The sequence below is a fragment of the Bradyrhizobium genosp. SA-3 genome, assembly GCF_004212635.1.
Taxonomy (GTDB): Bacteria; Pseudomonadota; Alphaproteobacteria; order Rhizobiales; family Xanthobacteraceae; genus Bradyrhizobium.
On sequence record NZ_PSRT01000017.1, the window covers coordinates 1 to 56,061 of the forward strand.

General features: G+C 64.3%; 54 protein-coding genes, 1 tRNA gene and 2 pseudogenes. 36 read left to right on the plus strand and 21 right to left on the minus strand.

Annotated elements, in window-relative coordinates; translation table 11 throughout:
• Positions 1–149: 149 nt before the first annotated feature.
• Both pth and ychF read left to right on the plus strand, forming a co-directional pair.
• Positions 150–755, plus strand: a complete 606-nt coding sequence (gene pth / locus CWO91_RS07770; RefSeq protein WP_130212943.1) for an aminoacyl-tRNA hydrolase — start codon at positions 150–152, stop codon at positions 753–755.
• A gap of 5 nt (positions 756–760) precedes the next feature.
• Positions 761–1,858: a redox-regulated ATPase YchF gene (ychF, locus tag CWO91_RS07775; protein WP_130212944.1), complete on the plus strand. Its 1,098-nt coding sequence runs from the start codon at positions 761–763 to the stop codon at positions 1,856–1,858.
• Positions 1,859–2,002: 144 nt separating this feature from the next.
• On the opposite strand, the gene CWO91_RS07780 is transcribed toward ychF, so the two are convergent.
• Complete coding sequence (locus CWO91_RS07780) at positions 2,003–2,299, minus strand: DUF4282 domain-containing protein (RefSeq protein WP_091886710.1); 297 nt, start codon at positions 2,297–2,299, stop codon at positions 2,003–2,005.
• A 182-nt stretch (positions 2,300–2,481) separates the two neighbouring features.
• Here CWO91_RS07780 and CWO91_RS07785 point away from each other — a divergent pair, with 182 nt between their 5' ends.
• The 3 genes from CWO91_RS07785 to CWO91_RS42770 all read left to right on the plus strand — a co-directional run bounded on the left by CWO91_RS07785 (position 2,482) and on the right by CWO91_RS42770 (position 3,758).
• A complete protein-coding gene (locus CWO91_RS07785; RefSeq protein WP_130212945.1) occupies positions 2,482–2,934 on the plus strand; it encodes a MaoC family dehydratase in 453 nt (150 codons plus the stop codon).
• Complete coding sequence (locus tag CWO91_RS07790) at positions 2,934–3,413, plus strand: MaoC family dehydratase (protein WP_130212946.1); 480 nt, start codon at positions 2,934–2,936, stop codon at positions 3,411–3,413. Before CWO91_RS07785 ends, CWO91_RS07790 begins: the two co-directional genes overlap by 1 nt.
• A 198-nt stretch (positions 3,414–3,611) precedes the next feature.
• Positions 3,612–3,758 (plus strand): hypothetical protein, encoded by a 147-nt coding sequence (locus CWO91_RS42770; protein WP_165405295.1) that lies wholly within the window; start codon positions 3,612–3,614, stop codon positions 3,756–3,758.
• A 38-nt stretch (positions 3,759–3,796) separates the two neighbouring features.
• On the opposite strand, the gene CWO91_RS42775 is transcribed toward CWO91_RS42770, so the two are convergent.
• From CWO91_RS42775 to CWO91_RS07805, 4 genes are all read right to left on the minus strand, one after another.
• Positions 3,797–3,934, minus strand: coding sequence for a hypothetical protein (locus CWO91_RS42775; RefSeq protein ID WP_165405296.1), 138 nt, complete (start codon positions 3,932–3,934; stop codon positions 3,797–3,799).
• Between the two features lie 282 nt (positions 3,935–4,216).
• The gene (locus CWO91_RS07795; protein ID WP_130212947.1) at positions 4,217–4,639 is read right to left on the minus strand and encodes a hypothetical protein; all 423 of its coding nucleotides are present in this window, start codon (positions 4,637–4,639) and stop codon (positions 4,217–4,219) included.
• Positions 4,640–4,968: 329 nt separating this feature from the next.
• A complete protein-coding gene (locus CWO91_RS07800; protein WP_130212948.1) occupies positions 4,969–5,880 on the minus strand; it encodes a hypothetical protein in 912 nt (303 codons plus the stop codon).
• Positions 5,881–6,140: 260 nt separating this feature from the next.
• Positions 6,141–6,581: a nuclear transport factor 2 family protein gene (locus tag CWO91_RS07805; RefSeq protein ID WP_130212949.1), complete on the minus strand. Its 441-nt coding sequence runs from the start codon at positions 6,579–6,581 to the stop codon at positions 6,141–6,143.
• A gap of 592 nt (positions 6,582–7,173) precedes the next feature.
• On the opposite strand from CWO91_RS07805, the gene CWO91_RS07810 reads away from it, so the two are divergent.
• Positions 7,174–7,542, plus strand: coding sequence for a hypothetical protein (locus CWO91_RS07810; RefSeq protein ID WP_130212950.1), 369 nt, complete (start codon positions 7,174–7,176; stop codon positions 7,540–7,542).
• Positions 7,543–7,628: 86 nt separating this feature from the next.
• On the opposite strand, the gene uvrB is transcribed toward CWO91_RS07810, so the two are convergent.
• The 4 genes and pseudogenes from uvrB to CWO91_RS07830 all read right to left on the minus strand — a co-directional run bounded on the left by uvrB (position 7,629) and on the right by CWO91_RS07830 (position 12,194).
• Complete coding sequence (uvrB, locus tag CWO91_RS07815) at positions 7,629–10,580, minus strand: excinuclease ABC subunit UvrB (RefSeq protein WP_130212951.1); 2,952 nt, start codon at positions 10,578–10,580, stop codon at positions 7,629–7,631.
• Between the two features lie 92 nt (positions 10,581–10,672).
• Entirely contained in the window at positions 10,673–10,900 is a 228-nt protein-coding gene (locus CWO91_RS07820; RefSeq protein ID WP_130212952.1) for a hypothetical protein, read from the minus strand.
• Between the two features lie 49 nt (positions 10,901–10,949).
• A pseudogene (locus CWO91_RS07825) lies at positions 10,950–11,173 on the minus strand (hypothetical protein).
• Between the two features lie 103 nt (positions 11,174–11,276).
• A complete protein-coding gene (locus tag CWO91_RS07830) occupies positions 11,277–12,194 on the minus strand; it encodes a LysR substrate-binding domain-containing protein (protein ID WP_130213007.1) in 918 nt (305 codons plus the stop codon).
• Positions 12,195–12,323: 129 nt separating this feature from the next.
• Here CWO91_RS07830 and CWO91_RS07835 point away from each other — a divergent pair, with 129 nt between their 5' ends.
• From CWO91_RS07835 to CWO91_RS07845, 3 genes are all read left to right on the plus strand, one after another.
• Positions 12,324–13,103: a sulfite exporter TauE/SafE family protein gene (locus CWO91_RS07835; RefSeq protein WP_130212953.1), complete on the plus strand. Its 780-nt coding sequence runs from the start codon at positions 12,324–12,326 to the stop codon at positions 13,101–13,103.
• Entirely contained in the window at positions 13,100–13,330 is a 231-nt protein-coding gene (locus CWO91_RS07840; RefSeq protein WP_130212954.1) for a hypothetical protein, read from the plus strand. The genes CWO91_RS07835 and CWO91_RS07840 overlap by 4 nt, the downstream gene beginning before the upstream one ends.
• A 265-nt stretch (positions 13,331–13,595) precedes the next feature.
• The gene (locus CWO91_RS07845; protein WP_165405297.1) at positions 13,596–14,294 is read left to right on the plus strand and encodes a glutathione S-transferase family protein; all 699 of its coding nucleotides are present in this window, start codon (positions 13,596–13,598) and stop codon (positions 14,292–14,294) included.
• 338 nt (positions 14,295–14,632) lie between these two features.
• Here CWO91_RS07845 and CWO91_RS44105 read toward each other — a convergent pair whose 3' ends face one another.
• Entirely contained in the window at positions 14,633–14,848 is a 216-nt protein-coding gene (locus CWO91_RS44105; RefSeq protein WP_130212956.1) for a cysteine-rich CWC family protein, read from the minus strand.
• Positions 14,849–14,962: 114 nt separating this feature from the next.
• On the opposite strand from CWO91_RS44105, the gene CWO91_RS07860 reads away from it, so the two are divergent.
• The 3 genes from CWO91_RS07860 (at position 14,963) to CWO91_RS07870 (ending at position 18,230) form a co-directional block, all read left to right on the plus strand.
• Complete coding sequence (locus tag CWO91_RS07860; RefSeq protein WP_165405298.1) at positions 14,963–16,516, plus strand: DUF1800 domain-containing protein; 1,554 nt, start codon at positions 14,963–14,965, stop codon at positions 16,514–16,516.
• Entirely contained in the window at positions 16,513–17,736 is a 1,224-nt protein-coding gene (locus tag CWO91_RS07865; protein WP_130212958.1) for a DUF1501 domain-containing protein, read from the plus strand. The genes CWO91_RS07860 and CWO91_RS07865 overlap by 4 nt, the downstream gene beginning before the upstream one ends.
• Positions 17,737–17,906: 170 nt before the next feature.
• Positions 17,907–18,230, plus strand: a complete 324-nt coding sequence (locus CWO91_RS07870; protein ID WP_130212959.1) for an antibiotic biosynthesis monooxygenase family protein — start codon at positions 17,907–17,909, stop codon at positions 18,228–18,230.
• Positions 18,231–18,397: 167 nt separating this feature from the next.
• Here the strand turns inward: CWO91_RS07870 and CWO91_RS07875 are convergent, their stop codons facing one another.
• The 5 genes from CWO91_RS07875 to CWO91_RS07890 all read right to left on the minus strand — a co-directional run bounded on the left by CWO91_RS07875 (position 18,398) and on the right by CWO91_RS07890 (position 21,178).
• Entirely contained in the window at positions 18,398–18,853 is a 456-nt protein-coding gene (locus tag CWO91_RS07875; protein ID WP_130212960.1) for a GNAT family N-acetyltransferase, read from the minus strand.
• Positions 18,854–19,021: 168 nt separating this feature from the next.
• Positions 19,022–19,834, minus strand: a complete 813-nt coding sequence (locus tag CWO91_RS07880) for a PAS-domain containing protein (protein ID WP_130212961.1) — start codon at positions 19,832–19,834, stop codon at positions 19,022–19,024.
• Positions 19,835–19,961: 127 nt separating this feature from the next.
• Positions 19,962–20,120 carry a hypothetical protein gene (locus CWO91_RS07885; protein ID WP_130212962.1) on the minus strand — a complete coding sequence of 53 codons (159 nt, stop codon included), beginning with the start codon at positions 20,118–20,120 and terminating at the stop codon, positions 19,962–19,964.
• 73 nt (positions 20,121–20,193) lie between these two features.
• Positions 20,194–20,370: a hypothetical protein gene (locus CWO91_RS42780; RefSeq protein WP_165405300.1), complete on the minus strand. Its 177-nt coding sequence runs from the start codon at positions 20,368–20,370 to the stop codon at positions 20,194–20,196.
• A gap of 157 nt (positions 20,371–20,527) precedes the next feature.
• The gene (locus CWO91_RS07890; RefSeq protein WP_130212963.1) at positions 20,528–21,178 is read right to left on the minus strand and encodes a glutathione S-transferase family protein; all 651 of its coding nucleotides are present in this window, start codon (positions 21,176–21,178) and stop codon (positions 20,528–20,530) included.
• A 604-nt stretch (positions 21,179–21,782) separates the two neighbouring features.
• Here CWO91_RS07890 and CWO91_RS07900 point away from each other — a divergent pair.
• From CWO91_RS07900 to CWO91_RS07930, 7 genes are all read left to right on the plus strand, one after another.
• On the plus strand, positions 21,783–22,985 hold the full coding sequence (locus tag CWO91_RS07900) for a pyridoxal phosphate-dependent aminotransferase (protein ID WP_130212965.1): 1,203 nt from the start codon (positions 21,783–21,785) through the stop codon (positions 22,983–22,985).
• Positions 22,986–23,150: 165 nt separating this feature from the next.
• Entirely contained in the window at positions 23,151–23,630 is a 480-nt protein-coding gene (locus CWO91_RS07905) for a DUF992 domain-containing protein (protein WP_130212966.1), read from the plus strand.
• A 183-nt stretch (positions 23,631–23,813) separates the two neighbouring features.
• Positions 23,814–25,862, plus strand: coding sequence for an elongation factor G (locus CWO91_RS07910; RefSeq protein WP_130212967.1), 2,049 nt, complete (start codon positions 23,814–23,816; stop codon positions 25,860–25,862).
• 354 nt (positions 25,863–26,216) lie between these two features.
• Positions 26,217–26,489 carry a helix-turn-helix domain-containing protein gene (locus CWO91_RS07915; RefSeq protein ID WP_008566993.1) on the plus strand — a complete coding sequence of 91 codons (273 nt, stop codon included), beginning with the start codon at positions 26,217–26,219 and terminating at the stop codon, positions 26,487–26,489.
• 92 nt (positions 26,490–26,581) lie between these two features.
• On the plus strand, positions 26,582–28,336 hold the full coding sequence (locus CWO91_RS07920) for a SulP family inorganic anion transporter (RefSeq protein WP_130212968.1): 1,755 nt from the start codon (positions 26,582–26,584) through the stop codon (positions 28,334–28,336).
• Between the two features lie 54 nt (positions 28,337–28,390).
• Positions 28,391–29,260, plus strand: a complete 870-nt coding sequence (locus CWO91_RS07925; protein WP_130212969.1) for a shikimate dehydrogenase — start codon at positions 28,391–28,393, stop codon at positions 29,258–29,260.
• 56 nt (positions 29,261–29,316) lie between these two features.
• Positions 29,317–29,943 carry a hypothetical protein gene (locus tag CWO91_RS07930; protein ID WP_130212970.1) on the plus strand — a complete coding sequence of 209 codons (627 nt, stop codon included), beginning with the start codon at positions 29,317–29,319 and terminating at the stop codon, positions 29,941–29,943.
• A gap of 99 nt (positions 29,944–30,042) precedes the next feature.
• Here CWO91_RS07930 and CWO91_RS07935 read toward each other — a convergent pair whose 3' ends face one another.
• On the minus strand, positions 30,043–31,179 hold the full coding sequence (locus CWO91_RS07935; protein WP_130212971.1) for an alpha-hydroxy acid oxidase: 1,137 nt from the start codon (positions 31,177–31,179) through the stop codon (positions 30,043–30,045).
• A 91-nt stretch (positions 31,180–31,270) separates the two neighbouring features.
• On the opposite strand from CWO91_RS07935, the gene CWO91_RS42785 reads away from it, so the two are divergent.
• The 11 genes from CWO91_RS42785 to CWO91_RS07985 all read left to right on the plus strand — a co-directional run bounded on the left by CWO91_RS42785 (position 31,271) and on the right by CWO91_RS07985 (position 42,653).
• Entirely contained in the window at positions 31,271–31,438 is a 168-nt protein-coding gene (locus CWO91_RS42785) for a hypothetical protein (protein WP_164939789.1), read from the plus strand.
• A gap of 221 nt (positions 31,439–31,659) precedes the next feature.
• Positions 31,660–33,003: a phosphoglucosamine mutase gene (glmM, locus tag CWO91_RS07940; RefSeq protein ID WP_091886618.1), complete on the plus strand. Its 1,344-nt coding sequence runs from the start codon at positions 31,660–31,662 to the stop codon at positions 33,001–33,003.
• 515 nt (positions 33,004–33,518) lie between these two features.
• On the plus strand, positions 33,519–34,352 hold the full coding sequence (locus tag CWO91_RS07945; RefSeq protein WP_130212972.1) for an outer membrane protein: 834 nt from the start codon (positions 33,519–33,521) through the stop codon (positions 34,350–34,352).
• Positions 34,353–34,520: 168 nt separating this feature from the next.
• On the plus strand, positions 34,521–35,342 hold the full coding sequence (locus CWO91_RS07950) for an outer membrane protein (RefSeq protein WP_208752996.1): 822 nt from the start codon (positions 34,521–34,523) through the stop codon (positions 35,340–35,342).
• A gap of 72 nt (positions 35,343–35,414) precedes the next feature.
• Complete coding sequence (locus CWO91_RS07955; protein WP_130212973.1) at positions 35,415–36,005, plus strand: glutathione S-transferase family protein; 591 nt, start codon at positions 35,415–35,417, stop codon at positions 36,003–36,005.
• Between the two features lie 18 nt (positions 36,006–36,023).
• Positions 36,024–36,488 carry a GNAT family N-acetyltransferase gene (locus tag CWO91_RS07960; protein ID WP_130212974.1) on the plus strand — a complete coding sequence of 155 codons (465 nt, stop codon included), beginning with the start codon at positions 36,024–36,026 and terminating at the stop codon, positions 36,486–36,488.
• Positions 36,489–36,661: 173 nt separating this feature from the next.
• Positions 36,662–36,853 (plus strand): hypothetical protein, encoded by a 192-nt coding sequence (locus CWO91_RS07965; RefSeq protein WP_245471162.1) that lies wholly within the window; start codon positions 36,662–36,664, stop codon positions 36,851–36,853.
• Between the two features lie 78 nt (positions 36,854–36,931).
• Entirely contained in the window at positions 36,932–38,104 is a 1,173-nt protein-coding gene (locus CWO91_RS07970) for a phosphoserine transaminase (RefSeq protein ID WP_130212976.1), read from the plus strand.
• A 216-nt stretch (positions 38,105–38,320) separates the two neighbouring features.
• Positions 38,321–39,910 carry a phosphoglycerate dehydrogenase gene (gene serA, locus CWO91_RS07975; RefSeq protein WP_130212977.1) on the plus strand — a complete coding sequence of 530 codons (1,590 nt, stop codon included), beginning with the start codon at positions 38,321–38,323 and terminating at the stop codon, positions 39,908–39,910.
• 210 nt (positions 39,911–40,120) lie between these two features.
• Complete coding sequence (locus CWO91_RS07980; RefSeq protein ID WP_130212978.1) at positions 40,121–41,293, plus strand: thiolase family protein; 1,173 nt, start codon at positions 40,121–40,123, stop codon at positions 41,291–41,293.
• Between the two features lie 193 nt (positions 41,294–41,486).
• The gene (locus tag CWO91_RS07985) at positions 41,487–42,653 is read left to right on the plus strand and encodes a serine hydrolase (protein ID WP_130212979.1); all 1,167 of its coding nucleotides are present in this window, start codon (positions 41,487–41,489) and stop codon (positions 42,651–42,653) included.
• 111 nt (positions 42,654–42,764) lie between these two features.
• Here CWO91_RS07985 and CWO91_RS07990 read toward each other — a convergent pair whose 3' ends face one another.
• The gene (locus tag CWO91_RS07990; protein WP_130212980.1) at positions 42,765–46,139 is read right to left on the minus strand and encodes a PAS domain-containing sensor histidine kinase; all 3,375 of its coding nucleotides are present in this window, start codon (positions 46,137–46,139) and stop codon (positions 42,765–42,767) included.
• A gap of 590 nt (positions 46,140–46,729) precedes the next feature.
• On the opposite strand from CWO91_RS07990, the gene CWO91_RS07995 reads away from it, so the two are divergent.
• The 4 genes from CWO91_RS07995 to CWO91_RS08010 all read left to right on the plus strand — a co-directional run bounded on the left by CWO91_RS07995 (position 46,730) and on the right by CWO91_RS08010 (position 49,466).
• Positions 46,730–47,164, plus strand: a complete 435-nt coding sequence (locus CWO91_RS07995) for a phasin (RefSeq protein WP_130212981.1) — start codon at positions 46,730–46,732, stop codon at positions 47,162–47,164.
• A 346-nt stretch (positions 47,165–47,510) separates the two neighbouring features.
• A tRNA-His gene (locus tag CWO91_RS08000) sits at positions 47,511–47,587 on the plus strand.
• An 82-nt stretch (positions 47,588–47,669) separates the two neighbouring features.
• The gene (locus tag CWO91_RS08005; protein WP_130212982.1) at positions 47,670–48,560 is read left to right on the plus strand and encodes a hypothetical protein; all 891 of its coding nucleotides are present in this window, start codon (positions 47,670–47,672) and stop codon (positions 48,558–48,560) included.
• Positions 48,561–48,842: 282 nt separating this feature from the next.
• Positions 48,843–49,466 carry an imm11 family protein gene (locus CWO91_RS08010; RefSeq protein WP_130212983.1) on the plus strand — a complete coding sequence of 208 codons (624 nt, stop codon included), beginning with the start codon at positions 48,843–48,845 and terminating at the stop codon, positions 49,464–49,466.
• 586 nt (positions 49,467–50,052) lie between these two features.
• Here CWO91_RS08010 and CWO91_RS08020 read toward each other — a convergent pair.
• Both CWO91_RS08020 and CWO91_RS08030 read right to left on the minus strand, forming a co-directional pair.
• Positions 50,053–50,868, minus strand: a complete 816-nt coding sequence (locus CWO91_RS08020; protein WP_130212984.1) for a hypothetical protein — start codon at positions 50,866–50,868, stop codon at positions 50,053–50,055.
• Between the two features lie 676 nt (positions 50,869–51,544).
• Positions 51,545–52,471 carry an AEC family transporter gene (locus tag CWO91_RS08030; RefSeq protein ID WP_130212986.1) on the minus strand — a complete coding sequence of 309 codons (927 nt, stop codon included), beginning with the start codon at positions 52,469–52,471 and terminating at the stop codon, positions 51,545–51,547.
• A 388-nt stretch (positions 52,472–52,859) separates the two neighbouring features.
• Between CWO91_RS08030 and CWO91_RS08035 the strand changes: the two genes are divergently transcribed.
• Together CWO91_RS08035 and CWO91_RS08040 are read left to right on the plus strand one after the other, a co-directional pair.
• Positions 52,860–53,219 (plus strand): hypothetical protein, encoded by a 360-nt coding sequence (locus CWO91_RS08035; RefSeq protein WP_130212987.1) that lies wholly within the window; start codon positions 52,860–52,862, stop codon positions 53,217–53,219.
• Between the two features lie 361 nt (positions 53,220–53,580).
• On the plus strand, positions 53,581–54,258 hold the full coding sequence (locus CWO91_RS08040) for a ParA family protein (RefSeq protein WP_091886574.1): 678 nt from the start codon (positions 53,581–53,583) through the stop codon (positions 54,256–54,258).
• Positions 54,259–54,335: 77 nt separating this feature from the next.
• On the opposite strand, the gene CWO91_RS08045 is transcribed toward CWO91_RS08040, so the two are convergent.
• Both CWO91_RS08045 and CWO91_RS08050 read right to left on the minus strand, forming a co-directional pair.
• The gene (locus CWO91_RS08045; RefSeq protein WP_165405294.1) at positions 54,336–54,482 is read right to left on the minus strand and encodes a hypothetical protein; all 147 of its coding nucleotides are present in this window, start codon (positions 54,480–54,482) and stop codon (positions 54,336–54,338) included.
• Between the two features lie 425 nt (positions 54,483–54,907).
• Positions 54,908–55,816: pseudogene (locus CWO91_RS08050) on the minus strand (4-hydroxy-tetrahydrodipicolinate synthase family protein).
• Positions 55,817–56,061 lie beyond the last annotated feature (245 nt).

Consider the following 56,061-nt stretch of genomic DNA (forward strand, 5'->3'; position numbering starts at 1 on the left):
TGCTGCGCCGGCTGCGGCTGCTCCGGCTGCGGGTGCTGCTGCTCCGGCAGCGGCTGCCAAGGCTCCGGCCGGCGGCGACAAGAAGAAGTAATCTCTCAAAGCTGGCGCGCGGTCCTTGATCGCGCGCCGAGCGAGGGGCGCGCCGCGTCATGCGACTCTTTGTTGGGCTCGGCAATCCCGGCGCGAAATACGCACGTAACCGGCACAATATCGGCTTCATGGCCGTCGACGAGATCGCGCGGCGTCATGGCTTTGCGCCATGGCGCCGCCGCTTTCAGGGCGAGACCTCGGAAGGTGCGCTCGGCACCGAGCGCGTGATCCTGCTCAAGCCCACGACCTACATGAACGAGTCCGGTCGCGCCGTGCAGGAGGCGGCAAGCTTCTTCAAGATCGCTCTGGGCGACGTCACCGTGTTCCATGACGAGCTCGAGCTGCCGCCGGGCAAGGTGCGGGTGAAGATCGGCGGCGGCATCGCCGGGCACAACGGCCTGCGGTCGATCTCGGCCCATATCGGCAACGATTATCGCCGGGTGCGGCTCGGCATCGGTCATCCCGGCATCAAGGACCTGGTGCATGGCCACGTGCTGTCGGACTTCGCCAAGGCCGATAACGAGTGGGTGGCGACGCTGTGCGACGCGGTTGCCGAGCACGCGGCGCTGATCGCCAAGGGCACGGACGCGACCTTCGCCAACAGAGTGCATCTCGCCATGCAGGCGAAGGGATTTTTGACCAAGGACGAGAACGGCAAGGAATAACGCTCGTGGGATTCAAATGCGGGATTGTCGGGTTGCCCAATGTCGGCAAATCGACCTTGTTCAATGCGCTGACCGAGACGGCCGCGGCGCAGGCCGCGAACTATCCGTTCTGCACGATCGAGCCGAATGTCGGCGAAGTCGCCGTGCCCGATCCGCGGCAGGAGAAGCTCGCGGCCATCGCCAAGTCGGGGCAGATCATCCCGACGCGATTGACCTTCGTCGACATCGCCGGCCTCGTGCGCGGCGCCTCCAAGGGCGAAGGCCTCGGCAACCAGTTCCTGGCCAACATCCGCGAGGTCGACGCGATCGCGCATGTCGTGCGCTGCTTTGAGGATTCCGACATCACCCATGTCGAGGGCAAGATCGCCCCGCTCGCCGACATCGAGACCATCGAGACCGAGCTGATGCTCGCCGACCTCGACAGCCTCGAGAAGCGTGTCGACAACCTCTCCAAGAAAGCCAAGGGCAACGACAAGGACGCCAAGGAACAGCTCGACCTCGTCAACCGCACGCTGGTGCTGCTGCGCGAAGGCAAGCCTGCCCGTCTCGTCGAGCGCAAGGCCGAGGAGGAGCGCGCCTTCTCCATGCTGGGGCTGCTCTCATCAAAGCCCGTGCTCTACGTCTGCAACGTCGAGGAAGGCTCGGCCGCAACAGGCAATTCGTTCTCCAAGGCCGTGCAGGAGCAGGCCGCCAAGGAAGGCGCCGTCGCCGTCGTCATTTCCGCCAAGATCGAGTCGGAAATCGCGACCATCTCGCGAGAAGAACGCGCTGATTTCCTGGAGACGCTGGGTCTCGAAGAAGCCGGTCTCGACCGCCTGATCCGCGCGGGCTACACGCTGCTCGACCTCATCACCTATTTCACGGTGGGGCCGAAGGAAGCGCGCGCCTGGACCATCCATCGCGGCACCAAGGCGCCGGCGGCGGCCGGTGTGATCCACACCGACTTCGAGAAGGGTTTCATTCGCGCCGAGACCATCGCGTATGAGGACTACGTCGCCCTCGGCGGCGAAGCCGGCGCCCGCGATGCCGGCAAGCTCCGGCTCGAAGGCAAGGAATACGTCGTCGCCGACGGCGACGTGATGCATTTCAGGTTTAATACGTAAGATCTCGATAGATTCGTAGAGTGGGTTAGCCCTCGGCTGCGCGAAGCGCAGTCGAAGGCGTAACCCACCATGCTTCCGCGTTTGCCGAACGAAGTTGGTGGGTTACGCCTTCGGCTAACCCACCCTACGGCACCTGCGTCGTCCTCACCGCGTCCCGCTGCCCTGGTCCCTGATCGCGCCGAGATGCTCGTTGATGCGGAAGACGATCAGGATCAGCTCGGCGAGGATGCGCGAGAACACCACGCCGACGACGACGCTCGCGATCGACGACAGCAGCACCAGGAAGCCGCCGAACGGACTGATCGCCATCGCAGCCAAGCCGGAGAAGATGCCGGAGAGGCCGAACAGGCAGATCAGCGCGATCACCAGCCAGTAGAAGGTCTTGATGATCGTCGGTGTGATGAAGCGGTCCCATTGAAACAGGTCGCTGAATGAAAACATCGCTCTCCCCAGGGCAAAGCGGCCTTGCCAAATTGGGCCTTGCTCAACGATCCTGACCCCCGGTTGATCCGACTCAAGACCAACCCCGCTGCGCCGAATGTAGCACGAGCCATGCGGGCCCGCGGGTTGAGATTGCCGTAAAGTGCGGCCACAATCTGTCATTTCCACGAACCAATCCCAAGATGACCCTGACCTTCGAAGATTTCCCGCCCGGGCGGTTCGGAACGTTCGGCCCGCGCCGTGTCACGCGCGACGAGATTTTGGCCTTTGCCGCCGAGTTCGATCCGCAGCCGATGCACCTCGATGAGGAGGCCGCGGCGAGAAGCATGCTGCGCGGCCTGTCCGGCTCGGGCTGGCACCTCTGTTCGCTGATGATGCGGATGATGGCCGACGGTTTTATCACGCGCGCCGCTTCGCTCGGCTCGCCCGGTGTCGACGAGGTGCGCTGGTTGTCTCCGCTCCGGCCCGGCGACGACCTCATGCTCGACGTCGACGTCGTGGAGGCGCGCACCTCGAAGAGCCGCCCGGAGCTCGGCATCGTCAAGTTCAAATGCACCGCGCGCAACGCGGCGGGGCAGGCCCTCGCCGAGATGACCTCGCCGATCCTGATCAAGCGGCGCGAGGGGATGGCCTGATGCGGTTCTTCGAGGACATCGAGATCGGCCAGCGCCGTGAGATCGGCACCTATACGTTCACGGCGGAGTCGATCAAGACCTTCGCCGCGAAGTTCGACCCACAGCGCTTTCACCTCGACGAAGAGGAAGGCAAGAACTCGCTGTTCGGCGGGCTCGCCGCCTCCGGTTGGCATGTCGGCTCCGCTTGCATGAGCCTGCTTGTCGCCGACGGCCAGCGCCTGGCGCGTGAGGCCGCTTCGCGCGGCGAGGAGGTTGCGGTGTGGGGCCCGTCGCCGGGCTTTCGCGACCTGCGCTGGATCAGGCCGGTGCTCGCCGGCGACACCGTCAGTTACGTCAGCGTCGTCATCGACAAGCGCACATCTGCTTCGCGTCCCGGCTGGGGCATCTTGACGGCCCGCACCACCGGCACCAACCAGCGCGGCGAGGAGGTCTACTCGATCACCGCCACCGCCTTCGTGCCGATGCGGAAGGGTGGTTAGACCTGTTCCAAGATGAACGGTCCAATTGAGTGCGCGAGTGTTGCCCCCGCGCTATGGACGCGATTCCGGGCGGCTGCCATAAGCCTGCGCAACATGGTTACCGCAAAGCAGTTTCGCGGAACCACCGAGTTGCTAACTAATTATGAACCTGTCGCTGTCTATTTGAAACGAATTGGCAGAGGACAGGGGACGAGGACCATGGCAGATCGCGGCGCACTCAAGTTTGTGGGATTCATCTTCGCGACCGCGACGCTGGCCGTGATGCTGGTCGCCGGCATGGTGGTGAAGGGCTATGCCGATGGCGCCTACACCCTGGAAGCCTCGACCGTGGAAGCCGCGCAATAAGAGTTCGCTCATTGTCCGGGGCCGCGTCCGGCCCCGTGTCAGCGGCTATAGACGTAAGCCAGCACCGCGATCGCAACCGCCAGCAATCCGACAAAGCGCAGCATGATCGTGCCGAGCTGATTGGGCGCGGGCCGCAATGATATAGGGTCCGTGTTGTCGGGCCGAATGCTTTCCATGACATGTCCCCGGGCCCGGCCGAAAAAGGCTGCGGCGCTTGGCATTCGTCGCTGGGGAGGGGTGGAGGGTTCAAACTTCACTCTCGTGTCCCGGACGCGCTGCAGCGTGCAACGCTGCTGCGCAGAGCCGGGACCCATCACGCCGCGCATTCATCCGAACGATGGGCCCCGATTCTGCGGCGCGTCACTGCGTGCCGCACCGCGCCCGGGGCACGAGATCCCTCAAATCAAAACCGCCGCGCCCTTACGGGACGCGGCGGCCAGTGATGCTTGTGCTTGCGATCAGCTGTTGCGCAGGCCGTCGGCGGCGCGTTTCCACTGCGCGACGTTGTCGGCGATCATGCGGGTCGACTTCATCGCGGCCTGGCTGAGCTGGGCGTAGCCGGAGATCTCGCGCTGGACGCGCTGGCCTTCGGCATGGAGCAGGTCGCGCAGGCTCTCGAGCTCGGAGATCAAATTCTCGATCTCGGCCAGCGAGGTTCCGGCGACGCGCTGGATCAGCGAGTTGACGTTGTTGACGGTGGCTTCCGCGCTCGGATCGAGCGGCGGCGCGTCTGTGGTCGTCGCTGACGGGCGGCGCAGATAGGCGATGTCGTTGCGGACGAAATCGCGGATGCCGGCCTCGACCTCGGTCACGGCGGCGAGGTTGTTGTCGACGGTCTCGGTCTCGGTGGTTTCGGTCTTTTCCGGACGGATGGCGTTCATCGTTATTCCCCTTTTCGCGTTTGAGCGCGGCGCGAGTGTCCCCCGCACGACGACGTCTGTTTTGGCGACTAGGGCGCCCGATTTTGACCGCAAATGGGCCGAGATGCGGCAAGGGCGGACCATTCGGGGGTTTTGCCGTGGCGTATGGTTAGGAGAGTGTGAATAGGGCAGCCGCGACGGCAAACCTATCTATCCCCTCATGGTGAGGAGCGCGCCCTTCGCGCGCGTCTCGAACCATGCAGGCCCCGCTGTCGCAGCGAGGCCTCGATCCTTTGAGACGCGCTCCTTCGGAGCGCCCTCAGGATGAGGGGAGAGAGTGGAGGCTCGCCCTACCAGCTCTTCTTGAACCCGGCCGTCAGGCTTTTGTTGAGCGCGCCTTGCGAGGTCTCGCCGACCGAGCCGGAGACGGTGACGTTGTCGAACAGCTTCTGCTCGGCGCCGAACTTGCGCAGCCATTTGTCGTCGGTGGTCGACAGCGTCTGGCCGGCGGTAATGCTGGTGCCGGTGTCGGTGAGGGTGATCTTGGCGGTCTGGTCGGTCTCGTAATTTCGCGTGATGTGGCCGCCGATGCCGGGGACGGCGGTCGTGCCCTGCTGATTGACGCTGTAGCCGTTCTGGAGCGTCAGCGACGTGTCGCCGGACAGCGGGACCGACTTGGTCAGCGAGGCCCCGATCTTGCTCTGTTCAGCGCCGGGGTCGACCCGGGCTTCCACTGCGGTCTTGTCCCAGATCGAGCCCGCGCCCGGCGCGGTCGCGGCGGCCCAGGCGCTGCCGGAGGATTGCGGCAGGCTGCCGCCATTGGTGGCCTTCTGCGCCAGCAGCTCGGACATCGTCCGCGGCTCGCTCGTCACCGTCATGTCGGCGCCGATCCGCGTATCCCAGAACGAGAACACGGATTGCTTCACCGTCACCGCCGAGGAGCCGTTTGCATTGTGGTTCGACGACCAGTCCAGGCCATCCTTGGCCGCGGCCTGCGCGCGCTTCTTGGTGGCCATGGGGTCAATGCCGGTGCCGGCATCGACCGCGAGCTGGCTCCAGTCGAGCTTGTCGACGTCGATGCCTTTGAGCACATCGGGGTCGTTGACGTCGGGGGCCTCCGTCGCCGCGGTCTCGGCCTCGTCGTCAGGCGCGGCCGCTGTGGGCGGAATGATCTGCGCCGAGACCGTTAACACCGAGCCCAAGATGAAGGCGGCCGCCAGCAACGGCAGCCTGGTCCAGCCAAACCCTGTCGAGAATTCCATAGTCCTGCCCGCGAACCCCAGCGCATGCTTTTCGATAATATATATCGGCCTTCGGCCATGCGCCATTCCGCGCGAAACATGCTGATTCATCGTCGCGAAATTGTGACGGCTCGCCGCGGAATGACGAACCAACGGGCCGCGCGACAGGCGCGCGCCCGACGACGAGCTTCTGACACGGCCGCATCCGGCGGGGCTGGAGGCCAGGGCGTCATGTGAGTGTCGTCATCGGTCCCGACAAGCGGGACCCGTTGGCGTCCCCCTCAGCCGGCCCGGCTCATCTTCGGCAGATGAATGGCGCGGCCGAGTGCCTGCTCGACCAGGTCGAAGGTGTCGATCAGCACCCGCATGCTGACGAGCTTGCCCGCCCTGAACTGGGCGAACTGCGCCACGCGCAAGCTGATCGGCTTGTTGGAATCGAGCGCCGTCAGCGAATAGCGCAGCATCGAGGCGGCGGAATCGACGCCGAGCATGATGCTCTCGCGATCGAAGCGGCGCACATGGAAATTGTCGGCGAGTTGGCGGATGACGTCGAGCACGGCGTCCTTGCCCTGCCGTGCGCCGAGGAATGGAAACATGTCGATCGGGCCGTACAGCGCCCACTCGATGTCCTCGTCGATCAGGGCCTCGATATCCCTGAAATGCCGGTCGTTGATCGCGCGGTGCAACGCGCGCGAGAAACGCCAGAGGCTGTGCTCTGTCATTTGGGGGCAGTCCTGAAGCTGGCTTGCAAAAAAACGGAAAACAACCCCATGCACAGTAAAGGTGCCGGGGCTCAACTCGTTCGTATACGAATAACTACGGGATTTCGGTCAAAACGCAATTCACGTTTTCGCAATGCACAATTGAACGCGTTTTGTGAGATTTACAACAGAACCCCGTATTTTCCCGGTTCGCGCCGCGCGGGTTCCATCACATCGCGATCGCGCGCCCCATCTCCGGTGTCGTCCTGGCGAAGGTCAGGACCCATTACCCCGAATGTTGTGTGGCGGTACCTACAATCTTTGAGTAGCGGCCTCGCGGCACGAATTCCTGCCGTCTTCGGTCGCATGGCGCGCAACGCGCATGGAGCCGCATACGCTCCCTCGCCCCGCTTGCGGGGAGAGGGTTGGGGTGAGGGGGAGCCTCTCCGGGGACGGTGACAGTTGGACTCGCGGAGGCTCCCCCTCACCCGATCGCTACGCGATCGACCTCTCCCCGCAAGCGGGGCGAGGCGAAGGGGCCGCGTGACCCATCTCACATCACCCCTTTGACACCGCCGTTAACGTCATCCCCATGTCATCAGGGAAACGTGCCATGGCCACCATCGCCGCCGCCAGAAAGTCCCGCCTGCATAACGCGCTCGAAGGCCTCGCGCTGACCGCGACCCTCCAGAGCTTCCCGACATTCGCCGCCGCCGCCTTCCTGCTCAAGCTCGTCGGTAACCACGATCTCGTCGGCGACCCCGCCATCGCCTCGCTCGCGCACGCGCTACTCGCGGTGACCCTGGGCCCGAGCTTCCCCGCCTTCTTCAAAACCGTCTACGAGCCAAAATTCTTCGAGGCCCATCTGTCGCTGTCCGACAAGATCACCGCCTGGCGCACCCAGCCCGTCGCCTCGCTCCAGCTCGTGACCATCGTGCTGCTACTGTCGGTGATGGCCGTGGTGACGGCGAGCGTGGGGTGAGGGGGCAAATCTCTCCTCGTCATTCCGGGGCGCCGCAAAGCGGCGAGCCCGGAATCCATAGGCACCACTCGCGCGGATGCGCCGCGCTACCTCTTCTTCCACCCACCCCTTCGCCCCGGCGCCCCGCCCGTCGACTTCGGCGCAGGCCCGAACTCCGGCCCCGATTGCCTCGAGTCTGTCGGCTGGATGATGCGGCTGGTGCTGCCGAACGGCTTTGACGGCAGGCTCGGGGTCTCGCGGTAGGGGAGGGATTCCGGGCCGTGCATCTCGTCGAGATGCGGCTTGTGCACGCGGGAGCCCTTGCCGCCGCCGGCCTTGAGCGCCGTTGCGGCGCTCTTGTTCTTCATCGCGCTGACCGGGAGGTTGGCGGCGTCGCCGTATTTCTTCGCTCCGGCATAGGCGCCGGCCTTGCCCTGCACGGTGCGCTGCTTGGCGGTGGGATCGTCGACCACCGCGAGCTCGGTGGCGCGCAGGCGCTTGACTTCGTCGCGCAGGCGCGCGGCTTCCTCGAAGTTCAGATCGGCGGCGGCCTCGCGCATGCGGGTCTCGAGATCGGCGAGTACGGCTTCGAAATTGTGGCCGATCGAGATGACGTCGTCGGTCATGTCGTGGCCGCCGACCTCGACCAGCACGTGGTCGCGCTCGTAGACCGAGTTGAGGATGTCGCCGATCTGCTTCTTCACGCTCTCCGGCGTGATGCCGTTGGCGGTGTTGTACTCGACCTGCTTCTCGCGGCGGCGGTTGGTCTCCGCGATGGCGCGCTCCATCGAGCCGGTCATCTGGTCGGCATAGAGGATCACCTTGCCGTCGACGTTGCGCGCGGCGCGGCCGATGGTCTGGATCAGCGAGGTCTCGCTGCGCAGAAAACCTTCCTTGTCGGCGTCGAGAATGGCGACCAGCGCGCATTCGGGAATGTCGAGGCCTTCGCGCAAGAGGTTGATGCCGACCAGCGCGTCGAAGGCGCCGAGGCGGAGATCCCTGATGATCTCGATGCGCTCGATGGTGTCGATGTCGGAGTGCATGTAGCGGACGCGGATGCCCTGCTCGTGCAGATATTCGGTGAGGTCCTCCGCCATGCGTTTGGTCAGCACGGTGATCAGCGAGCGATAGCCGGCCTGCGCGGTGGCGCGGACCTCGCCGACGAGATCGTCGACCTGGGTGCGGGCGGGGCGAATATCGACGGGAGGATCAATAAGCCCGGTGGGGCGGATCACCTGCTCGACGAACACGCCGCCGCTCTCGTTCAGCTCCCAGCCGCTCGGCGTCGCCGACACCGCAACCGTCTGCGGCCGCATCATGTCCCACTCCTCGAAGCGCAAGGGGCGGTTGTCCATGCAGGAGGGCAGGCGGAAACCGTACTCGGCCAGCGTCGCCTTGCGGCGGAAGTCGCCGCGGAACATGGCGCCGATCTGCGGGATGGTGACGTGGCTCTCGTCGGCGAAGATCAGCGCGTTGTCGGGGACGTATTCGAACAGCGTCGGCGGCGGCTCGCCGGGGCGGCGGCCGGTCAGATAGCGCGAATAGTTCTCGATGCCGGCGCAGCTCCCCGTCGCCTCCATCATCTCGAGGTCGAAGGTGGTGCGCTGCTCCAGCCGCTGCGCCTCCAGAAGACGCCCCTGGTCGTGGAGCTGGTCGAGCCGCTGCTTCAACTCGAACTTGATCGACTTGATCGCCTGCACCAGCGTCGGCCGCGGCGTCACATAGTGCGAGTTGGCGTACATCTTGATGAATTCGAGCTCGTCCTGCTTGTGGCCGGTGAGCGGATCGAACTCCTCGATGTTTTCGATGTTGTCGCCGAACAGGTTCACGCGCCAGGCGCGATCCTCATAGTGCGCGGGGAAGATGTCGATGACGTCGCCGCGGACGCGGAACGTGCCGCGGGTGAAATCCGCCTGGGTGCGCTTGTACTGGAGCGCGACGAGGTCGGCGATGAGCTGGCGCTGGTCGATGCGCTCGCCCTTCTTCAGCGCGAACGTCATCGCGGTGTAGGTTTCGACCGAGCCGATACCGTAGATGCAGGACACCGAGGCGACGATGATGACGTCGTCGCGTTCGAGCAACGCGCGCGTCGCCGAGTGGCGCATGCGGTCGATCTGCTCGTTGATCGAGGAATCCTTCTCGATATAGGTGTCGGTGCGCGGGACGTAGGCTTCCGGCTGGTAGTAGTCGTAATAGGAGACGAAATACTCGACCGCGTTGTCCGGGAAGAAATTCTTGAACTCGCCATAGAGCTGGGCAGCGAGCGTCTTGTTCGGCGCGAGGATCAGGGCGGGGCGCTGCGTCGCCTCGATCACCTTGGCCATGGTGTAGGTCTTGCCCGAGCCGGTGACGCCGAGCAGCACCTGCGAACGGTCGTTGCGATTGACGCCCTCGACCAGCTCAGCGATCGCGGTCGGCTGGTCGCCCTTGGGCTCATATTCAGACTTGATTTCGAAGCGCACGCCGCCTTCGGATTTTTCCGGGCGCGGCGGCCGGTGCGGCGTCCAGACCCGCATCGAGCCATCGTCCTTGCGGAATTCCGGGCGGCCCTCGCGGATCAGCGCCTCCAGCGCATCCGCGGTGGCCTTGACGCCCAGCGCCTCCATCTTGCTGCGCGGTGGTCGCGCCAGCGCCTCGGCATCGTCCTCTTCAGTTGGAAGACCGAGCTGACGGGCCAGTTCCGGATCGAGTTTCGGGATCGTGGCCGAGGTTCCGTAGTTGGCCTGCGGTGCTTCGTCGAAGCCTTCGGTGGGGGCCCCCGGCGGCATCGGCTTTGCAATGTTCTTGGCCGTATCCTGCGGAAACTCCTTCGGCGTCGAGGCGCGCGCGCGATGCGCGGCGGCCTCGCCCCCGGCGCGGCGATCGCGCGAATTGTCCGGCGGCGGCTGGAGGCCGGTGCCCGATCCCAGGCCCGCATCGCCGCGATTGATCGCGGGATTGAGCAGCTCGGCCAGCGCCGGCCCGATCGGCTGCACATCGGGGCGATGCGCCTTCGAGTTCGGGGCCTTGGTCTTCGGGGATTTGCCGGATTTTTCGGAGGATGCAGGTTTCTTCGCCATGAGGCGAATATGGGACGAGTCCGCCTCTCAGGAAAGGGCGAATGGCCGTCGCTATGCAGGCTGCTGACAGCGGGTTGGCAGCAGGCCTGTCCTCACGCGGCCGGCAGGGGCCCGCCATCGTCCTCGCCCACGACATGCGGGTTGAGGATGTCGAGATGGATGCCGCCGCAATCGCTGCAGCACATGGTCCAGTACTCGCATCCGGCGCGGCCGCCGATCACACGGAGCACCATGAGATCGCCGTCGCAGTCCGGGCAGTTGGACAGCACGGCGCGGGAGTAGATCCGCGGCCGTAGTCCGTCGGCTTCGATGATTGACATGACCGGTTCCCCCGCCGCCCTGTCGCTGGTCCGTTGCAGACCCGCTCCTCTATTCGTCGTCGCTGTCGGCCCGCCGGCGGAAGCGATCGATGTGGTGCTTGGCATCGGCAATCGCAGCGTCGCGATCAGGCCAGGCGAAGCCGACTTCCATGGCCGGAAACAGCACGCCGTCGATGGCAACCGGGCTGAAATCGGCGCGCGGATCCGGGCGTGCCACAGTCCCTTGCCAGCTTCGAAGGATTCGATGTCAAAGCCGTCGTAAAGGGTCGTCATTCTTGTAGGTCCCACTTTTCTTTTCGGAGGGTCAGGGGACCACATTTGCCAATTTCAGGATGTGAAGCCGTTCACAAGCCGCGGCGCTTTTTTGCCGAGCGCGTCAGTTCCGCGCCGCAGCACGGCCGATCCGCCGCACCGGACGCGCCGCCGGTTCCGACGCCGTGCGCATGATCCAGCGGCGAAACGCGGCGAAGTCGCGTTGCTCGGTCTGGAAACTGCGGTAGAGCAGGTACCAGCGCATGCCCTTAGGCACCGAGAGATCGAATGGCGCCACCAGCCGACCGGCGGCGAGATCGTCATCGATATAGGGCCGGATGCCCATGGCGATGCCGAGCCCGTCGGCGGCGGCCTGGAGCGCCTGGCCGTAGAACTGGAACTCAGGCCCGCGTGCGTTGATGCGCGCCAGGTTCGCGGCCTTGAGCCAGAGCGGCCAATCCTCCGGCGAATGCGCGACGCGGATCAGGCTCGGTCCCCTCAGATCGGTCGGCCGCTTCAGGCCGCTCGCGAGGCGCGGCACGCAGACCGGCGTGAGGTCGCCGGCGAACAACGGCTCGGCGACGAGGCCGGGCCAGTCGCCGGTGCCGAGCTTGATGCCGCAGCTCCAGTCCTCGCCAAATGGCACCGAGGCGCCGCCGGTGGTGAAGCGCACCTCGATGTCCGGCTCCTCGCTGCGAAACTCCGACAGACGTGGGATCAGCCAGCGCATCGCAAAGGTGTGGCCGACGCCGATGGTGAGCACGCGCACGCTGGAGGGCGCCGTCACCTGCGCGGTGAGGCTCGCCAGCGCATCGAAGATCGGCGTCAGCCCGCTCTGATAGGCGCGGCCGGCCTGCGTCAGCACGAGCTTGTTGGCCTTGCGCTCGAACAGCGCGAGGCCGAGTCGCTGTTCCAACAGATGCACCATGCGGCTGACGGCGGCCGCCGACACGTTGAGCTCGACGCCGGCCGCGGCAAAGCTGCCGGTCCGCGCCGCCGCCTCGAATGCCTTGATGCCGTTGAGAAACAGCAGCCGCCGCAAATGCTCGACCCTCAGGAAAGCTGATGCCAGGCCAAGATAACTCAGTTTGCGCGAGGGGAGCAAGCACGGCACGTTCTCCTTCGCCTCTTCCCGCGCCGCGGGGAGTACTTACCACAGGAAACTCCCTTCGTGACGTCCATCATGATCGCTGCCCTCGGATTGCTGATGGTCGCCACCGCGTTCCTGTCCGGGCTGTTCGGCATGGCGGGCGGGCTGATCCTGATCGGCGTGCTCCTGGCCCTGATGCCGCTGCCGACGGCGATGGTGCTGCATGCGATCACGCAGATGGCCTCGAACGGCTGGCGCGCGCTCCTGTGGCGCGCACATATCCGGTGGCAGCCGGTCGCGAATTATCTGGTCGGCTGCGCGGTTGCGCTCGCGGCCTGGTCGCTCACCCGCTATGTGCCGGACAAGCCGGCGGCGCTGCTGCTGCTCGGCATCACGCCGTTCATGGCGCGGCTGCTGCCGTCAAACATCAAGCCCAACCCCGACCGTCTCTGGCAGGGCACGATCTACGGCACGATTTGCATGGGATTGATGCTGATGACCGGCGTCTCCGGCCCGCTGCTCGATACCTTCTTCCTCGGCGGCGATTTCGGCCGGCGCGAGAAGGTGGCGACCAAGGCAATGTGCCAGCTCGTCAGCCATTTCACCAAGCTGGTCTATTTCGGCGGCATCATCGACCAGGCGGCGAGCCTCGATCCCGTGCTCGCCGGCGTCGCGATTGCGGCCTCGATGCTCGGCACCACGCTGGCGCGGCGCATCCTGGAAGCGATGACCGACCAGCAATTCGTGGCCTGGTCGAACAAGCTGATCACCACCATCGCCTGCTACTACATGGCCTATGGCGGCTGGCTCCTGGTTCGCACACCGGTGCTGGCGGCCTTCGACAAGGGAGGTTTGCAATGAGCTGTAACGCCGATCCGCTGGTGCTGGATTTTGTCGAATGGGTCGCACGCGAACCGCGCGCCTATGCCGAGGTGATCGCGACCTGGAAGACCTCGTGCCCGCGCCTCACCATCTGGGAAGACGCCACTGAGCGCGGCTACGTCGCGCGCGAGACGTTGCCCGGCCTTGGCCTCGTCATCGCGGTGACGGAAGGTGGCGAAAGGTTTTTGCGGACGAACGGGCGGTGAGGCCTTCACTTTCCCACGCCCTCGCTGTCATCATCCGCGAAGGCGGATGATCCAGTAAACACCAGCAGCAGTGGGTCTCACGACCGCCGCGGCGTACTGATGCCCCGGTCAAGCCGGGGCATGACAGTCGTCGTCGGCGCGCCCCGCTCTCCACATCGTCATTGCGAGCGTAAGCGAAGCAATCCAGAATGTCTCTGCGGCGGCGGTCTGGATTGCTTCGTCGCAAGAGCTCCTCGCAATGACGGAGCGGATGGAGTTGCCTTTCATGTCACTCAAACTCTTCGAACTCGTCGGCACCGACGCCGCGCGTCCGTTCAGTCCGTATTGCTGGCGCACGCGGATGGCGCTTGCGCATAAGGGGCTGACGGCGCAATCGCTGCCCTGGCGCTTCACCGAGAAGAGCGTGATCGCGCCGCACGGCTCTGAGAAAGTCCCGGTGCTGCTGCATCACGACAAACCCGTGGTCGATTCCTGGACCATCGCGAACTATCTCGAAGACAATTTTCCGGATCGTTCGTCGTTGTTTGGCGGCGAGGGCGGTCGCGCCATGGCGCGCATGATCAATGCCTTCGGCGATATCGCCATCGTCGGCGGCATCTTTCCGCTGATCGTCGCCGACATTCCGAACAACCTCGCCGAGGCCGATGCCGCCTATTTCCGCCAGTCGCGCGAGGCGCGCTTCGGCGGCAAGTCGCTGGAAGAGGTCATGTCCAACCGCGACACCGGCGTGGTCGCGTTCCGCAAGTCGCTGGAGCTGATGCGGCAGACGTTGAAGAAGCAGCCCTTCATCGGCGGCGCGGCACCGAACTATGCCGACTACATCGTGTTCGGCGGTTTTCAATGGGCGCGGGTGGTGAGCCCGTTCAAGCTGCTCGAGGCGGACGACCCGGTCTACGTCTGGCGCGAGAAACTGCTCGATGCGTTCGACGGTATGGCGCGGAAATCGCCGGGGTTTGCGGTGTAGGGCAGCCTCCCGCCAATGTCGTCCCGGCGAAGGCCGGGACCCATACCGCGAGGTCTATCGGTCGTGCGCGGTGTGAGTACCGAACGACTAGTCTTCGTCCAACTGCTGCCTGGGGTTATGGGTCCCGGCCTTCGCCGGGACGACACCGAGGATGTGGCCGTCGTCTTGCGACTAGCTTCGTAGGGTGGGCAAAGGCGCAAAGCGCCGTGCCCACCATCCTCTCCACATGCGCAATGAAAATGGTGGGCACGCTTCGCTTTGCCCACCCTACGATACTGCCGTAGCCCGGATGGAGCGAAGCGCAATCCGGGATTTGCGCTCGCGGAATGATTCCCGGATTACGCTTGCGCTCCATCCGGGCTACGCGCCTGCGCCGCCGCCTTGCGCAAACACGCCCGGCACAAACAATCCTCGCCCTCGACCGGCATCGGCAGTCTTGCCGTCTCCTCCGCGCACCAGCAATTGCCTGAGAGGTCGCAGCCGAACTCGGTGCCGCAGCGGGAGCAGGTGAGGCGGCGCGGTTCCTGCGATGAGGATTCTTGCGGATTTGTCATGATTTACGTCGAAGCTTCGCCGTCATTTTCATGTCGGGTTCATCTGTCGCTGCGGTATATTACGCGTTGCGCACGGACTCCGAAAGCGGCTCCCAACGCGCCAAGGACAGATCGATGGCCCGCGATTCGCAAGCCGCGCTCGTTGCGCTCAACCGCTTCGGCTTCGGCGCCCGCGGCGGCGCGTCCGGCGATCTCATCAACGCCGCCTCCGATCCGCGCGGTTTCGTGAAGGCGGAGCTCGCGCGCCCCAATGGCGTGCTGCTGGAAGCGCCGGGTCTGCAATCGACGCCGCAGCTTGGGCAGGCGGTGTTCGCCTATCAGGACCAGGTCAAGCAGGCGCGCGAGGCCGCGAAGGCGGCCGCTGAGGCACCGTCGACACAAGCGCCTGCCGATCAGAAGCCCGCTCTGCGCCGCAATCTCTCGCTGAACGCAGCGGCGGCGGAGGTCGCCGGTCAGATGGCGGATGCAAGACCGGCCGATAATGCGGCGAAGCCGGAGGCGATGCAGCCCAACGCCGCCGCGCCACCCGGCGCAAAGCCCGCGCCACAGCCGCTCAACATCATCCAGAAGACGTTTCGCGCCGAGGCGCTGGCGCGGTTGCAGCGCGCTACCCTGGTTGAGTGCGGTTTCACCGAGCGTCTCGTCGTGTTTTGGTCCAACCATTTCTGCATCTCCGCCAGCAAGGGCGAGCTGGCGCGGATCTGGGCCGGCCCGTTCGAGCGCGAGGCGATCAGGCCGCATTTGCTCGGGCGCTTCGCCGACATGCTCAAGGCGGTCGAGCAGCATCCGGCGATGCTGTTCTTCCTCGACAATCAGCAATCGCTCGGACCGGATTCGCGCGCAGGGCAAAACCGCAAGCGCGGGCTGAACGAAAATCTCGCGCGCGAGATCATGGAGCTGCATACGCTCGGCGTCGGCGGGGGCTACACGCAGGACGACGTCACCTCGCTCGCGCGCATCATCACCGGCTGGACCTTTGCCGGACGGCAGGGGCAATTAGGAGTGCCTGGCTCCTTTGTGTTCAACATCAATGCGCATCAGCCCGGGTCGCAGATCCTGCTCGGCAAGAGCTACGCTCAGGCGGGCCTCGCGCAAGGCGAGGCCGCGCTCGCCGACATCGCGCGCCATGCCTCGACCGCGAATTTCATCGCCACCAAATTGGTCCGTCACTTCGTCGCCGATGCTCCGCCGCCTGCTCTCGTTGCGCGGTTGCGCGACATCTTCGTCAGGACCGACGGCGACCTGAAGGCGCTTGCCATGGCGCTGGTCGATTCCGATGAAGCGTGGAAAGCGCCGCTGACCAAGATGCGCTCGCCTTACGATTTCCTGGTCGCGAGCGGCCGGCTGCTCGCGCGCGTGCCGGAGGATCCCGGCGCCTATCTGAACAATCTGAACTTGCTCGGCCAGCCCCTGTGGTCGCCGGCGGGACCGAACGGTTTCCCTGACACCAGCGCCGCCTGGGCCGCGCCCGAAGGCATGAAACTGCGGCTCGACATCGCGGCACAAATAGGTGCGCGGCTCGGCAACAACATCGATCCGCTCGACCTCCTGGAATTCGCGGCTGCGGACGCGGCCTCCATCGAGACGCGGCGAACCATCGAGCGCGCGGAATCGCGGCAGCAGGCGCTGGCGCTGCTGTTGATGTCGCCGGAAATGCAGCGGAGATGACGATGGTCGATTGCGTCGAGAACCGGCTCCTCACCTCGCGCCGCGACCTCCTGCTCGGCGGCGCCTCCTTTGCGGCCTGGGCTTATCTGCCCAAATTCGCCCGCGCCGCCGACGGGCGCGATCCGCGCCTGGTCGTGGTGATCCTGCGCGGCGCGCTCGACGGGCTTTCGACCGTCGCCCCGATCGGCGACCCCGATTACGCCGGCCTGCACGGCTCGATCGCGCTCACGGCTGACGGCGCGCATCCCGCGATCATGCTCGACTCTTTCTTCGCGCTGCATCCGGCGATGTCGGAATTTGCGCGCATGTATCGCGAGATGCACGCCGCGGTGATCCACGCCGTCGCAACACCGTATCGCGATCGCTCGCATTTCGACGGCCAGGACGTGCTCGAAAGCGGCTATGCCGGCCCGGGCCGGGTGCAGTCCGGCTGGCTCAATCGCGCGTTGGAAGCGCTGCCGCGCGGCGAGCGCGTATCGAGCGGGCTTGCCGTCGGCCCGACCACGCCGCTGGTGCTGCGCGGCAATGCACCGACCGTCGGCTGGGTGCCGGTCGCGCTGCCGCAGGCCGACGACGATACTGCAATGCGCCTCGTCGAGCTCTACCGTCATCGCGATCCCGTGCTGGCGGCGGCCTTGTCGCAAGGCCTCCAGCTCGACAAGGCCGCAAGCGGCGACGACATGAAGCCGAAACGCGGCAACGCAGCCGCGCAGATGCGCCAGGTGGCGCGCGGCGCGGCAAAGCTGATGGCAGCCGACGACGGTCCGCGCATCGCTGCGCTCGCCTTCGACGGCTGGGACACGCACGCCAACGAAGGCGGCCCTGTGGGGCGTCTCGCCTTCCTGCTCGGCGGGCTCGACGGTGCGTTCGCTGAATTCGAAAGCGGGCTCGGGGCGCACTGGCGCGACACCGTGGTCGTCGTCGCCACCGAGTTTGGCCGCACCGCGCGCATCAACGGCACCGACGGCACCGATCACGGCACGGGAACGATCGCGCTGCTCGCCGGCGGCGCCGTGAAGGGCGGCCGCGTCATCTCCGGCTGGCCGGGCCTCAGACTCGCCAACCTCCATGAGGGGCGCGACCTCAAGCCCACCACGGATCTGCGCTCCGTGATCAAGGGCGTGCTGCAAGGGCAATTTGGGCTCTCGGATCGCGTGCTCGCGGAAACGGTATTTCCGGATAGCGCGGCAGCACGGCCGATGAAGGGATTGGTGGCGTAACAACAGCTGTCGTCATTCCGGGGCGCGCGTAGCGCGAGCTATGATGCGCAATTGCGCATCTGAGAATCCATTCGTCAATTGGCTCTGTGGCAAAATGGATTCCGGGCCTGCGCCTTGCGGCGCATCCCGGAATGACGAAATAATCATCGGAGCATCAGGAGAGACAAGCCATGTACATCGCCATGAACCGCTTCCGCGTCGCCAAGGGCTCCGAGGCCGCCTTCGAGCAGGTCTGGCTGACGCGCGACACGCATCTGGACAAGGTGCCGGGCTTCGTCGAATTCCATCTGCTGCGGGGACCCGAGCTCGAGGACCACACGCTGTACGCCTCGCACACGGTCTGGGCGAATTACGCGGCGTTCGAGGCCTGGACCAAGTCGGAGGCGTTTCGCGCAGCGCATCACAAGGCCGGCGACAATAAGCCGCTCTATCTCGGCCATCCCCAGTTTGAAGGCTTTGAGGTGATGCAGACGGTTGGGCGCGGCACGAAGTGACGCTGCCATACAAAAAAATGCGGCCCCTGTCAGACGCGGCGACTGACGGGGACCGCTTGGGGCGCTTGATCGGTGACGGGGGGCCTGATCAGACGCAGGGGTGAGCGTAATCCCGCTATGTTACGCGAGGGTGACAGCGGGACTTATCCACAGGGTGTGGAGGGGGATCAGAACAGCTTGCGATAGACGATGAACCCGGAGCGCTCCGCGACCTTGTCGTATAGGCTCTGTGCCGTGAGATTGGTCTCGTGCGTCTGCCAGTAGACGCGCGGCGATCCCGCCAGCTTCGCCCGTTCATACACGCCATAGATCAACGCCGAGGCGACGCCCTTGCCGCGCGCGGCCTCAAGCGTGAACAGATCCTGCAAATAGCAGGACGGCTCGATCGCGGTCGTGCTGCGGTGAAACAGATAGTGCGTCAGGCCGAGCAGCCGCCCCTCGCTCTCAGCGACCAGCGCATGCACCGGCTCATAGGCGTCGAAGAAACGCTGCCACGTCATGCGCGTGATCTCGGGTGCGAGCGCGGTCGGACCCGAGCGGCCGTAGAAGGCATTGTAGCCGTCCCACAGCGGCAGCCATTGTTCGTAGTCCTGCTTCGTGACGGAGCGAATGGTGAGGGACATGTGAATTTCCGCGATCGATGACGTGTTCTTGATACGCGATGACTACGCCGTCGATCAATGTGCCGAGATAAGGATTTGTTGAATCGGTGCAAGCTCAGAACTCGGTACACCTCTTCCCGCTGGGGAGAGGTGAACCCTGGGCGCTGCCAGAGCTTGATTACAACCTGCCTACTCCGCGACGCGCAGATACCGCATCAGCCTTCGGTTCGCGGGATCGCGCAGCGAGCGGTAGTAATCTGCGCTCGCCGGCGCATCGGTGTGGCGCACGAGGTCGGTCACCGGCGTATAGCTCAGCATGCGGCCTCCGTCGGGCAGCGCGGTGCAGACGAAACGCAGCACCTCGCCGTTGCGCAAGGCGATGTTGATCGGCGTGGCATCGCCGATCCGCACCATCTCCATGCGCTGGGCGATGAAGGTGCCGAGCTCGTCCGCGGGCAGCTCGAACGCGCCGGTGTCGCGGCCGTGATACATCAGCGCGATGAAGGGCGGCTTGCCGTCGGCGATCTGGTCCGGCACCGCAAAATATTCGCGGAACGCGCGGTTGATGAATTCGGCCCGGGTCTCGGTATCGAGCAGCACGACGCCGATATCGATCTGGTCGAGCGCGGCCGACAGGCGCGCGGCGGTGGCGTGGCTCTGGCGCTCGGCCGCGAACGTGCCGAGCAACCGCGCACGCATCAGGCCGGTGATGCCAGCGGTGCCGGCGACCGTGATTGCCAGGAGGCCGAGCCGGATCAGATCCGCGTTGCCATAGCCGGAGACGCCGTGATGGTTGAGGAAGAGCAGTGCCGCGCCGATCACCGCGACGGCTGCACTGGTCATGGCCGAGGCGAGGCCCGACAGCGCGCCGGCAAGCGCCACGAGGCAGACCAGCAGCGGCGCAGGCGAGGGAGTGGGGACGAAGCGGTCGAAGAGCATCGCCAGCAGCAGGGTCGCTGCCGTCAGCACTGGACCGGAGATCGCGCGCCATCCGAACCGCATGGCCAGTCTCGCTCCTCCCGCACCGGGTAAGACCGCAACACTGGCGGATCGTTGCGCCGATGCGATGCGATTTCGCGCGATGCGCTTAATGGGCGCTTGCGGCGGAGCGCAAATCTTTCGGATGATTTTAGACCAAATGCGCGTGCCCGAGACGCTGTTGCAGCGCAGGCGCATTCAGCGTCGAGCTGCCCGAGCTCTTACGCATGCCGGTGAAAATCAACAGCGATGCCGCGACCAGGATGGCCGCAGTCAGAGTGATCGCAACGACTACCACAGGTGACTTCATCGACGTCCTGTCGCAATGCCGGTCGGCGCGGGCCGCGCGGCGCCTTGAAGGCTGGTCCAGGATGAAACGGGAATCAGATCGGCAGGCCCATCGCCATGGTCGCCTTGGTCGACATCACCGTCAGAGTGACGATCAGGCACAGCGAGAGTGCGGCGACGGCGAGCGAGGCCGCGACCGCGTTGGTCAGCCGGGAAGACGCGACGGTGGCGGATTGGCCATGAAAGCCTGCCGTGCCGGACGCCCGAATCATGGGTCTAAATCCCTCAACGCGCGAGCGAATCACCGCGACTTTCCACAATTTCCCAGTTTCAACCGGCAATATTGCGGCGGCTGTCGCGCCGAAAGCGGCGACATTGCGGCAAAGGCGACCGTTATGCCCGCTATTTGCCGGAGCGGGGGCAGGCCTGTCAGGCGCCCGCGGCAATGCTGGCGGGGTCGTCGATGTCGGCCGGGCGCCAGTCCATCGTCACGAAGCCGGGCGCAGCTTCCACGCGCTTCAGCCAGTCCCGGACCGCCGGGAAGGTCGAAAGATCGAAGTCGCAGCGGTCGGCGAGGTGGGTGTAGCCGTAGAGCGCGATATCGGCGACCGTGAGCTGGCGGGCGGCGAAATAGGCGTTGGTCTTGAGGTGGTTCTCCATCACCTGGAGCGCGCCATAGCCGCGCTCCATCCAATCCTCCAGCGAATGGGTCTGCAGATCGCGGCCGCCCTTGACCAGCGACAGCCAGAAATAGGCCGCGCCGATATTGGGTTCGAGCGCATGCTGCTCGAAGAACATCCATTGCAGCGCCTCGGCGCGGTCGATGCGGTTCTCCGGTGCGAGCGGCGTGCCGACGGCAACGTACCAGAGGATGGCGTTGGACTCGGCGAGATAGCGGTCGTCGCCGACCTCGAGCAGCGGCACCTGGCCGGACGGGTTCTTCGACAGAAAGTCCGGCGTGCGGCTCTCGCCGCGCAGAATGTCGATCTCGATTGCCTCATAGGGTACGTTGAGCAGCGCCAGCGCAAGGCGGACCTTGTAGCTGTTGCCGGAGAGCTGCATCGAATAGAGCTTGTACATTCTGGGAGTTCGTTTCCGAGGATGGGAAGGCGCGGCGCTGGCTGCCCTGCAGCGCGGCTAGACAATGATGCCGATGCGAATCCGCCGCAAGAGCCGGTCCATAGAAAAACTCGAAAACCCTACCGCACTGCAACGCCACGGAAGATCATTTCCCCGCGACCGTGCAACCGAGATCACGCTTGCATCAGCACACCAATGCGTTGCTCCGCGCAATCGTGAACTCCGCGGACGACTGTGTGCATCGGGCTTAGGGTGCCAGTCTTCCGCGTTGTCATGGCCGGGCCTAGCCGACCGAAGGACGGCGTCGCTTCCGCTCGGCTAGGTCCCGGCCATCCACGCCGCGGCAAGCGGTTCGAAGAATGTGGATGCCCGGGACCCGGCTATCAATTGCTCCGAGGACAAGCCTTGCCGGATATGAGGAATTTGGCCGGCAAAGTTGCGGAACATTGCGGTCAATCGCGCCTCGAAACGCTGGAAATCCGCAAACTTTTGCGAGATCGGGCCGAAGTTTCTTGCGGTGCAGCGGCTCACGTTTTAGGGTGGCTCATTCCCACAATCAGAGTCGTGAGGCCGAGGGCTTCACGACGCTTGTCAGGAGATGACGATGTCCTTCCTTGCCGCTGCGCTCGACCGTGTGAAGCCGTCCGCGACCATCGCGGTCACGGATAAAGCACGCGCGCTGAAAGCGGCGGGCCGCAACGTCATCGGCTTAGGTGCCGGCGAGCCCGACTTCGACACGCCTGCCAACATCAAGCTGGCGGCGATCCGCGCCATCGAGGCCGGCAAGACCAAGTATACCGCGGTCGACGGCATCCCCGAGCTGAAGGAAGCCATCATCGGCAAGTTTCAGCGCGAGAACGGCGTCGCCTACAAGCCGAACCAGATCATTGTCGGCACCGGCGGCAAGCAGGTGCTCTACAACGCGCTGATGGCGACCATCAATCCGGGCGACGAGGTGATCATTCCCGCGCCCTATTGGGTCAGCTATCCCGAAATGGTGGCGCTTGCCGGCGGCGAGCCGGTGCCGGTGGTCTGCACCGCCGCGACCGGCTTCAAGCTCGGGGCCGAGGCGCTCGAGCGCGCGATCACGCCGAAGACCAAATGGGTGATCCTGTGCTCGCCGTCGAACCCGACCGGTGCAGCCTATACTAAGGCCGAGCTGAAGGCGCTCACCGACGTGCTGGTCAAGCATCCGCATGTCTGGGTGATGACCGACGACATGTACGAGCACCTCGTCTATGACGACTTCCAGTTCACCACGGTGGCGCAGGTCGAGCCGAGCCTCTACGACCGCACGCTCACGGTGAATGGCGTGTCGAAGGCCTATTGCATGACCGGCTGGCGCATCGGCTATGCCGGCGGCCCGGCGCAGCTGATCAAGGCGATGTCGACCATCCAGTCGCAATCGACCTCGAACCCGTGCTCGATCGCGCAATGGGCCTCGGTGGAAGCGCTGAACGGTCCGCAGGACTTCATCCCCGCCAACAACAAGGTGTTCAAGGAGCGCCGCGACCTCGTCGTCTCCATGCTCAACCAGGCAAATGGCATCGAGTGTCCGCGTCCCGAGGGTGCGTTCTACGTCTATCCGTCCTGCGCCGGCACCATCGGCAAGACCGCGCCGTCGGGCAACGTGATCAGCAATGACGAGACGTTCGTCACCGAGCTGCTGGAGACCGAAGGCGTCGCCGTGGTGCAGGGGTCGGCCTTCGGCCTCGGACCTGCGTTCCGCATCTCCTATGCGACGAAGACCTCGGATCTCGAAGACGCCTGCAAGCGCATCCAGCGCTTCTGCGGTAATCTGCGCTGAGCCTCAACGAATTGAAAAGGCCCGCCTCCGGCGGGCCTTTTTATTGTTTGCACGCTTATCGCCGTGCGCGATCTGGCACCACCACGGCTCTTGTGGCATAGACCATCATGCGCCACGAGTAGGGCGTGCCTCTGCACGCATCACATTCATCGCCGGAGACGTTTCATGCGCCGTTCGTTCCTCCTCGCCGGGCTCACCGCCGCAAGCCTCGTTGTCTTCGTCGCTGCTGCCAGCGCGCAGCAACGGATGACGCGGATCGGTGTGCTCGAATGCCGCGGCGGCGCCAGCGTCGGCTTCATCGTGGGATCGGTGACTCATCTCGGCTGCGTGCTGCGCGCCGACGGTCTGCCCGACGACCGCTACGTCGCGACGATTCGCAAAGTCGGCCTCGACATCGGCATCACCCAGGAGACGGCGCTCGCCTGGGGCGTGTTCGCGCCGGTCGACCGGCTCGGCCCTGGCGACCTCTCCGGCAATTACGCGGGCGCGCAGGGCAGCGCCTCGGTCGGCGTCGGCCTTGGTGGCAACGTGCTGGTCGGCGGCTCCAACAATTCGATCGCGCTCCAGCCGCTCAGCGTGCAGGGCCAGGTCGGCCTCAACGTCGCCGCGGGTCTGGAGAGCCTGGAACTTCGTCCGGGGCGCTGAGCCGCCGTCAATTCTAATTGACTGAGCCGGCTACGAGACTCGCGTTCACCTCTCCTCCGGGAGAGGTGAATACCGACGACGCACCGCAGCGACGTTTGATGCTTGCCAAATCTTGGGGACGGGCAGACCATCTGCGTTTGCCGACCCAATCATGGGCCGAGCTCCACAAAAAGGAGGCGGCGAATGGGACAAGACGTCAGAAGTCCCCGAGGTCCACGGTGCATCGCGCTGGTGGGCCCATTCCAAAGCGGTAAAACCACACTTCTCGAAGCAATTCTGGCGCGAACGGGCGCGATCCCGCGCGCCGGCAGCGTCGATGCCGGAACTTCCGTCGGCGACGCCACGCCAGAGGCCCGTGATCACAAGATGACCGTCGGGCTGACTGCCGCCACCACGAGTTTCATGGGCGACAGCTACACCTTCCTCGACTGTCCCGGTTCCGTCGAATTCGCCCACGACATGCGCGCCGTGTTGCCCGCGGTCGATGCCGCGGTCGTGGTCTGCGAGGCCGACGAGAAGAAGCTGCCGCAGCTTCAGATCATCCTGCGCGAGCTGGAGGAGCTGAAGATCCCGCGTTTCCTGTTCCTCAACAAGATCGACCGCGCCAGCGAGCGCATCCGCGAGACGCTCGCAATGCTGCAGCCCGCCTCGTGCGTGCCGCTGGTGCTGCGCCAGATTCCGATCTGGAACGGCGAGCTGATCGAGGGCTTCGTCGATCTCGCGTTGGAGCGCGCCTTCGTCTATCGCGAGCACAAGGCCTCCGAGGTGATCGCGCTCGAAGGCGGCAATCTCGACCGCGAGAAGGAGGCGCGCTTCTCGATGCTGGAGAAGCTCGCCGATCACGACGATGCGCTGATGGAGCAGCTGCTCGAAGACATCCAGCCGCCGCGCGATGCCGTGTTCGACGACCTTGCCCGCGAATTACGCGAAGGACTGATCTGTCCGGTGCTGCTGGGCGCCGCCGCGCGCGAAAACGGCGTGCTGCGTCTGATGAAAGCGCTGCGCCACGAGGCGCCCGGCGTTGCGGAGACCGCAAAACGTCTCGGCGTTCCCGACACCAAGGATGCGCTCGGCTACGTCTTCAAGACGCTGCATTCGCAGCACGGCGGCAAGCTGTCGCTGACGCGGCTGCTCGCCGGCCATCTCGACGATGGTGCCACGCTACAATCCGCCGCCGGTGGCGCGGGGCGCATCTCCGGCATCCTCGCCGTCAACGGCGCCTACGATACCAAGCGTGCCTCGGCCGAAGCCGGCGACACCGTGGCGCTCGCCAAGCTCGATCCCGTAAAGACCGGCGACACCGTCTCGAGCGGTAAAACACCGCCGGCTGCGCTCGTTGCCGTAGAGCCGACGCCGCCGGTGCTCGCGATCTCGATCGCGGCCACAGATCGCAAGGACGACGTGAAGCTCGGCCAGGCGATGGCCCGGCTGCACGAGGAGGATCCCTCGCTGGTCGTCGTGCAGAACGCCCAGACCCACGATACCGTGCTGTGGGGCCAGGGCGAGATGCATCTGCGCGTCGCCGGCGAGCGGCTGCGCGACCGCTTCGGCGTCAAGGTCACCTCGCATCCGCCCGCGATCGGCTATCAGGAGACCATCCGCAAGCCGATCACCCAGCGCGGGCGTCACAAGAAGCAGTCCGGCGGTCATGGCCAGTTCGGCGACGTCGTGCTCGACATCAGGCCGCTGCCGCGCGGCGACGGCTTCAAGTTCGCCGAGAAGGTGGTCGGCGGCGCGGTGCCGCGCAACTACATCCCGGCGGTGGAGGAAGGCGTCGTCGATGGGCTGGCGCGCGGCCCGCTCGGTTTCCCCGTCACCGACGTGGAGGTGACGCTGACCGACGGCTCCTATCACAGCGTCGACTCGTCGGACCTCGCCTTCCGCACGGCGGCGCGGGTCGGGCTCAACGAGGGCCTGCCGCAATGCCAGCCGGTGTTGCTCGAGCCGATCCACATGGTCGAGATCGTCTGCCCGACCGACGCCACCGCCAAGATCAATGCGATCCTGTCGGCACGGCGTGGCCAGATCCTCGGCTTCGACACCCGCGACGGCTGGAGCGGCTGGGACTGCGTTCGCGCCATGATGCCTGAAGCCGAAATCGGCGAACTCATCGTCGAGCTGCGCTCGGCCACCGCCGGCGCCGGCAGCTTCACCCGCCAGTTCGACCACATGGCCGAAGTGACCGGCCGCGCCGCCGACCAGATCATCGCCGCCCATCAGAACGCGGCGTGATCCCTAAGGAAGGTAATGGCCTCTCACTCCCTCTCCCTGTTCTTCACGGGGAGAGGGTGGGATGAGGGGCTGCCTCCGCGGATGCGGCATTTCATTGAGCCGAACCCGCGCCCAACCTCCGTCATTGCGAGCGACTTGTCCGCCGTAGCTCGAAGAGCGAAGGCGGAAGCGAAGCAATCCAGAATGTCTCTGCGGAGGCGGTCTGGATTGCTTCGTCGCAAAGAGCTCCTCGCAATGACGAAGGAGGCAGATGGGGCAGCCCATAAAGTCCTTGCGCTCGACCCCAAATGACGTATTTTACATCATTGTATATGTCCCAGATATCATTTATAGGCTCTGATACGTGAGGCCACGGTGATCACGTCGTTCCAGATGCGGGCAGCGCGGGCGCTGCTCGGCATTGACCAGAAAACCCTGGCCGAGCTCGCCGGCGTTTCGCTGCCGACCATCCAGCGGATGGAAGCCAGCACCGGCAATGTTCGCGGCGTGGTCGAGACCCTGATCAAGGTGGTCGAGGCGTTCGATCGGGCCGGCGTCGAGCTGATCGGTGAGCAGGCGCGCAGCGACAGCGGCGGGCGCGGCGTTCGCCTCAAGGAGCCGGGGCCGCCGCGGCGGGTGGGGGCATGATCGGGCATTGATCATGCTCGGGATCAGGATGGGTTAGCGCATCGTCGCACCTCGGCAACACGGGACGCACGATGCTTCGGAGCATCGTGGGCATGAGCATCACAAGCGATCAAGCGGGCCAACTGCATCAGCTTCGCCGGCCGACCTTTGTCGAATTGTATTTGCCAAAGCTCGTCACCGTCTGGCGTGAGGGATACGGCGTCGCGGACTTTCGCGCCGACGTCTTCGCCGGCCTCACCGTCGCGATCGTGGCACTGCCGCTGTCGATGGCGATCGCGATCGCCTCGGGCGTGACACCGGACCGCGGCCTCTACACCGCCGTCGTCGGCGGCTTCATCGTGTCCCTGCTCGGCGGCAGCCGCTTCCAGATCGGCGGACCCGCGGGCGCTTTCATCGTCCTGGTTGCGGTGACGGCCGAGCGGCACGGCGTCGACGGCGTGATCCTCGCCACCATGATGGCGGGGCTGTTCCTGGTCGCCGCGGGCCTATTGCGGGTCGGCACCTACATCAAGTTCATTCCCTATCCCGTCACCGTCGGCTTCACCGCCGGCATCGCCGTCATCATCTTTGCGAGCCAGCTCCGCGATCTCGGCGGGATCACGCTTGCCGGGAAAGAGCCCAGCGAATTCGTTCCCAAGCTCGTTGCGCTCGCCGGCGGCCTCAACACCATCAATCCGTCCGCGGTCGCGGTCGCGATCGGCAGCATCGCCATCATCGCCGCCTTGCGGCGCTGGCGGCCGTCCTGGCCCGGCATCCTGATCGCGGTTGCGCTCGCGGCGGTCGCCAGCGCCGTGCTGTCGCTGCCGGTCGAGACCATCGGCTCGCGCTTCGGCGGCATTCCGCGCGAGCTGCCCTCGCCGGCGCTGCCCGCGTTCTCGCTGGAGAAGGCAAGGGCGGTGCTGCCGGATGCGATTGCGTTCGCGCTGCTGGCGGCCATCGAATCGCTGCTGTCGGCCGTCGTGGCCGACGGCATGACCGGTCGCCGTCATCGCTCCAATTGCGAGCTGGTGGCGCAAGGCGTCGCCAATATCGGCTCGGTGCTGTTCGGCGGCATCTGCGTCACCGGGCTGATTGCGCGCACCGCCACCAACATCCGGGCCGGCGCGCGCGGTCCGCTCGCGGGCATGCTGCATTCGGTCTTCCTGCTGCTGTTCATGCTGATCGCGGCGCCGCTCGCAAGCTACATTCCGCTCGCCGCGCTCGCCTCCGTGCTCGTCGTGGTGGCCTGGACCATGGCGGAGAAGCAGGAATTCGCGACGCTCCTGCGCTCATCATGGGGCGATGCCGTCGTGCTGCTCGCAACCTTCCTGCTCACGATCTTCCGCGATCTGACCGAAGGCATTCTGGTCGGCTTCGCGCTCGGCGCGGTGCTGTTCATCCATCGCATGGCGGAGATGACGGGCATCGAGGAGCGCACGCCGCTGGTGGTCCCCGATCGCCCCGATGACAGCAACGGTGCGCGCGTTCCCTACGATTCCGCGCTGGCGGTCGACCGCGACGTGCTGGTCTATCGCATCACCGGTGCGTTCTTCTTCGGCGCCGCCTCCGCGATCGGAGGCGTGCTCGACGGCGTCGCCGACCGGCGCAAGGCCTTCGTGGTCGATTTCGCCGCGGTGCCGTTCCTGGACTCCACCGCGGCGAACGTGCTCGGGCGCGTCGCCGCCAAGGCCCACCGCCAGGGCATCAGGCTGTTCATCACGGGGGCATCGCCGGCGGTTCGCCGCGCCCTGCTCACCCATGGCGTGACGCCGCCGCGCGCGCGCTATCGCCAGAGCCTCGAGCGCGCGATTGCCGACATCAAGGGCCGCGCAACGCAGCCCGAGGCCGATGAGGTTGCCGCGAGCTGACGGCGCCGTGGCGATGCGGCGCTCGTGCGCTTGACAGAGCCTTCGGGACGCGAAATGGATCGCCTTCCACATCGCTTGAGGAAGGATGACGTGACCAGGGCTCCCGCCGCTTGTCTGATCGGATGGCCGGCGGCGCATTCGCGCTCGCCGCTGATTCATCATTACTGGCTGCGCACGCTCGGGATCGAGGGCGGCTATGTCATCGAGGCGGTTCCGCCCGAGAACCTGCGCGACTTCGTACTGCGGCTGTCGCTGCGCGGCTTTGTCGGCGCCAACGTCACCATCCCGCACAAGGAGGGCGTGCTGGCGCTGTCGAAACCCGATGCGCGCGCAACGGCCGTCGGCGCGGCCAACACGTTGTGGTTCGAAGATGGCGAACTGCACGCGACCAACACCGACGTCGAAGGCTTCATCGGCAATCTCGACGCCAGCGCGCCCGGCTGGGATGCGGCTGAGGAGGCGCTTGTGCTCGGGGCCGGCGGCTCCTCGCGCGCTGTCGTGTTCGGGCTGCGCGAGCGGGGCATCAAGCGCATCCATCTCGCCAATCGCACCATCGCGCGGGCGGAGACGCTGGCGAAACAGTTCGGGCCGAACGTGCACCCCATTGCATGGGATGCGATCAACGACGTCCTGCCGCGTGCAAAACTTCTCGTGAACACGACCTCGCTCGGCATGCATGGCCAGCCTTCACTCGATGTCGATGTTGCGCGCCTGCCGCAGGCGGCCGTGGTCGCCGATCTCGTCTATGTTCCGCTGGTGACGCCGCTGCTTGCGGCAGCGAAGGCGCGCGGCCTGAGGACGGCCGACGGGCTCGGCATGCTGCTGCACCAGGCGGTGCGCGGCTTCGAGCTGTGGTTCGGCCAGCGGCCGGAGGTCACCGCCGAGCTGCGCGCGCTGGTCGAGGCCGATCTCACAAAGACTTGAGTGAATAGCGCGGCTGTTCCGGAGTTCTCCCTCCGTGGGGATAACCGGAGACCGTCATGCCTGTTCAATGTGCAACTTTCACACGTCCACTTCTCGCCGTCGCAATGGTGGCCCTCTCGACCTACTGCGCCTTCGCCCAAAAACCGCCGGTGCCGACGCGCGTGCGCGGCACGATCGAGAGCGTCAATGGCGACACCATGCAGGTCAAGTCGCGCAGCGGCGAAGACGTCAAGCTTCACATTGCCTCTGACGTGAACGTCGCAGGCATCACCAAGATTTCACTCGCCGACATCAAGCCGGGTTCGTTCATTGGTGCGACCACCGTGCCTGGACCGGACGGTGGCCAGAATGCGGTCGAGGTCCACGTGTTTCCGGAGAGCATGCGCGGCACCGGCGAGGGCTCGCGGCCCTGGGACCTCAAGCCCAACTCCAGCATGACCAATGCGACGGTCGCCGAGAGCGTGGTCGGCAATGACGGCCACACGCTGCTGGTCAAGTACAAGGACGGCGAGAAGAAGGTATTCGTCGCCGACAACACCCCGGTGGTCACTTATGTGCCGGGCGAGAAGTCCGATCTCAAAGCCGGCGCCAAGATCATCGCCTTCACGAAGCAATTGCCGGACGGCTCCTTCGAGACCAACCGCGTCGGCGTCGGCCGCGACGGCGTCACGCCGCCGATGTGAGCGGAGCTGCAGTTACACACCCAGTGTCGTCCCGGATCGGCGCGCGCTTAGGGCGCGCTTGTCCGGGACGACGGCTGTGTTTGACGCGACGGTTTCGCCTCACACCGCAATGACGTGATCGTCGATCTCGTCGATCCTGTTGACGCCGCACAGGCCCATGGTGGTGAGCAGCTCTTTCTGGATGATGTCGATCGCCTTGGCGACGCCGGCCTGGCCGCCGGCCCCTAAGCCATAGGCGTAGGCGCGGCCGATCATGCAGGATTTTGCGCCGAGCGCGAGCGCGCGCATCACGTCCTGGCCGGAGCGGATGCCGCCGTCGAACATGATCTCCATCTTCTCGCCGACCGCGTCCGCAATTTCGGGCAGCACCTCGATCGAGGACGGCGCGCCGTCGAGCTGCCGGCCGCCATGGTTGGAGACGACGAGAGCCTGCGCGCCGGTCTTGGCGGCTTCCTCGGCGTCCTCGACGTCGAGGATGCCCTTGATGATGAGCTTGCCCGGCCAGATGCTCCGGACCCACTCGACGTCCTTCCAGCTCAAGGAGGTGTCGAACTGCGATGCGGTCCATTCGGCGAGGCGATTGAGATCCTCGGTGTTCTTCACGTGGCCGGCGATGTTGCCGAAGGTGCGGCGCTTGCCTTGCAGCACGCCGGAGACCCAGGCCGGCTTGCTGGCGAAATCCAGAAGCTTCGATAGCGACCATTCCGGCGGCACCGTCATGCCGTTCTTGATGTCGGCGTGGCGCTGGCCGATCACCTGCAGGTCGACGGTGAGCACCAGCGCGCTGCACTTGGCCGCGATGGCGCGCTGGATCAGATCCTTGATGAAGCCGCGGTCCTTCATGACGTAGAGCTGGAACCAGAACGGCTTCTCGACATTGGCGGCGATGTCCTCGATCGAGCAGATCGACATGGTCGATTGCGTGAACGGAATACCGGCGGCCTGCGCGGCGCGGCAGGCATGGATCTCGCCGTCGCCATGCTGCATGCCGAGCAAGCCGACAGGCGCCAGGATCAGCGGCATGGTCGAGGGCTCGCCGAGGATAGTGGTCGAGGTGTCGCGCTTGGAGACGTCGACCAGGATGCGCTGGCGGAACTTGATCGCCTGCATGTCCTCGCGGTTGGCGCGCAGCGTCTCCTCGGCATAGGAGCCGCGGTCGCAATAGTCGAAGAACGCCTTCGGCACGCGGCGCTTATGCAGCGCGCGAAGATCGTCGATACAGGTGATGTGCTTCATGATCGTTTCCCCGGCCCGTCTTGCATCGGATGATTTCGGGGTCATCTAGCATGGTTAGATGCACAGCCAAATCGTTTGAGAGGAGGGCGCCATGACGAGGCCGCACGCCGCACCTTCGCCGGAAGAGATCAAGGAGAAGCGCGACCTCGAGGAAGCGCTGGAAGAGGGCCTGGAAGAGACCTTTCCGGCCTCCGATCCCGTCAATGTCACCCAGCCACCGCCGAGCCGCGGCGACGGCCATGTGAAGCGCACCGGCTAGGGCCGGGTTCCATCCCGTTCCGGCTTCCCTGCAGGGAAATATAGTGTTAACAATACGTTATCGGGCACGCGGCGGGCCCGGTTCCGTAATGATTCATCATATTTTTTGAAGCCAAGTTAGCCGCGATGGTTTTATAAGAGCTCAGCAAATCAGGGATGCGGGGCCTTTTCGGGCAGCCCGTGGTTGTCGAGGGGACCCCTGATTGTTGCCTGGGGGACGATATGAGCCGCAAATATTTCGGGACGGACGGGATTCGGGGCCGCGCCAACGGACTGATCACGCCGGAGCTCGCGCTCAAGGTCGGCCAAGCCGCAGGCCTCGCATTCCAGCGCGGCGACCACCGCCACCGCGTCGTGATCGGCAAGGACACCCGCCTGTCCGGCTACATGATCGAATATGCGATGGTCGCTGGCTTCACCTCGGTCGGCATGGACGTGCTGCTGGTCGGCCCGATGCCGACGCCGGCGGTCGCAATGCTGACCAAGTCGATGCGCGCCGATCTCGGCGTGATGATCTCGGCTTCGCACAATCTGTTCGAGGACAACGGCATCAAGCTGTTCGGCCCGCAGGGCTTCAAGCTCTCCGACGACGTCGAGAGGCAGATCGAGCAGCTGCTCGACGAATCCCTCGACAAGCGGCTCGCGCAGAGCGCGAGCTTGGGCCGCGCCCGCCGCATCGACGGCGTGCACGACCGCTACATCGAATTCGCCAAGCGCACGCTGCCGCGCGATCTGTCGCTGGATGGCTTGCGCGTCGTGATCGATTGCGCCAACGGCGCCGCCTACAAGGTGGTGCCAGAAGCGCTGTGGGAATTGGGCGCCGACGTCGTTCCGATCGGCGTCGAGCCCGACGGCTTCAACATCAACAAGGAATGCGGCTCGACCTCGCCGGAAGCGCTGTCGAAGAAGGTCCGCGAGATGCGCGCCGATATCGGCATCGCGCTCGACGGTGACGCCGATCGCGTCATCCTGGTCGACGAGCGCGGTCATCTCGTCGACGGCGACCAGCTGCTCGCGGTGATCGCGCAGAGCTGGAAGGAAGACGGCCGGCTGTCGCGGCCGGGCATCGTCGCGACCGTGATGTCCAATCTCGGCCTCGAGCGCTTCCTGAACGGGCAGGGGCTCGACCTCGTCCGCACGCCGGTCGGCGACCGCTACGTGCTCGAGCAGATGCTGAACGGCGGCTACAATCTCGGCGGCGAGCAGTCCGGCCACATCATCCTGTCCGACTACGCTACCACCGGCGACGGCTTCGTTGCGGCCTTGCAGGTGCTGGCGGTGGTGCAGAAGCTGCGCCGTCCCGTGTCCGAAGTTTGCCACCGCTTCGATCCGCTGCCGCAGATCCTGAAGAACGTCCGCCACAAGGGCGGCAAGCCGCTCGACGATTCCGACGTCAAGTCGGCGATCTCCGACGGCGAGAAGCGCCTCAACGGCTGCGGCCGCCTCCTGATCCGCTCCTCCGGAACCGAACCCGTGATCCGCGTCATGGGCGAGGGCGAGGACCGCATCCTGGTCGAGGACGTCGTCGATACCATCGTCTCCGCGCTCGGACAGGCGGCGGCTTAAGGTCTTCCTTCTCCCGCACTGGCGTAGGGTGGGCAAAGCGAAGCGTGCCCACCGCTTCTGTTGCAGTTTTGGATAGATGGTGGGCACGGCGCAAGTGCGCCTTTGCCCACCCTACGATTCCGGACTCGCGGAGAGGGTAAGACAAGCTGCGTAGATCTATCTTTTCATCTTTCTCGCGGCCAACGCCGTCGGTGCGTTTCTCGGTGGTCCCTTGGGCGACCGCTTCGGCCGCAAGATCGCGATTCCTGCCCAGGCTGCCGCGGCACGCGCGTTAACACATCCTCTCTCGCCGCGTTGCGGTTTCACACATCGTTAGGAAATGCGGCGAGGTCGTCGCATTTGGCGCGGCATTCTTGCAACGCTGGCGCGGCGCGCGCGTGTATGGTGAGAAAAAATCAACCTTAAAAATTAGGGTTAAGTGGCGCTTAAACATTTGCTGCCATCGTCCGGGTCGTGAGTTTCTAGAACGTGGGGCGTCTGCATTTTTGCCTCACCGGCCATAAGGACGAAGCCAAATGCGTAGCGTTAAGTCTCTCCTTGCCGCGGGTGCGGCAACCCTGATCTCGTCGATGGCGTTCGCCGCTGATATGCCGATCGCGGCTCCGCCTCCGATGTACGCGCCGCCGGCTCCGCCCGCCGACTTCGGTGGCTGGTATCTCCGCGGCGACATCGGCATGACCAACCAGAGCGCCAAGCGCATCGACGGCAACGTAGCGCCTGGGTTTACGAAGACGACGGAGGGACTCGGCTTCGACTCGTCGCCGTTGTTCGACCTCGGTGTCGGCTATCGCTTCAACAACTGGTTTCGTGCGGACGTGATCGGCCAGTACCGGGGCAAGGCTAATCTGCATGGTGCCGACAACGTCATTGGGCCCGGCTTCGTCGGCTCCAACAATTACAGCGGCAGCAAGTCCGAGTGGGTCGTCATGGCCAACGCCTATGTCGATCTCGGCACGTGGTGGTGCATCACTCCGTTCGTCGGTGCCGGTGTCGGCGGCTCCTACAACAAGATCAGCGGCTTCCGTGATGACGGCGTGTCATTCAGCGGCGGCACCCTGTCCAACAGCGTCGCCTACTTCGCCGACAACGGAAAGTGGAACTTCGCCTGGGCCGCCCACGCCGGTCTCGCCTACAAGGTCAATCCCGGCTTCACCGTCGAACTGGCCTACAGCTACATGGACCTCGGCGACGCCGCGCCCGGCAACTTCCGCTTGTTCGACAACAGCGCCTCGGGCCCGACCTCGATCAAGATCAAGGACATCACCTCGCACGACGTCAAGCTCGGCGTGCGCTGGGATCTCAGCAGCCCGCCGGTCTATGCGCCGCCGCCGCTGGTCACCAAGGGCTGATCGTCAGCCTCATCGCTTAAGACGTCTTAACGGCGCGGGTTCATCCCGCGCCATTTTGCTTTGCGGATTTTTCATGGCGCGACAGCGACGAACGCGCCTGACGCAACCATTGGTTAAGGTTAACAGGCGATGATCATCGCAACAGTTCGAGTCCGATGGAGCGTTGCGATGCGTAGGCTGATGGTGGCGGCGGCGATGTTGGGGACGGTGTCTGCCGCGCACGCGGCCGACATGCCGGACCTGCCGATCCTGCGCGGCAGCTTCACCGACGGTCTGAGCACCTCCACAGTCAACTGGCAAGGTTTCTATGTTGGCGGTCAGGCCGGCTACGGGTCCTCGGACGAAAACTTCAGCGGCACGAACGCCAACATGCTTGCTGCCCTGCTCGACCATAACGTCATCCAGCAGATGCAGGTCTCGGATTGGAATCTCGGGCTTGGCAAGCAATCGAGCCGCGCCGGCGGTTACGGCGCCTTCTTCGGATACAATATGCAGTGGGAAGACGCCGTCATTGGCCTCGAGGTGAGCTATCTGCACGGCTCGTATGGCGGCTCATCCAAAGCATTCAAAGAGCTGGTCAGCGGAACTACGCTTTCCGATGGCGCCTTCCACGATGTTGCGGTGACTTCGTCGGCCGCGATCTCGATCTCGGACATGGCGACCTTCCGTGCACGCGCAGCCTATGCTTGGGGCTGCTTCCTGCCCTACGTCTTCGGCGGCTTCGCGCTCGGCAAGGCTGATATCTCACGCTCCGTCCTGGTCACTGACGCGGTCAGCGCTACCGGAGCTACTTGGGTGCCGCTGCAACCCTTGTCGGCGGACGACACCGCGCACAATCACCTGATCTACGGCTACACCGCCGGCCTCGGCGTGGACGTCAACCTGGTCGGCGGCCTCTTCATGCGCGCCGAGTGGGAATACATTCGCTTCACCTCCCAGGTCGACACCAGCATCAACACCGTCCGCGCTGGCCTCGGCTACAAGTTCTGATCTTGTGCGTCGGGGCAATTGACACGCCGGGTCCGTCCTGATGCTCTGTCGCTCAAAAGCAGGGCGGCAGCGATGCAGATCTACGGTGACAGCAATTCCGGCAATTGTCTGAAGGTGAAGTGGGTCTGCGACAAGCTCGCGCTGCCCTACCAGTGGATTGAAATCGACACAAGCAAGGGCGAGACCCGCACGCCGCAATTTCTGAAGATGAACGGCGCCGGTCAGGTGCCGACCGTCGCGTTCGACGACGGCCGCACCCTGGCGCAATCCAATGCCATCATCCGCTATCTCGCCCGCGACACCGCGCTCGTTCCGCGCGACGCCTTCGTTGCCGCCAAGATGGACGAATGGCTGTTCTGGGAGCAGTACAGCCACGAGCCCTATATCGCGGTGTGCCGCTTCCTCCTGGTCTATCTCGGCAAGACGGCATCCGAGCTCGACCCCGAGAAGGTCAAGCGCGGCTATGCGGCGCTCGACCGCATGGAGCAGCATCTTTCGGTCAGCCGCTTCTTCACTGGTGAGGCGGTTTCGCTCGCGGATGTCTCGCTGCTCGCCTATACCCGCGTTGCGCATGAGGGCGGGTTCGATCTTGCTCGCCATGCGGCCGTCCGTCGCTGGATCGGCGAGGCCGAGGCGTTTCTCGGCCTTGCGCCGGCGCGCTGAGCCTGGAGTATAACGCGCATGAACGCCGAAGCCGTTTCCATTCGCCCCGCGCGCCGCGACGATGTCGCCGCGATCGTGGCGATGCTCGCCGATGATCATCTCGGACGCGGGCGTGAGCGCGTCGAGGATCCGCTGCCCGCCGCCTATTACGAGGCATTCGCGCGGGTTGAGCGCGATCCGAATCTGACGCTCGTGGTCGCCGAGAGCGAGGGCAGGGTGGTCGGCTGCCTGCAACTCGCGATCCTGCCCGGCATCAGCTCGCAAGGCGGCGTGCGCGGCCTGCTCGAAGACGTCCGCGTTGCTTCCGGTTGTCGCAGCCGCGGCATCGGCGAGCGATTGGTGCAATGGGCGATCGCGGAAGCGAAATCACGCGGCTGTAATCTGGTCGAACTGCTGACGCATCAGACGCGCGTCGATGCGCAGCGCTTCTACACGCGGCTTGGATTCGCTGCGAGTCATGTGGGCATGACTGTCCGCTTTTGAGGCAGCTGGTCGCGAGCGTTGCGCAATCAGCACATTCGGATCGCGCATTCGTTCATCTTAAGAGCTGATAAACTACCCGCCCGTCGTTCATGTTTGTACAGGAACGAACGGTGCTACGGCAGCGTCGGACACCGAGCTCGGTCGGTTCGGGGATTTCGATGACAAGCTATTCGATGATCAAGGTCGGCAACGACTACGTCGTGCAGGCCAATGACAAATGCATTTTGAAGGTCGGCAGCCGCCGCAAAGCCGCGCAATTGATCAGCGAGGCCACGGACTTGCTGAATGCGCTCGCTGCCGTCGAATCCCCTGATATCGCCCCAGAGGCGCCTTCACTCCCCCGTGAGACGCCGGAACTTCCTTGACTGGTCTGCCCGATTCCCGTATCAGCCGCGGCGGGACACCTCCCCCCAACGGGAGGCTTACTATCTGGAAGGGTAGACATGACTGTAGCGAAGCCCGTTTCGCGGCCGAACGTGCCGCATTTCTCCTCCGGCCCCTGCGCCAAGCGCCCCGGCTGGAACGCCCAAAATCTCAAGGACGCAGCCCTCGGCCGCTCGCATCGCGCGAAGATCGGCAAGACGAAGCTCAAGCTCGCGATCGATCTGACGCGCGAAGTGCTCGAGGTCCCCGCCGATTACCGCATCGGCATCGTGCCGGCCTCCGATACCGGCGCGGTAGAGATGGCGCTGTGGTCGCTGCTCGGTGCGCGGCCCGTCACCACGATCGCCTGGGAATCCTTCGGCGAAGGCTGGGTCAGCGACATCGTCAAGGAATTGAAGCTCAAGGACGTCACCAAGCTGAACGCAGCCTATGGTGAGATCCCCGACCTCTCCAAGGTGGATCCAAAGAGCGACGTCGTCTTCACCTGGAACGGCACCACCTCAGGCGTGCGCGTGCCGAACGCGGACTGGATCAGCGCTAACCGCGAAGGGCTCACGATCTGCGACGCCACCTCGGCCGCTTTCGCGCAGCCGCTCGATTTCGCAAAACTCGACGTCGTCACCTTCTCCTGGCAGAAGGCGCTCGGCGGCGAGGCCGCGCACGGCATGCTGATCCTCTCGCCCCGCGCGGTGGAACGGCTCGAGACCTACAAGCCGGCCTGGCCGCTGCCAAAAATCTTCCGCATGACCAAGGGCGGCAAGATCAACGAAGGCATCTTCGTCGGCGAGACCATCAACACGCCCTCGATGCTCTGCGTCGAGGATTATCTCGATGCGCTGAACTGGGCCAAGTCGATCGGCGGCCTCAAGGCGCTGATCGCGCGTGCCGACGCCAACACCAAGGTGCTCGCCGACTGGAAGGCGAAGACGCCGTGGATCGACTTCCTGGCGAAGGATCCTTCGATCCGCTCCAACACCTCGGTGTGCCTGAAGTTCACCGATCCCGCCATCACCTCGCTCTCCCAGGACGCGCAGGCCGACTTCTCGAAGAAGCTGGTCGCGCTGGTCGAGAAGGAAGGCGCCGGCTTCGACTTCGCCTATTACCGCGATGCGCCGGCCGGCCTGCGCATCTGGTGCGGCGCCACTGTCGAGGCCAAGGACGTCGAGCTGCTGACGCAGTGGATCGACTGGGCCTTTGCCGAGACCAAGGCCGCTCTGCCCAAGGCGGCGTGAGTTTCTTTTTCGCCTCTCCCCGTTCTTACGGGGAGAGGCCGGATTGCGCAGCAATCCGGGTGAGGGGCTCTCTCCGCTTGCACCTTCGCCTGTGGCTGCCCCTCACCCCAACCCTCTCCCCGTAAGAACGGGGAGAGGGGGAAGACAAAGGCTCCTCATTCAATTCCGGCCATCGCAGGCCGATCCTCCCGTTAGGGAAGGCGAAGGATCATCCCCATGACCAAACCCAAAGTTCTCATTTCCGACGCGCTCTCGCCCGCAGCCGTGCAGATCTTCAAAGACCGCGGCGTCGAGGTCGACTTCCAGCCCAATCTCGGCAAGGACAAGGACAAGCTCGCCGAGATCATCGGCAATTATGACGGCCTCGCGATCCGCTCCGCGACGAAAGCGACCGCCAAGATCCTCGACAAGGCCACGAAGCTGAAGGTGATCGGCCGCGCCGGCATCGGCGTCGACAATGTCGAGATTCCCGCCGCCACGGCGAAGGGCATCATCGTGATGAACACGCCGTTCGGCAATTCGATCACGACCGCCGAGCACGCCATCACCCTGATGCTGGCGCTCGCCCGCGAGATCCCACAGGCCGACGCCTCGACCCAGGCCGGCAAGTGGGAGAAGAACCGCTTCATGGGCGTCGAGATCACCGGCAAGGTGTTAGGCGTCGTCGGCTGCGGCAATATCGGCTCGATCGTCGCCGACCGCGCGCTCGGCCTGCGCATGAAGGTGATCGCGTTCGATCCGTTCCTGTCGCCGGAGCGCGCCAAGGACATCGGCGTCGAGAAGGTCGATCTCGACGATCTCCTCAAGCGCGCCGACTTCATCACGCTGCACACCCCGCTCACCGAGAAGACCAGGAACATCATCGATGCGGCCGCGATCGCCAAGATGAAGAAGGGCGTGCGCCTGATCAACTGCGCCCGCGGCGGCCTCGTCGACGAGCAGGCCGTGGTCGATGCGCTCAATTCCAAGCACATCGCCGGCGCCGCCTTCGACGTCTTCGTCGAGGAGCCCGCGACTTCCAACGTGCTGTTCGGCCATCCCAACGTGATCTGCACGCCGCATCTCGGCGCCTCCACCACCGAAGCGCAGGAGAACGTCGCGCTCCAGGTCGCCGAGCAGATGTCGGACTATCTGCTCACCGGTGCGATCTCGAACGCGGTCAACTTCCCCTCGATCACCGCGGAAGAGGCGCCGAAGCTGAAGCCGTTCATCGCGCTCGCCGAGAAGCTCGGCTCCTTCGCCGGCCAGCTCACCGAGAGCGGCATCCTCAAGGTCGAGATCACCTATGAAGGCCACGTCGCCGAGATGAAGATCAAGGCGATCACCTCCGCGGTGCTGTCGGGCCTGCTGCGGCCGATGCTGGGCGAGGTCAACGTGGTGTCCGCGCCCGTCGTCGCCAAGGAGCGCGGCATGGTGGTGGACGAGATCGTGCGCGCCGCGCAGAGTGACTACGAAAGCCTGATCACCGTCACGGTGGCGACGGAGCGCCAGGAGCGCTCGGTCTCCGGCACCGTGTACCATGACGGCAAGCCGCGATTGGTCGACGTCAAGGGCATCCGCGTCGACGCCGAGTTCGGCAAGTCGATGATCTACGTGACCAACGAGGACAAGCCGGGTTTCATCGGCAAGTTCGCGAGCCTGCTCGGCGATGCCAAGATCAACATCGCGACCTTCCATCTCGGCCGCGTCGCCCCCGGCAGCGATGCCATCGCGCTGATCGAGGTCGACGGCGCGGTGCCGGCGGATGTGCTCGCCAAGGTGCAGGCGCTGCCGCAGGTCAAGCAGGCCAAGGCGCTGACGTTCTGATCCTTCACCTCTCCCCGCTGGGGAGAGGTGACACAGCAAGCCGACAGAGTCGGATCTTATCACGCCTGATACCGACATATTCCGACCCGCGGAACAACGCCGCCTCCATCACCTGGAGGCGGCGTTTTATTTTCCCCGCGCTCGCCAAACTTTGTGTACCAATGGCGATAAGGACGCTCCGTTCCAAATCGTTCGAAAAGGGAGAACACAATGCGTGAAGCCGTCATCGTTTCCTATGCGCGCACGGGCCTTGCGAAATCCGGCCGCGGCGGGTTCAACATCACGCCGCCGATGTCGCTCGCGGCCCACGCGATCCAGCACGCGGTGAAGCGCGCCGCCGTCGACAAGGACTATGTCGAGGACTGCTATCTCGGCAATTGCGCCCATGGCGCGCCGAACATCGGCCGCCAGGCCGCGCTGCTCGCGGGCCTGCCGAAGACCACTGCCGGCGTCTCGGTGAACCGCTTCTGCTCCTCGGGGCTGCAGACCATCGCGATGGCCGCCAACTCGATCCGCTCCGACGGCGCCGACTGCATCGTCGCCGGCGGCGTCGAGAGCATCTCGATTCCGGGCGGCGGCTCGCCGAAGGAATCGATCGATCCGGAACTGCTCAAGGTCGCGCCTGACATCTTCATGGCGATGATCGACACCGCCGACATCGTCGCCGAGCGCTACAAGCTCAGCCGCGAATATCAGGACGAGTTCTCGCTGGAATCGCAGCGCCGCATGGCCGCGGCGCAGCAGGCCGGCAAGTTCAAGGACGAGATCGTCCCGATGAAGACCAAGATGAAGGTCGTCGACAAGCAGACCAAGGCGGAGTCGATCGTCGACTACGTCGTCGATCGCGACGAGTGCAACCGGCCCGACACCACGATGGAAGGCCTTGCCAAGCTCGAGCCGGTCAAGGGTCCCGGAAAGTTCGTCACCGCCGGCAATGCCAGCCAGCTCTCCGACGGCGCCGCCGCCGTGGTGCTGATGGAAGCCAAGGACGCCGAGAAGCGCGGCCTCAAGCCGCTCGGCCGCTTCGTCGCCTGGGCGACCGCGGGCTGCGAGCCCGACGAGATGGGTATCGGCCCGGTGTTCGCGATCCCGAAGCTGCTCAAGCGCACCGGCCTCAAGATCGACGACATCGATCTGTGGGAGCTCAACGAAGCCTTCGCCAGCCAGTGCCTGTATTGCCGCGACCAGCTCGGCATCGATCCCGCCAAGTACAACGTCAACGGCGGCTCGATCGCGATCGGCCATCCCTTCGGCATGACCGGCGCGCGGCTCACCGGCCATCTGCTGCAGGAAGGCGCGCGCCGCAAGGCCAAGTGGGGCGTCGTGACGATGTGCATCGGCGGGGGCCAGGGCGGCGCCGGCCTGTTCGAGATCTACAGCTGATCCAGGCCGCAGGAACGCGAAAGGGCACGGCGCCGCAAGCGCCGTGCCCTTTTTTATTTGAGTTATTTGAGCGCCTACGCGGGAACTCGGGCAAATCGTGATCAACCTCTACGGTGCTATTCTAATAAAGACAACCGCAGCGAAAGGTGCTAAAGCTTGCTTGCGATGCAGCTTGTAATGGGGAGGGGCGCAAATGGCCTTTTCGGACCCGAGCTCGGCGATCCAAAACATCATAGACGCGGCCGTCAGCGATTACATGGGGATGGCGGTCTACGTCTTCACGGATTTTGACGGCTCCGGCACCCCCTCCGCAAAGTTCTTCTCTCCCTCTAAGACTGAAGTCTGGGACTCAAACCATGATGTCGTGAGCGCTGCGAAGCTGCCAAATACTCTGTTCGAAATCGGATCCATTTCAAAAGTATTCACATCCAGGATTTTTTACAGTCTTCAAGGCACATATGACGGGAATACGGTTGGGTCCTGCATGCCCTCGATTTCCCTGCCGGCAGCGATCAGCGGGATTCCGGTTGCCGACATCGTCACTTATGCTTCTGGGTTTCCGCAGGACAATGACGAGCCCCCCGATCCGCGGGGACAATTCTGCCCGCCCAGCAACTTGCAGAACCTCGCCGACCTCATCGAATGGTTCAACAGCGGACAGCACTCGTCCTGGATCTGCCCCGCGGGCCACTGCTACACGTATTCAAACCTTGCCTGGTCCCTCCTGGCTATCGTCGGTTTCAACCCGCAGAACCCCTACGTCGACGTCTATGATGAGTACAACGCGCAACTCGCGGTGCTGTGCGCGGATCTGGGCATGAACAACACCGCGTTGTTCATGACGAGCCAAGTTCCCAGCATGGCGTGTGGGTATGACGGGACGCAGCCTTACGACGTGGGTCAGAGCTATAAGCCGGGCCCAACGATGGAGTTCGGCGCCGGAGCGATCGTCAGCTGCGCCTCGGACATGCTTCAATGGCTGCTCTACAACATGGGCCAACTGCAGCCTTCAGCAACGGAATTCGCCATCCTGCAGATGCAGCAGCAGGCCAGCCCGGCCCGCGGCAAATGCGGTACGACGGGCACCTGCCAGGTGCAGACGCAGGGCCCCACGGTCGCAATTGGATGGTTCTTTCCGAAAATCGCCGGCGCGGCGGGACGTGTCCTGTCGAAAGATGGCAGCGTACCGGGCTTCAGCTCGTGGATGGGGTTTGAGAGCTGGGTTCAGAACGGCGCAAACGCTCCGTCGGGCAATGGCGTCATGGTTCTGTCCGCCGGCAGCCTCGCCTCGTCCGTGGGACAGAAAATCATGTCCACTCTTCTGAGCGCCGACGTCGAGGGTGGTTTGTCGTCGAGTTGACCGAAGTCACCGTCGCTGCGGCTCGATGGATTCCGGGCTCGCGCCGAGAGGCGCGCCCCGGAATGACGGCCCGAGCGAGGTCGCGGCTCGCTCGATTCATTGCAATCTCCCTTAAGCCTTCGCCAGCGCCGGCGCGAACACCACTTCGATCAGCGTGCCGGAATTGCCCGCGCTCTTGATGTTGAACTGGGCGCGGTTGGCTTCGACCAGCGCCTTGGTCAACGACAGGCTGAGCGCGGCGCTGTCTGCGGCATCGCCCGGCGGCGGGGTGCGGAACGGCTCCATCGCGGCGGCGACTTCGCGTTCGCTGAGACCATGGCCGGTGTCGCGGATGCGAAGCGCGATCTCGCCGCGATCGGTCAGCGCGGTCGAGACGATGACCTGGCCGCCGGCGCTCGCGAGCCGGATCGAGTTCGAGATCAGGTTCACGGTGATCTGCCGCATCGCGCGCGCATCCACTGTCACCTGCGGCAGCGCGTGCGCCAGCGAGGTGCGGATGATGATACGCTCGCGGTTGGCCTGCGGCTGCATCACCGTAACGCAGGCCTCGACGAGGTCGTTGAGATTGAGGTTGGCGAAGTTGAGGTCGAGCTTGCCGGTCTCGATCCGCGACAGCTCCAAGAGATCGTCGATGATGGCGATGACGCGCTCGCCGGAGGCGCGGATATCCTTCATGTATTCGCCATAGCGCTCGTTGCCGAGCGCGCCGAAACGTTCGGAGATCATCACCTCGGCAAAGCCGATGATGGCGTTGAGCGGGGTGCGGATCTCGTGGCTGATCCGTGCCAGCATGTCGGCCTTGGCCGTCGCTGCGCCGTCGGCGCGGCGGCGGGCCTGCGTCAGCTCGCTCTCGCCCTTCTTGCTTTGGGAGAGATCGCGGAACACGGCGAAGAAGTTCGGCCCGTCCGGCCGCGTGCGGCCCATGATCATCGCGAGCGGAATGACGCCGCCCTTCTTCTCGCGGCCCAGCACCTCGCGGCCGTGGTCGAGCAGGCTCGCAATGCCCTGGCTCTTGAGGCTTTCGAGATAGTCGGCGACGATCTGCTGGCTCTCCGGCGCGAACAGTGTCGACAGATTCTGCTCGAGCAGCGTATCGCCGTCATAGCCGAACAGCGCCTCGGCGCTGCGGTTGCAGGCGTGGATGTTGCCTTCGGCATCGAACATCACGATGCCCTCGGCCGTGGTGTCCAGGATCGCGGCGAGATCCTCGGCGTCGGCATCGCCGGCCGCGGGCTCGAGGTCGGGCGCGTAGGGGAAGGATTCGGGGACAATCGTCTCGGCGATGACGGGCGCAGCGACGATGGGCGCGGCCTGTGGCAGCGCGCAGATCAGCGCATGCGCGCTCTCGCCGTCCCAGTCGATCGTGTGCAGATACGCCTCGGTGGCCGCAAGCGGCTCTTCGCCGTTCGCGATCGCCGCGCTGATGGTCACCGGCGTGCCGCCTTGCGACGTGCTGCTGGCTGCAGAGACGCCCGGCTCGACATAGAGCGCGTCCAGCCCGCCGGCATGCTCCAGCGCGCTCAGGTTGGCATAGCCCATGCGCGCGAGGAAGGCGGGGTTGGCGTAGAGCAGGCGATCGAGACGATAGATCAGGATGCCCGTCGGCAACAGGTCGAGCAGCGCGCGGTCGCGCGCGGTCGCGCCGCGTGCCGGCGGCGCAGGCTCGATCAGCCATTCGGCTGCGGCTTGCGACGCTTCAAGCTCCGGCGCAGGTGGTTCGGGTGTGATCTCCGCGGCCGGCGGCTCGGATGTATCAGCCGCGATCGTCTCGCGGTCACGTTCAAGGCGCTCGGACAATTGCCGGGCGAGCTCGTTGAACGCGCTGTTCTCGACCGGCGTCAGCGTCGGCGAGCGTGCATCGCCATGCGGGCGGAACGGCACGACATTGGGAGGCGTTTCCACTGGCGTTTCCACTGACGTCTCGGGCTCGGTTGGGTGTGAAGTCGCGTCGGGTGTGGGGTCGGGCAGTTCAGCTTCAGGCTCAGGCTCGGGTGCAGGCGGTTCGATGGGCGGAGGCGGCGTCGCGGCCTCGCCCTCGGGCTCGGAGTCCGGCTCGACGACATCGGCGGACAGGCCGCGCTGCGCCGGCACCTCGGCCAGCCGCTCGAAACGCCGGAGCGCTTCGAGCCGGTTGAGACCGTCGAGATCGCGGCAGACGCCGAAGCCCTTGAAGCCCGCGAAATTCCGCTCGCGATCGTAGATCGGCAGGCCCGCGAGCTCGACCGGCAGATGCTCGCCGCCATCGGCGGGCCAGTTCACGGTGATGCCGGCCCAGGTATCGTGGCTTTCCAGCGCCCGCGCAACGCGCCCCTCGGGATCGAGCGCAAATTGTTCGGCGATTTCGCGCCAGGGGCGGCCGAAGCCGGCGGCGGTGTGCGGGCCCATCAGGCGGATGAATTCGTCGGAGAGCAGCACAAAGCGTCCCTCGGCATCCATCTGCCACAGGAAGCGCAGCGGATGCTGATGCGGTGCGGGCGTCTCTGTGTGGCCCGACGGCAGCTCGAACATGGCTGACGTGATCGGCGCGGCCTGCGGCGACACAATGGCCTGGGCGCAGTTTTCAACCGGAGTCTTGGCCGCGGTGGTCTGCCCGGGCACCGGTTCTTGGAAGGCCTCCACGAGCGCTTCGCTCACGGCAGGTTCAGGCGCGGGCGTCATCGTCTCGGCTGTTTCGCTTGCATCGGCCGGCTCTGCGAAAGCATCGAACAATGCGATCCCGACTGGCGCATTCTGCGGTGGCGGCTTGCCCGGCATCCCGGCGTCCTGTTGCGCGACTGAAACCCGTGCTTCGGCGGCGTGCGGCATGCTTTTAGGCGAGGCCGCTGCGCGCGCATCTTGCGCGGGATCGATCAGCGCGACGAGGCCGATATCCGCGCCGGTGCCGACCCGTTGCAGTACCATCTGGCCGATGCCGATCGGCGTCGCGGCGCGGCCGCTAGTGAGCGCTTCGCTGCGGGCCCGGTCGAGGCCGGCCTCAAAGAGATCGCGAAAGCCGAGCAGGGAACGGGCGGCTTCGCTGGCGCCGACGAACATCCCGTCAGGCGCGAACGCGGCCATCGGCACCTTGGCGCCAGCGACGAGACGATGCAGCCGCTCGACCAGCGGCATGGGGCGCAGCGTCGGGTCCATCGCGGCGACGAGCACGCCATGGCCGCCATCGGCAAAGTCGAGCCGCGCGCAGGCGCAGGTCATCAGCATGCCGAGCCGGGCGCCGAAGCCGCGCAGCCGCTCGAGCCGCACATTGCCGTTCGCCGGCAGGCTGCGGGCCAGCCGGGCGACCTGGCGGCGATGGCTGTCCGCCGGGCCGAGCGTCCTGTCCGCCAGCGCCGCGGCATGCGCCGCGCCGAACAGTTTTGCGCCGACCGGATTGGCCCAGAGCACGCGCGTCCCGTCGATCGACCACAGCCAGGCGGGCAGCGGAGAGGTCGCGTGCACGGCCAGCCGGGGATCGCCCACGCCTCGCAACTGGAAATCCGAACTCTTCATCCGACCGGCTTTAAGTCTCGCTTGTCAGCGTGGGGCGGCTGCGCGGGAATGGCAGCCTTAAGAAAGAGTTAGTATCGCCCGCAGGCGCGGGCAGGTCCACGGTCAGGGTCTCTCACATCCAGCCTAAAGCCGCGATAACCTTAATGGTCCCGAACCCGCAAGCCGCAGCCCGCTTGCATCCAAGGGATTCGCGAGGCCGTTCATGCCTCAGCACGTCATTCCGGGGCGCGCGGAGCGCGAGCCCGGAATCCATTCATCGGCGGACTCTGGGGCCCGATGGATTCCGGCCTCCCTCGCTTCGCTCGGGCCCCGGAATGACAGCGGTGGGCACCCCATTTTCCCTCAACCACCGGTTCCCCATCCCTGGAACCTCACCCTCCCCGAGATTAAATTTTCATGACGCATGTTGGATCGCATTGCGATGCACAATGTTGACATGATGCACGGCAATAATGGCGGTGCTGGGCGAGCCATCTCGTTTGTTTCGCGTTTCCAGTCTACGTACCCGCTCAATGCGATGGCCCAAACTCGGGGCCGGCGGGCGCGCCAGAAGGCTCACTCCATTTTTTCAATTTGCGTGAGGGACAACCATGACAGGTGCGACTGATCCGTTTTCTGCCTCGATCATCCCGTTCGAGGTTCCCGAGCAGATGCGTGCGTTCGCCGAAAAGGGCGTGTCGCAGGCCCGCGAGAACTACGCCAAGTTCAAGGACGCCGCCGAGACCCACAACGGCACCGTCGAGGCCGTGTTCACCTCCGCCAGCAAGGGCGCGAGCGAGTACACCGCCAAGCTGGTGGAGTTTATGAAGGCCAACAGCAGCGCCCAGCTGGACTTCGCCCAGCAGCTGTTCGGCGCCAAATCGCCGTCGGAAGCGCTGGAGCTGTGGACCGGCCACGCCCGCAAGCAGCTCGAGACCTTCCAGTCCCAGGCCAAGGAGCTGGTCGAGCTCAGCCAGCGCGTCGCCAATGAGACCGCCGAGCCGATCAAGGCCTCCGCCTCGAAGTACTACCCGCCCGCCGCCTGAGCGGTGAGGCCGGTTTGACTTGAGAAACCCGGGCCGAAAGGCCCGGTTTTTTTTCACCTCGCCCGCTTGCTTTGCGGGAGAGGTCGGCGCGCTCCGGGCGATGCGGAGCATCGTCCCGCGCGCCGGGTGAGGGTTCTCTCCCCGCGGGGAATCTTACCTGCAAGGGAGGGCGCAAACCTTCATGACCGCCATCAAGCCCGATTTCATCGCGTAAAGGATGATTTCCGCTGGTTTTTCGTCCGATTGCGGCCTTGCCAAAAACGCCCGTTGCACCTAGTTTCCGCCCCGTCCAGCCCCCTTAGGTCGCCGGCCTTTTCAGGCCCGCCTTGGAGCGGCTCGCCAGGATGCAGTTGTAGCTCAGTTGGTTAGAGCGCCTGTCTGTGGAACAGGAGGTCGGTGGTTCGAGCCCACCCAACTGTACCACCGTTGCGGATAACTCCGCATTCTCAGCATCTTATTGATACCTCCCGGATTTGTGCCGCCTAAAATACAAAAGGCGTTACAAATGGCATTGCGTATGGTCGCGTTGAACAGAGCCACAGCTGGTCGGTGGTTTGCTCGCAAGGGCATCCCCGAGGACGTCCGCGAGGACTACCAACGGCTCTATGGGCACAAGCGCGAAGCTCACCTCAAGCTTCCGGCCGACACTCCCAAGCACGAAGCCAAGGCGCGCCTCGGAGAGTGGGAGGCCGAGATTGAGACGCGCATCGCCACCCTGCGAGCCCAAAGGAACGGGGAGGGCCAACCACTCACCAAGCTCAACGCAATCGCTCTCGCGGGCCGCTGGTACAACTGGTTCGTGAAGCAGCACGAGGATGATCCAGGGCCGGCGAAGCGTTGGCGAGAAACGGCCAACTACTTCGTGTGGGATGTGCTGCGCGATGAGGCCCCTGACAGTTACGAGGAAGACCCCGGCTCAGACCCGCACTGCGACTGGGAGAAGACGCCCGAAGTTCGTGAGGCGGTCCGGCCGCATGTGGCTGAGCTGGCGCGCACGGCGACTTTCCTTGCCAGCGAAGGGAAGGCACTGAACGACACCGCATACGGATTGTTCGTTGACGCTGTGAGCGACAACCTGTTGCCCGCCTTGTCGGTACTTGAGAGACGGGCGAAAGGTGATTACTCGCCAGATGAGACCCCAAACGCCTTCCCGCCGTTCACAGAAGGGCTCGCGCTTGGCTCATCAGGGGTGAGCTGCTGGGAGCTTTTCGAGGCCTTCGTTCTCGCAACGAAGCCGGCGGACAAGACTGTAAACCGATGGCGGGCAACGCCCGATGAGGAGCTACGCGATGCTCTGACGGGACGGAGCAGCGGGAAGTCCGTGGGCCGCACCTACGGCGCCAAGGGCGATGTTGCAGCGCTGGGGTGCCAAGGTTCTAAAGCGAGCAGTGGATGACATTTCGTATCCCGGTCTGGACGTGTCGCGCGTCCAAACATCAGTTTCTGTGAGGCGCTCGCACGTCACCAAGGGAAACCAATGACCGGCAGGGCCATTCGGCCTTTGCAAGAATTCAGCCCTTGTCGGCTGATGTGGCAGAAGCGGACCCGGACCGAGCAGATCGACAGGTCTGTCTGTGACCCATTGCGGAAATATTTGGAATTTTAGTACTGATCTCAGCTCCGGACGCAACTTGTCGAAATCTTGGTTGCTGCATCAGACGGAAGGCTCGTCGGCAAAATGCCCTACATGTTCGACCCAATCGACTTCAACGGCACGGTCTTTGACCTCGACGAGACGTCGGTGATGGCTAAGGGTTCGATGCGATTTAGTCCCAAGCCTATCCCGGCGTCCTATTTCCCAAAATCTCTCATCTTTAACGCTGCCTCTTCAAGGCTGCCGGACATGTTTCACATGTCGAGAGGCTTCTTTGTTGTCTCCGAGCGGGCGCGGGCAGTGATGGAACACTGGGCGCCCGGTGCGGTCGAATTCATTCCGGTCGCACATCAGGCGCGGCCGAAGGTCGCCGCCACGTTGAAGTTCGACAGCGCCTATTACTTCATCAACATCCTCGGTCGCGCCCAGCGGCTCCTGTGGCGTGAAATGCCGGCCCAAGATTATCAGTCCAAGACTGACGATGGCGCGGAGATTTTCGGGTTGGTGAACGAATTCAGCGAATGGAGGCTTCGCGAACGTGAACCTGGGGAGCCGCTGATCTGGCGGGACGAGGCTTGGCGGGACGGAAACAAGGAATACCGAGGTTGGACCCCAGTTCTCATTGAGGATGTGCTCTGGCGAGAACTTGACGCTAATTTTCCCGATCAGTTGCACGCGCTTCAGATCGGTGAAGGCTACGGCGTGTAGTCAGGCTCGCGCTGTGAAGGTCCGCGTTTGGCCCATAGCGTCCATTTGGTCGCATCAGCGTTTGCGAAGCTCTTGGACGACAAGCGGACGTCCTTGTAAGCAGAGACTAAAGAAATCGGCCGCACCCGAGGGATCCTGATGGAAAACCTTAGGTGCGGCCGACCTATTTATCTACGCCCAAGATGTTGCAACGACGATGCCCCAGTTTCCTTTTGGGTTGGGACGTCGCCACTGGGGCTTAGCCATGAGGTTGAGAGCTACCAACGCATCTCGGTAGCTAGTGTATTTATGCTCCCTGCCTTTTGGGCCAACCCAGTATCCACCGGCTCGGCGGCACGTAATGGGGTCAAATGAAGTACCATCAGATGCGGTTGGAATCCTAATCAACGGGGCTCTCCTCATCGAGCAGAATTGCTCACTAACGCCCCTATAGCGAGCCGCTCACGGATTTCGCGATGAATCGAAAGAAAAATCGTTCTACCGCTGTCTTCCCTCAGTGCCGGATTCTCGTGGAGTTGTGAGAGAAGCACCGATCATCCTCCTAGGCCGGCCAGCAGTCGTCTTCCTCTTGCCCGCTGGTACATCGTCAAGCGGGCAAATCGCTATTCCTGATGTGCGCAGGAATTCCGACGATGTTAGCGATTTTTCGCCAGATCCTGCGAAAGCCGTACTGCGACCATGGTCGGGCCGACGCTTCGTAAATGACAACAGGTCCGCCGGCTGGCTTCTCGCCATAGAATGCAATGGCGTGCCCCAATTCCTCCATAACCATTGGGAGGACCTTTAGATCATGTTCGGTCACTCGCGATCGCTTGCTGGTCATACGCAGGATTAGGTCTTCATCAATCTGCTCCCATCGAAGGCCTCGAATCCACTTACCGTATCTTGGATGTACAATGTCGGATGGATCAGCCTCGTCATTCGGCACCCATTCTCCAAGCACTTCCTTCTGAGTAAGGCGCAGTTCAAATTGAAGAGCTTGCGCGAGCGCGATGGAGAAGTAACCAATTTCCCGAGCTTTGTTCCTGAGCGCGGTGGCTTGATCTGCCGTCATCCTCGCGATGCGTGGAGTAGACCCAGCTTGAACGCGAGCGAGGCTCAGGGCTTCGAAAAGACGCGCGCACTCTCTATCCTCCAGTATCGTCGCGCCAAATCGAAACAACGCGCTTAGACGGCCCGTCAGAGCGGACGCCATCGCCGCCTTGCCGCTAGCAGCCCAATCGCGCTGCCAGGTAACCAATGTGCGGGCACGAATGTCTCTCAGCCGGTGCTCGCCTTTCTCTCTGGCGATTCGCGCCAGCATCCGACGATGCTTGACGCGGACCTCGTGTTTGATCTCATGGAAAGACGAGTCCGGATCGATCTGGTATTCCTTGATCAAAGTCCCGAGCGTCAAGCTCATCGATGAACCTATCCGTTCACAAAGTACGTCCCTAAAATAATTACCACGATCGCTATTGTGCCGACGATACCGAGAACGCCCTCGGCCTTTATCGTAGACCCGAGAAGATGAATTTCCATTCTTTGTCGATGCTGCACGACGAATCTCCCTTCGATCAGACCTAACCGTTGTGCTTGATCTCCTGGAGAAGACAATCGAGCGCCTTCGAAATATCCTAATGTCTCGAATTTTCATGCACTTACGAGACTTGGCGTCAGGTTGTCGCTCTCTGCGAAAGAGCGACAACCTGCTTTTTTGCAAAATGCTTTGCTATTAAGTCCAAGCGCTTTCAGCGGAATTTCTGGGCGATGCGGATCGTACTGATTGCCGATCAGCAAGTAATGACTGACACCGACCGGTCGCGCTAACGGATTCAACGGCTTAGACAGGCTGTCGCTCTTTACCAAGGAGCGACAACCTAAAGCCAAAAAGAGCGAGTGGAGGGAAGCGAGCCGCCGCCGGGACGCCAGACAAGGGGCAGCGGCTCGCTTTGCCTGCCGCGGCCGGAAAGGAGAAGGGGCCGCAGGCTGTCGGGGTTTTCTCATGAAGGTCGGACACTCACCGACTTGTCCGCCCCCTCGGTCGACCGCTCCAATCTGGGCGTAGACCCTCGATCAGGAAGTGGCTCGCCCTTACCTTACCCCGCCACCATCACCACCACCGGCAACGTCACCGCCGCCAGCAGCGTCCCCAGCGCCACCGCGCCTGACACCGGGTTCACCAGCCGTTGATACTGAACCGCGAAGATGTACGCGTTGGCGCCGGTCGGCATCGCCGCGAACAGCACGACGACGCCGGCCGCGATCGGCGGCAGGTCGAGCAGTTTGGCCAGCAGATACGCGGCCGCCGGCATCGTCATCAGCTTGAGCGCGCACATCACCAAAATGCTCAGCTTCTCGCCTTTCACCTCGAACCGGAACAGGTTGATGCCGAGCGCGATCAGTGCCGTCGGTGATCCCGCCTGTGCCAGCAGTTCGATCGTCTTGTCGACGACGGGGTTGAGGCCGAGGCCCGTAAAACGCCAGATCACGCCAAAGCCGATCGCCAGCATCAGCGGGTTGCGCGCGAGGTCGGCGAGCACGGGCGAGACCACCGACAGCGCCGAGCCGGTCCGCTTGCGGCTGACAAGCTCCATCTGCAGGATGCCGCAGAGCCAGAGCAGCGGCGTGTTCACCGACAGGATCAGCGCCATCGGGCCTGCGGCCTCATTGCCCAGCGCCGAGAGCGTCAAGGGAATGCCGAGCATCACGATATTGCCGTAGACCGAGCCGATCGCGAACACGACGCCGTCCTCGCGCTCGTCGCGCCGCAGCGCCGAGAGCGCCAGCGCCGCGATCCAGGTGATCGCGAGCGCGCCGTAATAGGCGCCCCACATCCGGTAGGGACTGACGTCGGGGAATTCCGAGACGACGATGGTGCGGAAGAGCAAAGCGGGGATGGCGATGCTGAAGGCGAACTCGCTGATGCCCTTGTGCGCGCTCTCCGAGACGAAGCGAAACAGCACTGCGGCATAGCCGGCGGCAATCAGCGCAAACACCGGCGCGACGATCAGCAATGTGGCCATGCGCCCCTCACCTCACGGGGATCTGGCTGACCACCCCACGCATCCTCGATCATGCCATCATGCCACTGTTTTGCCCGACGCGTCAAATTGATTTCGTAAAATCCGTAAAAGCCAATCCGCAGCTGGACTTGGCTACTGTGCATGGGGTTGTTTTTGCGGTTATTGGTTGGATGGTCGCTGAGGCCTCGGGTCGAGAGCCCGATCTCCACCCACAACTGTCATCCCCCGCGAAGGCGGGGGATGACACCTGGAAGCAGCTCCGTGCCGACACCGGACCGCCCGCCCTGTTGCCGAGACCGCACACGTCCCGGCTTTCGCATCTCCCCTCGGTTGCCAACCAACGCCCGTTCACCCACTATTCCAATCGACTCGACATGTGGGGGGATCGATGCCGCCGTTTCGCTTGAAGAAGTCAAAAGCCTTGGCCGCTACAACCCTCGGGATTGCCCTGGCTGTCCTGGTCCTGCCGCGCGCCGGCTTCGCCTACACCCAGGAAGAGCAGCAGGCCTGCACCCCCGACGCGATGCGGCTGTGCGGCGAGTTCGTTCCGAACGTCGATGCCATCACCGCCTGCATGATCGCGAAGAAGTCGCAGCTCTCGCCGCAGTGTCGGGTGTTCTTCCGGCCGGGACCAGAGCCGGGCGAGGTGCGTGCCGGCAAGCCGACCCACATCGCGCCCAAGACGGCGAAGAAGAGCACCAAACCGGCGGCGAAGGCGAGCAAGAAGAAGAAATCCAGCGAAGGCTGAGTGCGACAGCACTGTCCGCGCCTAAACTTCGCTGCTGCGTTTCCGCCGCCGGACTCGTTTTGTTCACGCGATCGGCGCGCTAGCCTTGCGGCAATGATGAGCGCGCGGGATGGAAAAGAGTCGCGAAGCGATTTGCCCGGCAAGGTTGCATTCCACTTTATCCCGCCTCGCTGCTCAAAAAACGCACGAATGCAGGCGCTTTGCTGCAGTTTTCATCGAGCGTCATACCAGGCAGTGTGACTCAAAAGCCAACACGCCTTGTTATTTCGTGGCGGCAACGCAACTTCCGATAAATTTTTCTTTCACGAATCAGCGCGCTGATTCATTTTCGAGCCACGGGGTCAATCTGGAGGCCGAAGGTATGAACGTTATTGTTTTTGCATCGCGTAAAGGCGGCTCGGGCAAGAGCACCCTGGCTGCACATCTCGCCGCGCAGATCAAGGCGAGCAAGCAGGTCATGCTGGTGGACGCGGATCCGCAAGGCTCGCTCACGCTGTGGCACAAGCTGCGTGGCACCAACGAGCCGCCGATCAAGCCGGCCGTGAACTCCGTCAGCGGCATCGTCTCCGCGGCCAAGCGCGACGGTTATGAATGGGTGTTGATCGACACGCCGCCGAACCTGTCGGCCGTCGTCGACGACGCGATCAGGAACGCGACGATGGTGATCATTCCGGCGCGGCCCGGCGTGTTCGACGTCAACGCGGTGCAGGAAACCATCCAGATGTGCCGCGCCGCGCGCAAGCCCTACGCGGTCGTGCTCAACGGTGCGCCTGCGCGCCGCGACGAGTCCGAAAGTCCGATCGTCACCATCGCGCGCGAGGCGCTGGCGAAATTCCGCGCTCCGGTGTGGGGTGGCCAGATCACCAACCGTTCGGATCTGCTGATGGCGCTCAGCCATGGCGAAGGCGCGCGGGAGTATCAGGCCGAGAGTCGTGCGGCACAGGAAATTGCAAGACTGTGGGCGGCGATCGAGCGTTCAGTGAAGGCTATTCGCGGCACGGCGTCGGCGTCCGGCGCAATGCACAAGCAGGCGGCATAATTTCATCATTCATTTCCCCGGACGAAAACGCGCGGACAAGCCGCGCGTTTTGCGTTTTTCGGGTCTGCTGAAGGAGGCTACGCCACCATCAGCATGTAGAACACGATGACCGGCGACAGGGTGAGGATCACTGACCAGATGCCGGCGGCCCAGAGAATGTCCTCGGTGGTAAAGCTCTGCTGTCCGGCGTCGTAATGCGACGCCATCTCATTATGATTATTCACAAACGCCTCCGCGAGTTCTTCGCTTATGGGCGTCAGTGATACGCGGGATGTTTTAAGATTCCGGGGCGCAGCGAGCTGCACATTTGAACACAGCTGCTACCACGGGTTAACCATCCCCGTGGCGCCGTCAGCCCGCCAGCCAGACGCATATGGATTTCACGAGGACTGTCTGCGGGCTTGCTCCGCCTCTCTCGCTTGCGGGAGAGGCCGACGCGCCCCGGGCGATGCGCAGCATCGTCCCGCGCGCGGCGGGTGAGGGCTCTCGCCACGCAGGGACATCCTCCTCACCTCAACAATCCCGACGCGGAGACACCCCCACCCCAGCCCTCCCCCGCAAGCGGGAGAAGGAGCCCAGTGCCGATGCCGCCGCATCGTGCACACCATATGCGATAGCCCTGCCCCTCCAGGGGAGGGTAAATGAAGCCCTACGCTGCGACTTTCATCCGTCGCTCGATCTCGCGATCGATCGTTGCGGCGAGCTCGCTGCTCACTTCCACCATCGGCAGACGCACTTCGGGGCTGTCGATCAGGCCGCTGCGCCACAGCCAGTACTTCGCCGGTGCGGGGCTTGGTTCGGCGAACAACAGGCGCGTCAGCTCGGCGACCTCCTGCCAGCGCGCCTGCGCGGCGTCATGGTTGCCGCGCTTGAGCTCGGCATACACAGCTGCAAATGCCACGGTCTCGACATGGGCGGACAGTACGATGCCGCCGTCGGCGCCGTCGGTGAGCGCCTCGAAATAGTTCGCGTCCTCGCCGGTGAGCACGCGAAAATCCTTCGGCCTATCGCGCAGCAGCGCGATCGATTGCTCGCGGCTCGCGCCGCAATCCTTGAGGCCAATGATGTTCTTGTGTTCGGCGAGCCGCAGCAGCGTCTGGTTGGTGATGTTCACCGAGGTGCGATAGGGAATGTTGTAGAGCGCAATCGGCTAGGCGGCGTGATCGGCGAGCGCCTCGAAATGCGCCAGCAGCCCGCGCTGCGACGGCCGCACGTAATAGGGGCTCGCGATCAGATAGCCGTCGATCGGCCAGTCCGCGGTTTCATCGAGGCGATCCTTCAGCCGCGAGGTGTCCGCGCCTGACAGTCCGAGGCAGATCGGCAAGGTGCGGCGGCCCGCCGCGATCTCGTCGCGGACGATGGCGACGAGGCGCTCGAGTTCAGCCTCGCGCAGCGTCATGCCTTCACCCGAGCTCGCCCCCAGGATGAAGCCGTCGACGGCCTGTGTGCCGTAGTGCCGCGTCAGCCGCCGCAATGACGGCTCGTCGAGACGGCCATCGCGAAATGGCGTCACCAGCGGCAGCCACAACCCATGCAATTGGTCTCGTAGTCCGGTCATGTTTCCATCTCCTTCTCGGAAAAAACCTGAGACGGAGGGCACATGAAAAAACCCCGTCCAGGCGGCGGGGTTTTCGGGATCAGCTCGCGATGACGAAGTCAGCCTAGCGCGCGCAACATTCCGAGGTCCCCGGATGGGGCCCTTTTTTCGAAACGAGTGCGCACGACTTCGTGATCATGTGCAAATGATGCGAGGTATGCCTGGAACTGTCAATACACGCGGAAGGCGAGGCACCATTTTGACGA

Coding starts and splice junctions, on each gene's coding strand:
- CWO91_RS07795 (WP_130212947.1), bottom strand. CDS start 4,639: ATGAACGCCATCCGTCCGGAAAAGACCGAAACCACCGAGACCGAGACC.
- CWO91_RS07990 (WP_130212980.1), bottom strand. CDS start 46,139: ATGAAGAGTTCGGATTTCCAGTTGCGAGGCGTGGGCGATCCCCGGCTG.
- CWO91_RS42770 (WP_165405295.1), top strand. CDS start 3,612: ATGGCAGATCGCGGCGCACTCAAGTTTGTGGGATTCATCTTCGCGACC.
- CWO91_RS07920 (WP_130212968.1), top strand. CDS start 26,582: ATGAGCATCACAAGCGATCAAGCGGGCCAACTGCATCAGCTTCGCCGG.
- CWO91_RS07945 (WP_130212972.1), top strand. CDS start 33,519: ATGCGTAGCGTTAAGTCTCTCCTTGCCGCGGGTGCGGCAACCCTGATC.
- CWO91_RS07925 (WP_130212969.1), top strand. CDS start 28,391: ATGGATCGCCTTCCACATCGCTTGAGGAAGGATGACGTGACCAGGGCT.
- CWO91_RS07785 (WP_130212945.1), top strand. CDS start 2,482: ATGACCCTGACCTTCGAAGATTTCCCGCCCGGGCGGTTCGGAACGTTC.
- CWO91_RS07950 (WP_208752996.1), top strand. CDS start 34,521: ATGCGTAGGCTGATGGTGGCGGCGGCGATGTTGGGGACGGTGTCTGCC.
- pth (WP_130212943.1), top strand. CDS start 150: ATGCGACTCTTTGTTGGGCTCGGCAATCCCGGCGCGAAATACGCACGT.
- CWO91_RS07955 (WP_130212973.1), top strand. CDS start 35,415: ATGCAGATCTACGGTGACAGCAATTCCGGCAATTGTCTGAAGGTGAAG.
- CWO91_RS08030 (WP_130212986.1), bottom strand. CDS start 52,471: ATGGCCACATTGCTGATCGTCGCGCCGGTGTTTGCGCTGATTGCCGCC.
- CWO91_RS08010 (WP_130212983.1), top strand. CDS start 48,843: ATGCCCTACATGTTCGACCCAATCGACTTCAACGGCACGGTCTTTGAC.
- CWO91_RS08040 (WP_091886574.1), top strand. CDS start 53,581: ATGAACGTTATTGTTTTTGCATCGCGTAAAGGCGGCTCGGGCAAGAGC.
- CWO91_RS07965 (WP_245471162.1), top strand. CDS start 36,662: ATGATCAAGGTCGGCAACGACTACGTCGTGCAGGCCAATGACAAATGC.
- CWO91_RS07840 (WP_130212954.1), top strand. CDS start 13,100: ATGAGCTGTAACGCCGATCCGCTGGTGCTGGATTTTGTCGAATGGGTC.
- CWO91_RS07935 (WP_130212971.1), bottom strand. CDS start 31,179: ATGAAGCACATCACCTGTATCGACGATCTTCGCGCGCTGCATAAGCGC.
- CWO91_RS07885 (WP_130212962.1), bottom strand. CDS start 20,120: ATGAAGTCACCTGTGGTAGTCGTTGCGATCACTCTGACTGCGGCCATC.
- CWO91_RS08020 (WP_130212984.1), bottom strand. CDS start 50,868: ATGAGCTTGACGCTCGGGACTTTGATCAAGGAATACCAGATCGATCCG.
- CWO91_RS07805 (WP_130212949.1), bottom strand. CDS start 6,581: ATGACAGAGCACAGCCTCTGGCGTTTCTCGCGCGCGTTGCACCGCGCG.
- CWO91_RS08035 (WP_130212987.1), top strand. CDS start 52,860: ATGCCGCCGTTTCGCTTGAAGAAGTCAAAAGCCTTGGCCGCTACAACC.
- CWO91_RS42780 (WP_165405300.1), bottom strand. CDS start 20,370: ATGATTCGGGCGTCCGGCACGGCAGGCTTTCATGGCCAATCCGCCACC.
- CWO91_RS07970 (WP_130212976.1), top strand. CDS start 36,932: ATGACTGTAGCGAAGCCCGTTTCGCGGCCGAACGTGCCGCATTTCTCC.
- CWO91_RS07890 (WP_130212963.1), bottom strand. CDS start 21,178: ATGTACAAGCTCTATTCGATGCAGCTCTCCGGCAACAGCTACAAGGTC.
- CWO91_RS07980 (WP_130212978.1), top strand. CDS start 40,121: ATGCGTGAAGCCGTCATCGTTTCCTATGCGCGCACGGGCCTTGCGAAA.
- CWO91_RS07865 (WP_130212958.1), top strand. CDS start 16,513: ATGACGATGGTCGATTGCGTCGAGAACCGGCTCCTCACCTCGCGCCGC.
- CWO91_RS08005 (WP_130212982.1), top strand. CDS start 47,670: ATGGCATTGCGTATGGTCGCGTTGAACAGAGCCACAGCTGGTCGGTGG.
- CWO91_RS07820 (WP_130212952.1), bottom strand. CDS start 10,900: ATGTCAATCATCGAAGCCGACGGACTACGGCCGCGGATCTACTCCCGC.
- CWO91_RS07780 (WP_091886710.1), bottom strand. CDS start 2,299: ATGTTTTCATTCAGCGACCTGTTTCAATGGGACCGCTTCATCACACCG.
- CWO91_RS07810 (WP_130212950.1), top strand. CDS start 7,174: ATGGCCACCATCGCCGCCGCCAGAAAGTCCCGCCTGCATAACGCGCTC.
- CWO91_RS07845 (WP_165405297.1), top strand. CDS start 13,596: ATGTCACTCAAACTCTTCGAACTCGTCGGCACCGACGCCGCGCGTCCG.
- CWO91_RS42775 (WP_165405296.1), bottom strand. CDS start 3,934: ATGGAAAGCATTCGGCCCGACAACACGGACCCTATATCATTGCGGCCC.
- CWO91_RS07880 (WP_130212961.1), bottom strand. CDS start 19,834: ATGCGGTTCGGATGGCGCGCGATCTCCGGTCCAGTGCTGACGGCAGCG.
- CWO91_RS44105 (WP_130212956.1), bottom strand. CDS start 14,848: ATGACAAATCCGCAAGAATCCTCATCGCAGGAACCGCGCCGCCTCACC.
- CWO91_RS07905 (WP_130212966.1), top strand. CDS start 23,151: ATGCGCCGTTCGTTCCTCCTCGCCGGGCTCACCGCCGCAAGCCTCGTT.
- serA (WP_130212977.1), top strand. CDS start 38,321: ATGACCAAACCCAAAGTTCTCATTTCCGACGCGCTCTCGCCCGCAGCC.
- CWO91_RS07860 (WP_165405298.1), top strand. CDS start 14,963: ATGGCCCGCGATTCGCAAGCCGCGCTCGTTGCGCTCAACCGCTTCGGC.
- CWO91_RS07960 (WP_130212974.1), top strand. CDS start 36,024: ATGAACGCCGAAGCCGTTTCCATTCGCCCCGCGCGCCGCGACGATGTC.
- CWO91_RS42785 (WP_164939789.1), top strand. CDS start 31,271: ATGACGAGGCCGCACGCCGCACCTTCGCCGGAAGAGATCAAGGAGAAG.
- CWO91_RS07985 (WP_130212979.1), top strand. CDS start 41,487: ATGGCCTTTTCGGACCCGAGCTCGGCGATCCAAAACATCATAGACGCG.
- CWO91_RS07870 (WP_130212959.1), top strand. CDS start 17,907: ATGTACATCGCCATGAACCGCTTCCGCGTCGCCAAGGGCTCCGAGGCC.
- CWO91_RS07800 (WP_130212948.1), bottom strand. CDS start 5,880: ATGGAATTCTCGACAGGGTTTGGCTGGACCAGGCTGCCGTTGCTGGCG.
- CWO91_RS07910 (WP_130212967.1), top strand. CDS start 23,814: ATGGGACAAGACGTCAGAAGTCCCCGAGGTCCACGGTGCATCGCGCTG.
- uvrB (WP_130212951.1), bottom strand. CDS start 10,580: ATGGCGAAGAAACCTGCATCCTCCGAAAAATCCGGCAAATCCCCGAAG.
- CWO91_RS07875 (WP_130212960.1), bottom strand. CDS start 18,853: ATGTCCCTCACCATTCGCTCCGTCACGAAGCAGGACTACGAACAATGG.
- glmM (WP_091886618.1), top strand. CDS start 31,660: ATGAGCCGCAAATATTTCGGGACGGACGGGATTCGGGGCCGCGCCAAC.
- CWO91_RS07930 (WP_130212970.1), top strand. CDS start 29,317: ATGCCTGTTCAATGTGCAACTTTCACACGTCCACTTCTCGCCGTCGCA.
- CWO91_RS07995 (WP_130212981.1), top strand. CDS start 46,730: ATGACAGGTGCGACTGATCCGTTTTCTGCCTCGATCATCCCGTTCGAG.
- CWO91_RS07790 (WP_130212946.1), top strand. CDS start 2,934: ATGCGGTTCTTCGAGGACATCGAGATCGGCCAGCGCCGTGAGATCGGC.
- CWO91_RS07900 (WP_130212965.1), top strand. CDS start 21,783: ATGTCCTTCCTTGCCGCTGCGCTCGACCGTGTGAAGCCGTCCGCGACC.